Raw genomic sequence first — 57671 nt, forward strand, 5'->3', positions numbered from 1 at the left:
CTGATCTTGCCGATTTCGGCGATCACGTCGTTCGTCGGTGCGCCTATTTTCATCTACCTGCTGTTTCGGGGGGTGAGCCGCTGATGCTTGCAGCCTGCGGGCTCGGCTTTTCCTACCGGGTGGGAACGCCCGTTTTACGGAACGTGTCGATCGAGCTTTCGCCGGGGTCGTTCACGGCGATTCTAGGGGTGAACGGGTGCGGCAAGTCGACGCTTCTGTCATGCCTGATGGGGCTCCGAAAGCCCGATGCGGGGCAGGTGCTCCTCGACGGCGTGCCCATGGGCGAGGTCAAGCGGCGCGCGCGAGCGCAAAAGGTCGCGCTCGTCGCCCAGCACAGCCATGCGAACCGTCTGACGGTCTACGATTCGGTACTCGTCGGGCGCCACCCCCTCATGCAGGGCGCGCCGACGGAGGCCGACCATGTTGTTGTCCGCGAGACGCTCGAGCGGCTGGGGCTTTCCGCTTACTCGTTGCGCTATGCCGACGAGCTTTCCGGCGGAGAGTACCAGAAGATGGTTCTCGCGCGGGCATTCGTGCAACAGGCAGAGACGCTTCTGCTCGACGAACCGACCAACAACCTCGACCCTGCCAACCAGCAGGAGGTTATGCGGGAGGTTCGCCGTGAGGTCGACGAGCGCGGTATTGCCGCCTGCGCGGTCATGCACGACATCAACTTAGCGATTCGCTATTGCGACCGCTTCCTCTTCCTGAAAGACGGCGAGGTCGATGCCGTAGGCGGGCGAGAATGCGTCACGCCCGAGCGCATCAAACGGATTTACGGTATGGACGCAGACATTATCGAGCACGGCGGGAGGCTGGTGGTCATTCCGCGATGAAGGGATTGTTATGGACGAGGTAGCAGCGTACTTCAACGAACGCGCGGGCAAGTGGGATGAAAGCGGCTGTTCGGGTGAGAGCCGCGTACAGGGGGCGGTGCTCTCGCTCGTCGATCTGAAGTCGGGCGACTCGGTGCTCGATTTGGGGTGCGGCACGGGCGTGATGATTCCCTTCTACCTTGCGGCGAAGGCGGGAAAGATCGTGGCGGTCGACGTGTCGGAGAAGATGATCGAGCGTGCGAAGGAAAAGTTTGGCAACGAACCATCCGTGGAGCTTCGTGCCCAAGATGTGCTCTCGCTCGATGAAAGCGAGCGCTTCGACGCCGTGGTCATCTACAACGCCTACCCCCACTTTTTCGAGAAGCAAGCCTTGGTCGAGAAGGTGTATCGCCTGGTCAAGCCAGGAGGGCGTTTCGTCGTCGCCCATGGATCGGGCAGAGACGTCATCAACCGCCACCATGACGCCGTTGCCGCGGGGGTGAGCTGCGGCCTGCGCGCAGCGAGCGAGGAGAGTGCTCTTTGGGCGGACAAGTTCGAAATCGAGGCGCTGGTGGACACCCCTGGCTTCTACGCTTTCTCCGGCGTTCGGAGGTAGCGCTCGTTCGCGCCCTTGGATCCTAAGGGCGACGGGGGGTGTGTGCACGCGAATCGCGCTGTGGCGCTTGCAATTCACGGAAATTCACAAACTCTTCGCTTACGAAGCGCTTTTGTTTTGCGCTTAACTTGAGGTAGTCAAAAGGCGCAGTGAGACGCTGCATACGTTATGCAGAGGTGGTCGCAACGAGCATGTTGCGACCACCTTTTTTATGTGCCGAATTTGCCTTTTGAACAGTGAAAACCCAAAGAAAGGAGTAACTGAAAACGTGACTTCAAGCAATGCCAAACTTCCCCGCGCCCGTGTTGAGGTGGCGCACCCTTATCTTGCCCTCATGGGGCTTTTCTGCGGTGGCTTTGCCGGTATGTACAGCGAGACCGCACTTAATATTGCACTGCCACAACTGTCCCTTGCTTTCGGCGTCGACGTTTCCGTCACGCAATGGCTTGTGGTGGGTTACATGCTTGTGATCGGCGTGGTTCTGCCGCTTGCGGGCCTGCTCATGAAGTGGTTTTCTGCGCGAAAGCTCACCGTGTTCGCGCTGGGCACCTTCTTCGTCGGCGCAATTGTGAGCACTGCTGCCCCCTCGTTTGCCGTGGCGCTCGTCGGGCGCGCGATGCAGGGGGTCGGCACGGGGCTTGTCCTTCCCATCATGTTTGCCATGGTGCTCGAAGTGATTCCCCCGCATAAGATTGGCGCCGCCATGGGAACGAGCGCGCTTGTCATCATGTTCGCGCCTGCTATCGGCCCCACGCTCGCGGGCGCGCTTGTGGGTGCCGGCTCGTGGCGCCTCGTGTTCGCAAGCTTCGCGGTGATTGCTCTTGTGGGAATCGTTTTTGCGCTGAAGTTCGAGGTGAATCCCTACAAGTTGACCAAGCCTTCGATCGATGGGCTGTCCATCGTGTTTTCGGTTGTGGGTTTCGGCGGCGTCGTGTTCGGGGCTGGGATGGCGAGCTCGTACGGATGGACTTCCCCTGTCGTGCTGGCTGCGCTCGTTGCGGGTGCTGTATGCCTAGTGCTGTATGCGCGTCGTCAGCTTTCCATGGAGACGCCGATCATCGATGTGCGCATCTTCTCTCATCAGGGATTTCGCGTCGGTGCTGTGTGCATGATGGTTAATTTCGGGGTCACGCTTTCCGCAATGTACATCCTGCCGCAGTTCTACCAGAACAGCATGTTGTTGGCGGTAGCTGTGACGGGCGTGGTCATGCTGCCCGGCGGCGTCGTGAACGCGCTCGTGAGCATGGTTGCCGGTCGCATTTACGATCGGATCGGCGCGCGCGGGCCTGCGCTGTGCGGTTTCGGATTATCCATTGTGGGTGCGGCGGCTCTGCTTTTCGCCACGCCGGAATCTTCTCTTGCCTACGTGGTCGCTTGCCATATCGTCATGATGATTGGCGTCCCGCTTGCGATGTCGCCTTGCCAGACGCACGCGCTCTCGTCGTTGCCGCGCAACCTGTCTACCGATGGCTCTACGGCACTCAATACGATGCAGCAGGTGCTTGGAGCTGTGTGCACTGCGGTGGCGACAAGCCTTCTCACCGCAGGTCAAGCGAGCTATGCTGCTGCGGGCGGTGCTGACGCGACGCTCGCCTTCACGCAGGGGTCTCACTGGGGATTCGCGTTCGCGCTCGCGCTTGCGGTGATCGGTTTCGCGTGTGCGCTGCGCATCAAGGTGAAAAAGCGCGCGAACGCGGGAACGGGCGAGGTTGCTGCCGCCGATGCTGCCGCTCGTGCGGCTGCGAAGGCTTCGGCTGCAAACGTCGCGACGGGCGATGGATCCTCGCCGTGCGACGCAGCGAAATCAGGCGCCCGCGCGTAGCGTGTCGGTTCCGGCTGGCAGGTTTTGACCTCATCGAGGTGCGTTCCTCTTGGTTTCGACCTATGAGGGGCCTAATCGCAGGGGGCGAATGTTGAGCGTCTTGGAAATTTTGGCGGTCGGGCATCGTTGTGCTCGACCGCCTTTCTCATTGGGCTCGCTTCAAGCCGCCTTCCCTTCTTACGCCGCCTTCGCGCTCTTCGCGGCTTCCTCGGCTGCAATCAGTTCGCGCGCATGCTCGATGGCGTCGTCGATGTTCGGGCGGAAGTGCTCCTCGCCCACCAAATCGACGAATCCGGCGCGGCGCATGGTCTTTACGGGCTGCTCGTTGGCGTGGCTGAAGATAAGCTTCACGCCGTTTTCCTTACAGTAGTCGTAGAGGTTTTCGAGCGCGTTCATTCCCGACGAGTCGAGCGATGGCACGCCGCGCATGCGGATGATCAGGTATTTCGTGAACTCCTTCACCGAGATATCGGTAATGCGGTCGGTCATGCCGAAAAACATCGGGCCGTTGATCTCGTACACGCGCACGCTTTTGGGCAGCTCGCGCAAGTGCGTGACCTCGGAATCGGCGTCGCAGTAGTATTTCCAGCCTTTGACTTCAGTTTCCTCGGAAACCATCTTCATAAACAGCACCACGGTGATGAGCATACCGACGGCGATTGCCGTCACCAGGTCGAACACGATGGTGAGCGTAAACGTGAGCAGAAGCGTGGCAACCGCGCCCTTCGATGCCGTGTGGCACAGGTGCGCGAAGTTGCGCCAGCCGCTCATGTTGTATGCGACCTGAAGCAGGATTGCCGCGATGGTGGGCATGGGGATAAGCGCTGCGTAGGGCATGAGGAACACGAGCACCGCGAGCAGGATCAGCGCGTGCACCATGCCGGCGACCGGCGTACGCCCGCCGCTCTTCACGTTGGCAGCAGTGCGGGCGATGGCGCCCGTCGCGGGAATGCCGCCAAAAAGCACCGAGCCCAGGTTGCCAATGCCTTGGGCCATGAGCTCCATGTTGCAGCGGTGGTGCGAGCTGATCATCGAGTCGGCGACGACGCACGAGAGCAGCGATTCAATGGCGGCCAGGATGGCGATGGTGATGCCGTTGGGAAGCTGGTCGCGCAGCAAATCGATCGAGAGCTGCGGCACGTGCAGCTCGGGCAGGCCGGCGTTGATGGTGTACAAATCGCCGATGGTGTTTACGTTCATGCCGAACAGGGGGACCATGGCCATGCCCACGATGACGGCGACGAGTGAGCTGGGCACCTTAGCTCCGAGCGTTCCCAGTCGCGGCCACAAAAACAGTACCGCCAGGCACACCGCGCCCACCACGAGCGCCTGCCAATTGAAGGTGCCGAAGTTTTCCGCGAGCGCCGAGACTTTGTCGAGCGTCTCGACTGTCGGCGTCCCTGCGGGATATGTGAGCCCGAAGAAGTCTTTCAGCTGGCCGATTACGATGGTCACCGCGATGCCCGCCGTGAAACCGGTGGTGATGGTGTAGGGCACGAAGCGGATGATAGTTCCCAGCTTGAGCAGGCCCATGAGCACAAGCAGCACGCCTGCGATCAGCGCCGCCGCCACCAGCCCGTTGATGCCGTCGGTCGCGACGATGCCGGCCACGATGGTTGCGAAGGCGGCGGTGGGACCGGAGATTTGCACGCGCGAGCCGCCGAGGAAGGCGATCAGGAAGCCTGCGACAATGGCGGTGTAGAGACCCTGCTCGGGGCCGACGCCCGACGCAATCGCCAGCGCGATCGAGAGCGGCAGCGCAACGATGGCGACCACGATGCCTGATACGATGTCGCGGGGAAGCTGCTCTTTGAGCTCTTCTTTGGTTGAATGCTTGATGATGCTGAACAGGATCGGTTTGATTTTGTCGCGCTGCAAGGGTGCTTGATTCCTCCTCGTTGTTTTGTTATTTGCCGCCCGCACTGCCCGCCCGGGTGTTTTCGCGCCGCCTTCCGTGTCGCGCAAGACTCGCCCGGGCGTTTTCGCGCGCACTGCCCTATCCCGTATTGGGGACAGAAAAATTCCACCCAGGCAATCCCGGGTGGAATTTGAGTTCTTCAGTTGTCGCCAAAAGGCATGGAAAGGGGGTCTCGTATTCTAACGGCTCAACAACGTAGCTGCTCACGGCATGCGAAAATCAACAGTGTAGCGTGCGAAAGCGAAGGCGAGCGGCATTGAGGTTTTTCGCTCGGTCGTTTCGCGAGGGCTGCTATCATGGTCGCATGGACGACTTCGAGAAAAAATGGAAACGTATCCAAGAGCAGCTTCGCATCCAGATGAGCGGCGATGAGCAGCCGCGCGTATCGAGCGGCCGCACGCTTTTCGGCATTCGAAGCGAAGGCGAGCGCAAGATGGATGAGTTCGCTCGGCAGATAGAGGCGGAGTACCAAGCGCGCGAACTGGGGAAAGAGGAAAACCCACGCGAACTGTAGCGTTGGCTTTGGGTGGTGTTACGTGGAGCTGCAGCATTTGCCCCATCGGCGTTTTTGTCCACGGTGGAGGGGTTTTCTGTAAGTTCAATCTGTTTACGGCGCGGCGTTTTGATGACCGAATGGCAACGATGGGAAGCTTCCAGTTGTCCTTGAAACGACCCAGGCGCACGATGGAATGGAAGAAAAGCCCACCCGATGCGGGCGGGCGCGGACGGACAAGCTTCACGAAAGGATGCGATATGTGCACGGGAATCAGATTCAGCGACGGCGAGGGCAACATGTATCTGGCGCGCAACCTTGATTGGAACACGCGCTACGGCGAGCGCGTGGTGGTGACGCCCGCGGGCTTCCCGCTCCCCTACTCCTTCCTCGATGACGCGCCGGCCGCGCACGCCGTGATCGGCATGGCGGTCGTGCTCGACAACTACCCGCTCTACTTCGATTGCGGAAACGACGCGGGCCTGGGCGTTGCCGGCTTGAACTTCCCCGGGTTCGCTGAATATTCCAAGAGCCCTATTGACGGGAAGACAAACATCGCCGCTTATGAGTTCCCTGTTTGGGTTGCGGCGAACTTCGCGACGGTCGATGAAGTGGAAGCGGCGCTCGCGAACGCGAATATCGTCGCGAAGCCGGTGAGCGACCAGCTCGGCGTGTCGATGCTGCACTGGATTGTGGGTGATGACACGCGCTCGATCGTGATCGAGCAGATGGCCGACGGTCTTCATGTGATGGACAACCCAGTCGACACGCTGGCGAACCAGCCCGAGTTCACCTGGCACATGACGAACTTGCGCACCTATATCACGGCAACGGGTGACTTTCCCGCCGCTGCGACCTGGGGCCGCGCCGAGCTTACCCCCTTCGGCGCGGGCGCCGGTGCGCGCGGCATCCCGGGCGATTCGTATTCTCCCTCGCGTTTCGTGAAGGCGGCATTCCTGAATGCGAACTACCCGCAGAAGGCCAGCGAGTGGGAAAACGTGCTGCGCGCATTCCATACGCTCGGGAACGTGGCGATGGTGGAAGGCTCGGCGGCGATGGCCGACCGCACCTTCGAGCGCACGCTCTACACGGGGTGCTACTCGGCGCGCACGAAGACGTACTACTACTCGACCGACGACGACCCCTCGATCAAAAGCGTCGCGCTTGCCGACTGCGACGCGGGTGACGCGAGCAAGCTCTTCGTGGCCTAAGTAGTGTGCGAGGCGGCGCGCTCCCTTGCGCTTTCTGCTTACTCGAACGGCGAGCGGTCGTGGTTGATCTCGCAGTTGAACAGGTGCTCAACCTCTGCCACATCGCGGGTTTGCCCGAGCGCCCACATGGTCTTCGCGACAATCGCCTCGGGGGTCATGTCGGCGCCGCGCAAAATGCCCGGATGGTTCGCATACGCGCGCCCAACTTCATAAACTCCCAGGTCAAGACCTTCTTCGGGGACCTGCGTCGTCATGACGGCGATGCGCCCCGAATCGACCCATGAATAGATAGCGTCCTGGAAGCACGGGCCGGTCTCGCCTTGCTCGGGAATGCCGCCGATGCCGAACGTCTCTAAGATGACTGCGTCGTAGGCGGGCGCCAAGGCCGAGAAGATTCGCGAATCGAGCCCTGGCGTGAGCTTCAGCGCAAACACGCGCGGGTCGAGCTTGTCGTAGACGGTGGGACGCCCTGCTGCTGCGTGTCCGTGTGCCCCCTCCGCCCTCTTTGAACGCGCGAAGGGGGCGGAGCGCACGATGCGGTCGGTGCGAATATAGGCAAGCGGCGGGAAGTTCACGCTAGTGAAGGCGTTGAAACTCATGGTGCGCTGCTTGCGCGCGCGGGTTCCCGCGATGACGACGCCGCCGAACGCGATCGATACGTCGCTCGCGTCGTCGTCGGTTGCGTACAGCACGCTTTGGTAGAGGTTGAGCTTCGCGTCGGTGAAGGCGCTCGCCATGGGGCGCTGCGATCCGGTGAGCACGATGGGCTTGGGGCTGTGCTGGATGAGATACGACAGGGCGGCTGCGGTGTATGCCATGGTGTCGGTGCCGTGCAGCACCACGAACCCGTCGTAGTCGTCGTAGCTTTCCATTATGGTGCGGGCGACGCGCAGCCAGTCGCTCGGGCGCATGTTGGTCGAATCGATGTTCATGGCCTGTTCCACGTCGAGTGTGGCGAGGTCTGCCACCTCGGGAACGTACCTCGTCAATTCCTTGCCTGAAAGCGCAGGTGACAAGCCATTTCCCTCTTCTTTCGATGCAATGGTGCCGCCCGTGGCGACAAGCAAGATGCGTTTCTTCGTCATGGTTGCTCCCCAATCTTTCGTGCCGGACGTGCCTTTGGTTGTCGCTTGACGGCCAGCGCGAGCAAGGGGTTCGCGATGCGTCTGCTTCCAAGCTGCCCTTCGAGCTCGTCTTTGCGTCGTTTTCGAGCATGGTATTTCTAGGATTGTACCTTATGGTTTCCTCGCGCACTTGCCGTTTCTTTCTTCGGGGTCGCTCTCTGTGCTCGATTTGCGGATTCTCCTGCTCAATCGAATTCGAGCATCTACTCATCCATAGGCGCCTGTCCTATAATCCTTCACGGTTTTTTGGGGCCGCACCCGCGGCGACGCTTCGGGTGCAAGATGAAGGCCGCGTCCAGGCCGGCACCTTGGGCGCGAAGTGGAGAAAGAGTTTTACGCATGCAAACCAAACAAGAGCTGTTCCTCGACCTTTTGGGAACGGAAGACACCCAGTTCGTCATCCCGGTGTACCAGCGCGTGTACTCCTGGGGCCTGCAGCAATGCAAGGGGCTGTGGCAGGACATCAACCGCTCGGGCCGTACGGGCAACGCGCACTTCATCGGCACGGTGCTCTACTCGCCTGACCGTTTTGCGAAGACGGCGCAGCACCAACTCGACGTGATCGACGGCCAGCAGCGCATGACCACGCTCACCATCGTGATCGCCGCGCTCGTGAAGTATCTGCGCGCGCACGGCGCGACCGCCGATGGCCTTACTGCCGACGATATCTCCGGCACGTTCCTTCACGTGAAGACGGGCGACGGCGTGGCGGCGAAGCTCATCCTGTCGCTAAACGATTGCCCGACACTTGAGGCGGTGGTGAACGCTACGCCGATGCCCGAGCGTCCTTCCGAGCGCATCACCGAGAACCTTGACTACTTCTACGGCGAGATGGAGAAGAGCGATTTCGACGCCGACGTGCTGTGGACGGGCATGAAGGTGCTCACGGTGATTGACGCGGAGCTCGACCGCGGCGACAACCCGCAGCTCATCTTCGAGAGCTTGAACGCGCGCGGTGTACCGCTGACGACGGCTGACCTGGTGCGCAACTACCTGCTCATCGCGATGGACCACGACGAGCAGACGCGCCTGTACAAGGAATACTGGGAGCCGATCGAGGTCATGTTCGGCGACGACCCCGGCGCCGAGAAACTCAACGCCGCCATCCGCACGTGGCTTTCCATCCGCTTCCCCAAGGTGCGCATCCACGACAAGAGCGAGACATACTCCGTGTTCAAGACCTACATCGAAGACGAGCACGCGGGCACGCCCGAAGAGCTGCTCGACGAGCTTCGCGGCTTCTGCTTCATGTGGGCTGAGAACTACAACTTCCACGAGGTGAAGGAATTTCGCAGCATGAACTGGGCGAAGGGAAAGCGCCGCACGCTCGTCCCCGAGCGTGCAAGCCAAGGCGGGTTCTAGAACGCGCCTGGAAAATGCAGTTCCCTAACAAGCCCCCGACGTCTCGAATGCGATGTCGGGGGCTTGTCTTTTAGCGCCTTTCCCATCACAGCGCAAGAACTGCCGCAACGAATGGCACCGTCGCCACGCTTGCTATGATGGTGGCGACGGAAAGCACCGTCGCATACTCGCTTTCTCCTCGTGCGCCATGCCGCTCGACGCACAGGGGGACGAGCGTTGTCGCCGGCATGGCCATCATCACGATGAACGAGACGGCAAGGCAGTGGTCGATCGGCAGGCCGCACGCGAGAATCGCCTTGCCTGCGATAATCGGCATGGCGACCATCTTCACCGCGATGCCGACGTAGAGGTCGCACGACAGGAGCGCCGAGCGAACGCTCGAGAAGTAGCACATCGCCCCCAGGCAGATCATGCAAAGCGGGCTCGCCGCAGCTCCGATGGTCGAGAGTGTGCTTGCTAAAAAGGCGGGAAGCCGCGCTCCCGAGAGAGCGATGGCAAACGTCGCGAATATGACGACGATGTTCGGGTTGAGGAAGTTCCTCGCGCTAAACGGTGTCTGGCGGGTCCGGGCGGTGGCGAGCCTGAGGCCATATGTCCAGAAAACAGCCTGGTCAACAAGCATGAATAAGGCAAGGTCGACCGCTCCTGTCTCGGGATAGATGGTCGAGAGCAAAGGCAGGCCGATAAAGCCCGTGTTCCCGAAGGTAAAGATCAGCCGGAACGTTTTCGACCGCTCCGCATCGAGCCCGAGCAAGCGCGCTGTGGGAAAAAGCACCGCGGTAATGACGAGGTAGAATACCGCTGTCAGCGCCGCCATGGGCGCATGGGCCATAAGAACCTCGCGCGTCGCGTTGCTGTAGATGAACGAGAACAGCATGATGGGCAGGAGCACATTCGTCGCAAGCGCGATGATATCGGAGAGCGTCTCGCGGCGGATGATGTCGATTTTCTCCGCCAGGGCGCCGATAGCGAGCATGATGGCGAACGAAGCCATCTGCGCAAGGATCGTGCCTGCCATGCGGGCCCTCCTTTTCCCTGTTCATCGACTTCTCGCTGCCAAGGCAGCGTGTTCTTGACAGTAAAAAGCCCCAGGAGCTGCCTGGGGCTTTCGTTCGTGCGGCTCCTACGATACGCAGATGTGCGGCCGATGGGAAGTCGTTCAAGAAAAATTGAGTGGCTCTTGAAAAGCGAGCGGCGTCGCTACGCCATGAGCTTCTTGATGCGCTCCATCGCCTCTACGGTGGCGTCGGCGTCGCCGAAGGCGGTCAGGCGTACGTAGCCCTCGCCCGAGGGGCCGAAGCCCGCGCCCGGCGTGGTGATGATGTTCGCCTCGGTGAGCAGCTTGTCGAAAAACTCCCAGCTCCCCACGCCTTCAGGCGTCTTGCACCAGATGTAGGGGCTGTTCACGGCGCCGTATACGGTGAACCCGGCGGCTTCGAGGCCTTCCTTGATCACGCGCGCGTTGTTGCGGTAGTACGCAAGCGTCTCCTCGATCTGGCGCTCGCCTTCCTCGGTGTAGATTGCCGCGGCGCCGCGCTGGATGATGTAGCTCGCGCCGTTGAACTTCGTGCACTGACGGCGGTTCCACATGGCGTTCAGGCTCTGACCGTCGCGCTCGAGTTCCTTAGGAACCACCGTGTATCCGCAGCGCGCACCGGTAAATCCTGCAGTCTTCGAGAACGAGCGGAACTCGATGGCGCAGGTCTTGGCACCTTCCACCTCGTATATGGAGTGCGGCACGCCCTCCTCGGTGATGAAGCGCTCGTAAGCCGCGTCGAACATGATGATCGAGCCGTTGGCGTTCGCGTAGTCAACCCACACCTTCAGCTGCTCGGCGGTGAGCACCGTGCCCGTGGGATTGTTCGGGCTGCACAGGTAGATGACGTCCGCACGGCCTTCGGGAAGCGCAGGGCAGAAGCCGTTTTCGGCGGTGGTGGGCATGTAGGTGATGTTCGTCCAGCGCTCGGCTTCGGCGTCGTAGTCGCCCGCACGGCCCGCCATCGCATTGGAGTCGACGTAGACGGGATACACCGGGTCGCATACAGCGATGACGTTGTCGACGTCGAGGATGTCGCCGATGTTGCCGCAGTCGGACTTCGCACCGTCGGAGATGAAGATCTCGTCGTCGGCGATGTCGACCCCGCGTGCGTGGAAATCCTTCTCCGCGATGACCGAGCGCAGGAAGTCATAGCCCTGCTCAGGGCCGTAGCCGTGGAAGGTTTCGGTGCGCGACAGGTCGTCGACGGCGGCGTGCATGGCCTCGATGACGGCAGGTGCGAGCGGGCGCGTCACGTCGCCGATGCCCATCTTGATGAGCTTCGCCTCGGGGTGCGCCTCGGAATATGTTGCCGTGCGACGGGCGATCTCGGAGAAGAGATAGCTGCCCGGAAGTTTCTGGTAGTTCGGATTGACCTTAGCCACGAAAGTGCTCCTTGTCGTTTCGGTTCCTGCAAGCGGCGGATGCCGCGTCGCGCGGGCCCGCCTTCGCGCCCACGCTTCTGTGTCGCCCTCCATTGTGCCGCAGATTGACCGAGCACGCGCGCAATTTAACGTTAACGCCAGTGATTTAACATTATCGCGTGCGGCGGTATTCCTTTACTCGTTTGGAGAACGCGGCCAGCTCCTCGGGGGTCATCTCGTCGAGGCGTTCGAGGTTGGCGGCGAAGTTGGCGAGCGTGCCTTCTTGGCGCGCCTTGAGCGCGGTCGTGCAGTAGCTCACGACAACGCCGGTGAGAAGCGCGATGTAGAAAATGCTCAGGACGCTGAGCACTACTGCCGCCACGCGCGCTACCGGTCCCGTCGCGTTCACGTCGCCGAAGCCGATGGTCGATACCACTTCGAAGGAGAACCACGCCCCGTCGCCGAAGGTGAGGGTTTCGGGGTCGGCGAGCCACACGGCTGCCGAGCATATGAGGAAGGCGATCGCGAACACGCAGGTGATCGGCCCGAACCCTGAATGTCTCAGCACGTCCACGAGCATGCGGAAGTTGATCATTCGCCTGCCTCCTTGGTTTCTCGCAGGGCGTTCTCCTTCTCCTGGGCGCTCCGCTGCGGCTTGGAAGGCGCAATCGTCTTCGGAAGGGGAATCGCCGCCCCGATGGCCGCAGCCGCGATCGTGACGACGACGCCCTTCACGGGGAAGCACATGATCAGCAGCAGCGCCGTCATCACGGGCTGGCGCATGACAGCCCCCATGCATCCCGCGGTGCACGCGGCCACGCACGACACGGGATCTGCACCGGTGAGCAGGGAAAAGCCGTATCCAATGCTCACCCCTGAGAAGATGAGCGGGAAGAAATGGCCTCCGCGCCAGCCCATCTGGATGCAGAACGGGGTGAGCGCGGCCTTTACGAGCCCGGTTGCGATGAGCGCGCCCGCCCCGATTGCAAGGTAGCTATCCATCAGCAGGTGTGTTTGCGCCTCGCCTGCGAACATGGTGTAGGGCAGCGCCATGCCGCATACTGCGAGGACGATCCCGCCGAGCACGGCCTTCGTGACGGGCTGCTCCCCCATGCGGCTTGCAAGTTTTCCCGATGCCCAACTCGATACGTGGAAGGCCCATCCCGCGGCGCATCCGAGGAGGGCGGCCGGTATGACAAGCGCGGCTTCGAGCGCGCCCACTTCCATCCCCGTGAAGCGCGGCAGGCCCATTCCTCCCCCGAACACATCTCCGAGCAACAGAAACGCCGCGAGCGCACCTGCGATGGCGCACAGGTAGACAAAGGTCTTCTGGGCGCGCGGCAGCTTAATATCGACGTCGTTTTCGCCGTCTTTGGGTGCGTCCGCCGTCCCTGCAAGCGGGGCCACAAAGCCGTACAAGGGGGCGGTGAACAGGGCGGTTAAGGCGGCTTGCGTGCCGATGGTGGTGAGCGCGCGGAAGTCGGCGCCGAAACGCCGCATCCGATCGCCGACCCAGGTGCAGAGCCCTGCGATCACGCCGGTGAGCCCGGCCTCGGGTCCGATCGACCCGCCGAACAGCAGCGGCAGAAGCGCCGCGAGCGAAAGCTTGCCGATGCCCTCGTAGCTGTAGCGGCCGTTTTGCTTCACCTTGGCCATGACCTCGGTAAGCTCTTCGGGCCGCGCGCCCGTCTTCTTGTCGAAGTACCCGATGAGTAGCCCGCCGACGATGCACACGATAAGCGGATACGGCAGAAAGCCGAACGGCCCCTCCGCAAGCCCTGGCAGACACGCATCCGCCGCCTGGCCGATGAGCGCGGGCAGCGTGGCCCAGAAGAGCTCGATCCCCTTGTCCATCAAGAAGAAGAACGCCCACACAAAAGCGCCGGCAATCGACCCGGTTACGATGACGCAGAGCACGAAGAGCGCGCGGTTGATGGGTTTGGAGAAGTTGGTCATGCAGCTCCGATTAATCGTAGGCGAACGCGTGCCATTGTAGCATCCTCGCGGTTTGCGGGAGGGGGGATTGCCTGGAAGCGGGCTTTCCTGCCGAGGGCTCGCTTCCAGGCGCCCGATCATAGGGGGAGGGCTCGGGTTTCCCGCTTGCTTCGGGGAGTCTTTTGCGGCTCGCTTGTCCTCAAAGAGCGGGAAGACCGCTCGAGGCGGCCTTCCCGGTTACGTCATTTTGCTGCGCTCAGCGCGTTAAACGATCTTCTTCCCGAAGACTGCGGCGAGTTCGCGCAGCTCAGCAATAAGGTCGGTGAACTGGGCGGGCGTTAGCTGTTGCGGACCGTCGGAAAGGGCCGCGGGCGGGTTCGGGTGCACCTCGATCATGATGGAATCGGCGCCGACCGCCACCGCCGCCTTCGCAAGCGCGGGCACGAGGTCGCGCACGCCGGCCGGATGAGACACGTCCACGCAGATGGGATAGAGGCTCTGCTTGTGGATGACGGGCACCGCCGAGATGTCGAGCGTGAAGCGCGTCGCGGTCTCGAAGGTGCGCAGGCCGCGCTCGCAGAGCACGACGTTGTCGTTGCCCGCCATGGTGATGTAGTCAGTCGCGGCGAGCCACTCGGCGATCGTGCCGGCGAAACCGCGCTTGAACAGCACCATCTTGTGCGAGTCCTTCGTCACCTTACCGATGTTCTTCAGCAGGCTGAAGTTCTGGAAGTTCCGCGCTCCCACCTGCAGGCCGTCGACGTAGGAGTGGACCATCTCGCAGTGCTCGGAGTCCATGACCTCCGTCAGGGTCTTCAGGCCGTACTTGTCTCCCCCGGCCTTCATGATCTGCAGCGCTTCCTCGCCGAGGCCCTGGAAGCTGTGGGGGTTGGTGCGGGGTTTGAACGCGCCGCCGCGGATCCAATGCAAGCCGAGGCTCGCGATGCACTCGGCGACTTCGTTGAACTGCTCTTCGCTTTCGACTGAGCACGGGCCGGCGAAGATGGTGATCTCGTCGGTCAGCGTTCCGTAATCGGGTAGTTTTTGGGACACGGTTTTCACTTCACTCATACGGACGGGGTCTCCTTCATAACCTTGAGAATTGCCTCGTAGATTTCTCGGAGGTTCTCGTTATACAAAGGTCCCTCGTTATAAGAATTGACGCGAGCGAAGATCTCCTCCTCGCGCTTGGGGTCGTAAAGCCCCATGCGGGCTCCCGGTTTGAGTCCGCGGATTACGAGCGAATGACCTGCGCGCTTGTTCAGAAGCGCAACGATTTGCTGGTCGATCTCGTCGATCTTCGCGCGGTGCGCTTCGATTTCAGCAAGCGACTTGCTTTCTTCTGGCATTGACGTTCCTCTCATGCCTCATTGCTTTAACGAGAATCTGCCCTGATGGGGCCACTCGTGTGCTTGACATGATAGCAAAAGAGAAGCCGTGGCTAACCCGAAAGCGGGTGAAATGGGGCGGCGAGCAGAAAATCCTAGTATTTGGATAGGCCTCGCACCGCTCGCGGTCTTCGGGCGCATGCAGGATCGTTGCCTTCTTGCGTGCCTCCGCTATAGTGCGCGGAAGCGGCTTCGGAGGAGCCTCATGTGCTCTTCGTTCATGATCTCAGCGCGTTGCTCCAGGTAGAGGATCATCTTTTCCTGGTCGCGCGGCAGTACGCCGTCGAAATGCACCATGTTGGTGTCGTGGCCGGCCTCGATAAAGGACGTGCATCCCGAAAGGCCTGCGATGAAGTCGCGAATCTCGAGCACGATCTCGCGTTCGGCTGCCGGGGCGAAGGCGCCCGATGCAACGTCTTGCGCGAGGTCGGCATTGTCGAACACGGTGAGCGTCATGATGTTGATGCGCAGCGGGTTGATGCGCGAGAAGACCTCGGCCGATGCGTGTGCCGCCTCAGTGCACTTCCCAGCGCCTGCGATACCGGCCAGGTAGAAGAGCGTGTAGTCGATGCCGACCTTGCTGAGCCGCGCGCATTGCTGCTCCAGGTCAGCCGCGGTATGTGGCTTGCGCATGAACTTGAGCGCGGGATCGTAGGCGCTCTCGGCTCCGATGGAGAGCCCCTGCACCCCGAGGTGTGCCCAGGTTGCAAGGTCCTCGTCGGTCGCGGCCTTCACGTCCGCTACGCGACAAAAGCCCCCGATTGTCTTCACTTCGGGCAGTTTCTCGTGAATGCGCTCGAGCAGCGGTATGAGGATATCGCGCGGCATGCCGAAGGGGTTTCCGCCGTAGAGGTAGATGCGCGTGGGTCTGCGCACGTAGGAAGCGAGCTCGTCGAGGTCGGCCTCCACCTCTTCGCGCGGTGCGGGTCGGTAGTCCTTCCCCGGCTTGCGGCACAGCGAGCAGAAACGGCAGCGGCTGTAGGAGCAGCCGATTTCCGCCTGAAGGATACCTGATGCCATCTCGTAAGGCAAACGATGCGGTGATTCGACGTAATGCATAAGGTCCTCCCAGCTCTTGAGGAAGCCCCGTGGCTTCCTACGGCGGTGCGCTACCCGTCAGGTTCTCGCGGCCAACCCATGGGCCTACCAGCTTTTCGGCCATCCGGTCCCCTATGGCCGTCATGCTTCATTGTGCTCCATGTTCGCGGTCGCGCGCAAGGAACAATAAACCCACCGCCCCTTTCCGACTCGCGTATCGACAATGTTTTGTCCGTGAAAAGTCGATTCCGAATAAGAAGACGTCTGCAGCGGGCGGTCGCGGGCGGCAGAATGGAGCACACCCCTTAGTTGGTGGTCAACTGGGAGAGTTGTGCGCTGCCCTTTCTGAGGATAATTAAATTCGCTCTTCGCTGAGCTGGGGTTTTATTTCAGAGAGTGTTTCAGGTAGTCGTAAAGGGCTCCATCGAGCAAAATAACGTCGCACAACTCTCCCAGTTGACCACGAACTTGGGGCTGTGGTTCCATTCCTAAGCCTCAACTCGGGGTTTGGCTTCGTCCCGCGCCAACTAAGGGTTTGCTACAGGCTCCACGATCTGATGCCGCGCACGGTGATGTCCTTCGCGCCGAAGAAGCTGCGAAGCCCCAGTTCTACTGCGTCGTCGTATTCCATTCCGCGCGCCACGAGGACGCTTCCCAGCTCGCCGTGAAGCTCGACGCAGCCCTTCGCGCGCAGCTTGTCCGCTGCCGCGTCGTCGACGAATCGCGTGGCCACCTCCGACAGGTCGACGCAGCAACCGCATGCGCTCGCGTGCTCGATGGCGATATGCCGCCAGCCCTTTTTGCGCATGTACGTCGCGAGTTTGGGCGTGTAGGTGACGCGGGGGATGTTCGGCTGGGATGGCATTGCGTCTTTACGGAAGCATGCCCATGGTCTCGAACGCGAAGTAGGCAAGGACGAGCACGCCCACGATGATGCGGTAGATGCCGAAGGCGGTGAAGTCGTTCTTCTTGATGTAGCCCATGAGGAACTTGATCGAGATGATCGACATGACGAATGCGGACACAACGCCCGTGACGAGCACGGCGATCTCGGTCGTGGTCATGGCGACGCCTGCGAGCACGAACTTCGCCGCCTTCACCGCGCCCCAGCCGAGCATCACAGGGATGGCCAGGAAGAACGTGAACTCGGCCGCCGCGGTGCGCGAGCATCCAGTGAGCATGCCGCCGATGATTGTGGCGCCCGAGCGGCTTGTTCCCGGAATGATGGCGAGCACCTGGAAGAGGCCGATCTTGAGCGCGGTCTTCCAGTCGATGTCGTCGACGTCGGTGATCTTGAACAGCTGCTCCTCCGCGCGGGCGTCGAGCTGCTCGCTCGTTGCGTGCGCCTGGGCGTCGACGCGCGCATGCTTGCCGCGCGGGCGCGGGCCGGAAAGCGCGAGCCCTGCGCGGGCCTCCTGGAAACGACGATGGTTGCGGCGTTCGAGCACGATGAAGACGATGCCGTACAGGATGAGCATCGCGGCAACGCAAACCTTGTTGTAAAAATGCTCGTTCACCCAATCGTCGAGCGCGAATCCAAACACCGCCGCCGGAATGCACCCGATGACGACCATGCCCCACAGCCGCCAGGTGCTTTTGCGCTGCGCCGGCGTCTTCTTGAAGCTGAAGGGGTTGAGCTTGTGGAAGTACATGATGATGACGGCGAGAATCGCGCCGATCTGGATGACCACGAGGAACAGGGCGAGGAACTGATCGGATACCTGCAGCTTCACGAATTCATCAATCAGGATCATATGACCGGTCGACGAGATGGGCAGCCATTCGGTGATGCCTTCGACAATGCCCTCGAGCAGGGCTTTCAGGATTTCGATAATCATGTATGAGCTTTCGTGCGTGCGCGATGCGCTGTTCGTCGCGCTCGGATAGGACCTATCGATTCTACCGAAGGTTGCCCGCCGCGCGGCGAAACAGCAGGAAGCGCACACACTGACGAGCCCTCGGGCGTGCGACAGCAGCGAGAAGGGGCGGCGCCAACGAAGCGGGTGACGGAGAGCGAGCCTCGGGGTTCTACCCCATCACGCGGTAGAAGCAGGTGGTGTTGCCCGTGTGGCAGGCGGGACCTGCGGGGTCCACCAGCGCGAGCAGGCAGTCGGCGTCGCAGTCGTAGCGCAGCTCGATGAGCGCTTGCGTGTTGCCGGACGTGCCGCCCTTGTGCCAGAGCTCCTGGCGGCTGCGCGAGAAGAACCAGGTTGTGCGCTGCTCCAGCGTGAGACGCACGGATTCTTCGTTCATCCACGCCATCATGAGGACCTCGCGGGTCTTCGCGTCCTGCACGATGCAAGGAATGAGGCCGGCTTCGTTGTAGGCGAGCTCGGGAATGCTGTCAATCACTGCCATGTATGTTAGTGTCCTTTCGGTTCGTGCGACACGCTTGCGACAAACACGTTACAGGCGTACGGGAATGCCTTGCGAGCGCATGTACTCCTTCACCTGGCGTACGGTCATCTCGCCGAAATGGAATACGCTTGCGGCAAGCACGGCGTCGGCTTCGCCCTCCAAAATACCCTCGGCGAAGTGCTCGATCTTGCCGACGCCGCCGCTCGCGATAACGGGAATGTTCACTGCGCGCGCCACGGCCCGCGTAAGGGCGCAGTCGAACCCGTCGCGGCTGCCGTCTCGGTCCATGCTCGTGAGCAGGATCTCGCCCGCGCCGCGCCGCGCCGCCTCTTGCGCCCACTCGACGGCGTCGATTCCCGTTGCCTTGCGGCCGCCGTGGACATAGACCTCCCACTTGTTGGGGTTGTCTGCCCGCTGCTTCGCGTCGATCGCACAGAGGATTGCCTGCGTGCCGAACGCAGTTGCTGCCTGCGTGATGAGCTCGGGGTTCGCAACAGCGGCAGAGTTCACCGACACCTTGTCGGCGCCCGCCGCGATCATCTTGCGGATATCGGCGACGCTTCGAAACCCGCCGCCGACGCAATAGGGCAAGTGCAGCTGCTCGGATGCTCGGCTGGCAAGCTCGACGGTGGTGGCGCGGTCGTCGCTCGTCGCTGTAATGTCGAGGAATATGACCTCGTCTGCGCGCTGCTCGTCATAGCGCTGTGCGAGCTCGATCGGGTCGCCCGCGTCGCGCAGGTTCACGAAGTTCACGCCCTTGACGACGCGCCCGTCCTTTACGTCCATGCAGGGAATCACTCGCTTGGCAAGCATAGCCTACTCCTTTGTGGCCGCAGCGCAGGCCGCGACGCCTTCCTCAACCGTTAAGGTTCCTTCATATACGGCGCGCCCGGTGATGACGCCCTCGATAGAGGAGGCAACCGGTGCGAGCCGCTCGATGTCGGATACGCTCGCCACACCCCCGCTCGCGATTACGGGATGCCCGAACGCCTCCGCCATCTGGACATATGCTTGCACGTCGAGCCCGGTCTGCATGCCGTCGCGTGCGATGTCGGTGTAGACGATGTGCTTAAAGCCCGCCTTGCCCATCTCGCGGGCCAGATCGCATGCCGCAACGCCCGAGCCCTCGATCCAACCTGAGACGGCGACTTCCCCGCCCTTCGCGTCGATGCCGGCGGTGAGCCTGTCTCCCCCTACGCGCTCCACGGCGGCGCGCGCGAGATCGGGGTCGTTCACGAGCGCGGTGCCGAGCACCATGCGCGCGGCACCGATGTCCGCGAGGCGCTCGAGGGTCTCGAGCGTGCGGATGCCGCCGCCGACCTCCACGGAAAGCGAGGTCTCCCGCACGATGCGCTCGACGATGGCGATGTTTTCGGGTACGCCTGTGCGCGCGCCGTCGAGGTCGACCACGTGAATCCATGTGGCGCCTTGGGACTCGAACGCGCGCGCCTGGTCAACCGGGTCGTCGTTATAGACCGTCACCTGGGAATAGTCCCCTTTGGCGAGGCGCACGGCATGGCCTTCCAGGATATCGATTGCAGGGAGAAGATACATGTCTCTGCGTTCCTTTCTGAAATCGGTGCAGCGACTGCTTAGCCGCGGGCGGCTATCGCCACGAAGTTCGCGAGCACGCGCGCGCCAGCGTCGGAGCTTTTCTCGGGGTGGAACTGCACGCCGAAGGCGCGATCGCCATACTGGACCGCGCTCGTGAACCGCACGCTGTGGGTGGTCTCGGCGATGGTGCGGGAACCTGTCGGCGCGATGTAGGAATGCGTGAAGTAGAAGTACTCGCCAGGCGCTATGCCGTCGAAGAGAGGGCAGGCGAAGGCGAGGTCGCTTCCTGGCTGTGGGGTGGAGTCAGGGAAGGCGCCGCCCGCATTTTCCGAGCGAAGCGAGGAAAGTTCGGGTTCAGCCTGTCCCCCATCGAGCAGTGCGGCGGAGTCGGGGGAGGTGCCGCGCGCAGTTCCGCAGCGAAGCGAGGACTGTTTGAGCACGGCATTTCCCCCGCCTTCGCCGCACGGAGGGACTGCATCGCCCCCGTTATACGCAGGCATCTCGATCGCGTTCCACCCAACATGGGGTACTTTGAACGTTTTTCCTTGCGCATCGCAGCGCGGCATGGCGACGACGGTGCCCGGCAAAAGTCCCAGTCCGCACGCGGGGTTGCCTTCAGGCGCGCCTTCCACGCCGTGCTCGAACATCAGGTGTTCGCCGAGGCAGATTCCCAAAAAGGGGACGCCTGCGCGCACGCGGTCGCGAATGGCCTCCGTCTGCCCGAGCTCGCGCATTGTCGCCGCCGCATCCGCGAAGGCCCCGACGCCTGGCAAGACGATGGCGTCCGCCTTGGCTATCTCGGACGCATCCGCCGTGATGAAGACCTCGCCACCTGCGGCAATGAGGCCGAGCTCGACCGACTTCAGGTTGCCCTTCTGATAATCGACTACCGCTATCATTCGCATCTCCTATAGGGCGCCCTTGGTCGTCGGCAGCGCATCGCCCATGCGCGGGTCGAGCTCGACCGCCTGGCGCATCGCGCGCGCCACCGCCTTGAACATGCCCTCGATCACGTGATGGGTGTTCTCGCCCGCGAGCTCGCGGATATGAAGCGTCACGCCGGCGTTTGCGGCGAAGGCGATGAAGAACTCCTTGGCGAGCGACGCGTCGAAGGACCCCACCATGACGGCTGGGATGTCGGCTTCCCAGAAGAGCTGGCCGCGGCCCGAGATATCGACCGCCGCCAGGATGAGCGCTTCGTCCATGGGCAGGGCGATCGAGCCGAAACGCCTGATGCCGCGCTTGTCACCAAGTGCGCTCGCAAACGCCTGGCCTGCAACGATGCCGACATCTTCCACCGTGTGATGGCCGTCAACTTCCAGGTCGCCCTCCGCGCGCACCGACAGGTCGAACAGTCCATGGCACCCGAAGGCGGTGAGCATGTGGTCGAAAAAGCCGATGCCGGTGTCGATGTCGGTCGCGCCGGTGCCGTCGAGGTCGATCGACAGTTCGATGTCGGTTTCCTTCGTTGTACGTGCAATTCGTGCGGTCCGCTCGCTCATGTGCACCCCTTCCTACTTGTTCGCCACGATTTCCCGCAGTGCGGCGAGAAACTCGTTATTTTCTTCTTCGGTCCCTACCGATACGCGCAGGCAGTTCTCGAGCATCGGCGCATGGGAGAAGTCGCGCACGAGGATGCCGCGTGCATAGAGGGCCTCCCACACCTTGTCGGCGCCTTCGAGCTTGAACAGGATATAGTTAGAGTCCGAAGGATACACGGTTATCCCGGGCACCTTTCCCAGCTCCTCGAGCAGACGGTCGCGCTCGGAGATGATTGCCATGATGCCGTGCTCGAACTTCTGTCGCTCGGAGAACACCTCGCGTGCGATCGCTTGCGAGACGGCGTCAACTGAATACGGCTGGCGTACCTTCAAAAATTCGCGGATGACCTCGGCGTTTCCCAGGATGTAACCCATGCGGACACCCGCGAGCGAAAACGCCTTCGAGAACGTGCGCAGGATGAGCAGGTTCTTGTGCATCGCGAGGTAGGGACGCATCGTCGTGCGGGAGAACTCGAAGTATGCCTCGTCGACCAGGACGAGCGCGTCGGTGGCGTCGAGAAGCTTTGCGAGGAACTCCTCGTTCGCGAGCTTGCCGGTGGGGTTGTTCGGGCTGGCCACAATGACGTAGTCGATGTCACCTTGGCCGACGCGCTCAAGCACCGTCTCCTCGTCGATCGAGTAATCGGCGAGGCGCGGAACATCGATGACCTCGGTGCCCGTGAGGCGCGCGTTGGCCGCGTACACCGAGAACGTCGGCGGCAGGTTTAGGAACTTGCGTCCCGGCCCGCCCCAGGCGAGCGCGATGTTGAACAAAAGCTCGTCGCCGCCGTTGCCCAGAAGCACCTGGTCGCGGTCGAGCCCGTTCGCTTCGGCGATCATGTCGCGCAGATCGTTGGCCAATGGATCGGGATAACGGTTCAAAGGAACCTTGCGAATGGCGCTGATGATCTTCTGGCGGATCTCGGTCTCCACGTCGCGCGGGTTCTCGTTCGCGGAAAGATATGCCCTTGCGGGAAGGTACTTCGGGTCGTAGGGCACAAGCCCCTGCAGTTGAGGGGCGGACTGTCTCACGCTATTCAACGCTCTCACCTGCATCGACTTCGGTCGGCTTGCCAGCGAGCTCGTTGCAGCGCAGCTCGACGGACATCGCGTGCGCCCACAGGCCCTCGTGGCGAGCGATCGTCATGACGGAGTCGGCGTCGGCCGCGAGCGCTTCGGGGGTGTACTGGATGATGGACGACTTCTTCACGAACTCCTCGACTGAAAGCGGGCTTGCGTAGCGCGCGGTGCCGCCGGTGGGAAGCGTGTGGTTGGGGCCGGCCACATAGTCGCCGACCGCCTCCGGGGTCCACTCCCCCAAGAAGATCGCGCCCGCGTTCTTGATCGATCCGAGCAGGTCCATGGCGTTTTCCGCATGCAGCTCGAGGTGCTCGGGGGCGATCACGTTCACCGCCTGAATCGCGGCCTTGCGGTCAGGGCAGATGGTGATCAGGCCGTGGTCGTTGAGCGACGCCATGGTGATCTCCGCGCGCGTGGAGTGCTTCACGTGGCGCTCGATGGCAGCCTCGATCTGGTCGGCATATTCCTCGGAGAAGGTGACGAGGTAGCAGGCGGCCAGGGGGTCGTGCTCGGCCTGGGCCATAAGGTCGATGGCGACGAGTGCGGGATCAGCCGTCTCATCAGCGACGACGCACACCTCGGAAGGGCCTGCGATCATGTCGATTCCCACATCGCCCGACACGATCTTCTTCGCGGCGGCGACGTAGGCGTTGCCGGGGCCGGTGATCTTGGCGACCGGCTCGATGGTCTCGGTGCCGTAGGCGAGCGCGCCGACAGCCTGAGCACCGCCGACCGAGTAGATTTCGGTCACGCCGGCGATCTTGCAGGCGGCGAGGATGGCGGAATCGAGCGAGCCGTCCTTGGACGGGGGCGTCACGCAGGCGATGCGCTCAACGCCAGCGACCGATGCGGGGATGGCGTTCATGAGCACGGTGGAGGGATAAAGCGCGCGCCCGCCGGGAACGTAGATGCCTACGGATTCGAGCGGCGTCACCTTCGCGCCGACGATCGCCCCGTTCTCGCGCGTGGCGATCCAGCTCTGCTGCTTCTGGCGCTCATGGAACTCGCGGATCTGCTCGGCGGCATGTTCAAGCGCGGCGACCGTTTTTGCGTCGCATTGGGCTGCGGCGGCATCGATCGTCTCCTGCGGCACGCGGAAGTCTTTCACCTCGACGCCGTCGAATTTCGCGGTGAAGTCGCGCAACGCCGCATCGCCGCGCTCGCGCACCTCCTCGATGATCGAGGTCGCAGCGGCGATGGCGCCCGCGTTGAACGCTCCGGTGCGGTTGATCTGCGAGCTTTTGAATTGCTCGCCTTCCTTCAGAATGACTCGACGCATGATGTGTTCCCTTCTTATATTGAAACGTCTTGGTTGGTATCGAGAAGTTTACGCGCTCGCGCTTGAGTTCGCACTTGCGCCCGGCTGGTCGCTTCCGGCAATCACCGTCGCGTCCCACAGGCCCGCCTCGGCGCCCGCTCGCAGCTTGTCCGCGAGCTCGACCACGCGCGGGTCGGTGCGGAATGCGCACGGGTTCGCGAAGAAGCGCGCCGTCGACGAGAGCACCTCATCGACGATGACCAGGTTGTTCTCACGAAGCGTGCGGCCCGTCGCCGTGATGTCGACGATGCGCTCGGAGAGGCCCGTGAGCGGCCCGAGCTCGATGTTGCCGTGAAGCTTCACGATTTCGACCTGCTCGCCTTTCTTCGCGTAAAAGGATTCGGTGATGCGCGGGTACTTCGTGGCCACGCGGATCGAACCGCAGGTCCGATAGCGCTCGGCGACGCGCTCGTTCGCCCCCTCGGGCTCGGCCACGATGAAGCGGCACGCACCAAATTTGAGGTCCACGAGCTCGACGGTGCCCGTTTGCGCTTCGAGCAGGGAATCTTCCCCGCAGATGCCACAATCGGCCGCTCCGAGCTCCACGAACACCGGGGCATCGGAGGGGCGCACGATAATGTACTCGACGCCGGGGTTGCGAATGATGAGCTGGCGCCCCGGGTCGGCGAGACCCGTCGTGTCAAGGCCACATGCCGCAAGGCACGCGATGGAGTCGGGGTTGAGCGAGCCTTTGGGCACGGCGATGCGCAGCGGACGCCCGCCCGCCTCTTGCTCGGTCGCGGCGGCGGCAAGCGCCTGATCGAGGTAGAACGCGAATCCAGCGGCGGGGCGGCTCTCGCCGTAGGCCCCGATCGTGTTGTCGTAGCGCCCGCCCGAACCGAGCGGCGCGCCAAGCGCGGGGGCGAAGGCGACGAAGACGATGCCTGTGTAGTAGTCGAACGAGCTCATGACTGAGAAATCGACGAAGATGCGGTCGGCCAGGCCCTTCTCGTCGAGCTGCTCGAGGGTGCGCTCGAGGTCGGCCAGGCCGTCCTGGCAGCCGAGCGGCGTTACCAGATCGCGCACGCGTGCAACCGCCTCTCGTCCGCCGCGGACGTTCGCGAGCGCGCGGATGGCCTGCGCGAAGACGGGGGCGACCCCTGCCTTTTGCGCGCCCGGCCCCGTGAGCTCGTCGAGCTTGACGAAGTTGCTGGCGTGGTAGGCGGAAAGCACGCCCGACTTCCACGCCTCGCCGGCGCCGCATCCTGCGAGCAGGGCGCGCAGCACGCCAACCGTGGCGACCGAGATGCGGAAGTCCCCTACCCCGATCTGCTCGAGCGATTCGGCGAGCAAGGCGATGACCTCGGCGTCGGCGGCGGGGCCGGCTTCGCCGATGAGCTCGACGCCCACCTGCGTCATCTCGCGCGCTTCCGCCTGCGGACGGCCTTCTGCCTCGCGGAAGACGCGTTCTTGATAGCGGAAGCGGAAGGGACCTGGGTGCCCCGCGAGGCGCGTTGCGCACATGCGCGCGATCTGCAGCGTCACGTCGGGGCGCAGCGCGAGCAGGTCGCCGCGCGAGTCGAAAAGCTTGAACGGGGTCCCCGGCACGCGTCCACCGGCGCTCATGACGTCCATGATCTCGAGCGTGGGCGTCTCCACAGGAACGTAGCCGTTTCTCGACAGCAATTGCTGCACGTCGAACGCGGCTGCCTCGCGGCGCGCGGCCTCATCTGCTAAGACGTCGCGAAACCCCGAGGGCGTTGTGTAATTCACGGTCGTACCTTCTCCTTCGTCATCGTGCGGCAAGCTTGGCGGCGGCTTTCCTCCGGTGAGGACCGGCGACGTGGTACTTTCCGCCTGCGTGACACGCGGCAGGTCGCGGACACCTTCCGTCCGCGTGCTGCGGCAACTCATTGTAAACGCTTGCAGCCTCTCGGATGTTGCGTTCACGTTACTTGCATCGTTTCGAGGCCTTGCGGTTTCTCCTTGCGCCTCTTTCGAACGGCTCACACTTTATCACAGTAGAGTGATAAAGCAAGCAGTTATTTTCCGAGCGGTTTTCCGATCGCGTCCCGATTTGCGATGCATCGAGGGCCATCGCTGGAGACCACCCCCCCTTCTTCGCTGATATTTTTTGCTCGATGGGGACTGCGGCAGGAATCTTGTACCTGTCCGAGCTCATTCTACTGCGCCTGCTGCGCGGCGAACGGCGGGACCGGGTACCCGAGCCTCCTCCTGTGCTCGGCCAGGGTCTCGTAGCGCGCGCGGCCCCCCTCGCGGAACCTCCTGGGCCGGCGCCCGACGTACCACCCCATGTACCCCGACAGCAGCCCCTCGAACTCCTCGCGCCCGACGCCCGCCCACTCCCGGCCGTAGAGGAACTCCTGCTTGAGCGTGCCGAAGAAGCCCTCCGCCCTCGCGTTGTCCGGGCACGTCCCCTTTGTTCGAGAGTCTCGCCGGGTCTCCTGCTTTTGGGTCGCTGAGCATCTCCCTGAGCACCGCGCACTCCATCCTCAGCCGGTCCAGCTCCGCCTCGCGCGGGCCGGGCGCCCCCTTCTCTTTCCCCATCGCGATCGCCTCCGGGGCCATCTTAGCGCGCCGGCGGGCCTCCGCGGCCCATCTCGACACGACCGACCCGGACGGGAGCCCGAGGGCCCTCGCGATCTCGCGGGTCGGCTTGCCGAGGCCGAGCAGCCTCAGCGCCTCGGCCCTGGTCTCCTCGGGGTAGCGGGCGTGCTTGGCGCGCCTGCAGGCCCCGGGGACCCTCGGCGCCTCGACCGCCAGGCCCCCGCCGAGGGCCTCCTTCTCCCAGGCCGCGAGCGTCCGGCGGGACGGCGCGCCCCACAGCCTGCTCGCGGCGGTCGGGGTCAGCCCCTCCGCCCACATCCTCTTCACGCAGAACACCTTATCCTCGTCTGTATACAATGCAGCCTCCGCTCCGACCGGTCCAACCGGTCCAACTTTTTGCCGCAGTTCCGATGTGTGCAGGTTTTGCCGCAGCCTGCCTGTTCATTGCCGGTTTATTGACGAGCGCCTCTCTATAAGGCCAGGCCAGGGAGGTGCGGATTCTTCCGGTCTTTTCGTCTTCGGTCGCCTTCCGGAAAAACCTGCGCACATCGAGCAAAAAGTTTTTAGGGACGGATTGCGCCATCGCGGACAGCAATCGTCGATATGTGAGGATTCGTTTCCACCTTCGGCCCGTCTTCCTCGAAAGGGTCAGCGAAAGCCCAGGTCACAGGCCGTTGATGACAAGCCCAAGCATCCAGGCGGCGCTTTTGGACTCACATATCGCCGATATTTGTCCACGGGGAGGTGATTCTCCATGTTAAACCACCGTTGACATGGCTGTCCCATTGGCGGCTCTCCCGAAAAACAGGCCCCCTATCATGGAGTCGGCCAAGAGGCCGTAAGAAGGCGGCGGGTCGGCGGGCGCGAGCAGCTCTTCATGCGCGAGGCGGAGGTCCGATACTGGAAGACGAGGAGATTTGCGCACTTCGAATGCGGCGACGCGATGGTCTACCGGACCAGGCGGATCGCCGACATGTCAACGGTGGTTTAACACGGAGGGGTGATTTTCGAGAAAAGGGGGGGGGTCTTGCGATCGAAAGCGCGTGTCGCGCACGTATCTGCCGGTCCTCGAGTTCCGCTGCTCCGGCGTCCTGCGAGATGCCGGGAAGCCTCCCTCTTGTCACTGGCTCGGATGCAGGTAGAGCGCGGTTCGCCCTACCCCTCGCGGGCCTGTTCTCCGCTCGCTGTCTACCGCGCCGCTCGCTTGCCCGGCCCTGGCGGTGCCGTCGTCCCCTCTCGCAACGTCACGCGCGCAGTTTTCCGCTCGCCGCCGTGTCGCTCTCTCACCTCGCGTCTGCAGTCTCCATAGCGCGCAATTCTCGATCGACTTCACGTTTCCAGCTTTGTCGCTCCCCAAACGAAAGCGCTGAAGTGCCCGCTGCGTTTCGCAACGGGCACTTCGAATGTGGGCTTTCAGTGGGAATCTCGCTTGCTACTTGCTCGGTTACGCTGATGGCGGGATCAACCTGCGTGCGGGGGGTTCTCGCCCGGCGAATGGAATCGTCGGGCAAGCCGCTGCAGATTCAACCTGTGCGGGGATGCGGTTGCGCGCACTGATCGCTGGGCACCTGAATCTCTCATCGGCTACGTTCTCTCTGTAAAGCGAGAGATTCCCGAGGCACCCCCCCAAACCTTACTTGAACTTGCACAGGGCGAGGGCGCCCGTGCCGATGAGGCCGATGATGCACATCACGATGCCGGCGAACATCCACGAGGACATCTCGGGACCGAGGAGCATGGGGACGAGCCACGTGCCCAAAAACTGTCCCAGACTCTGGACGAGCATGAGCACGCCCATGCCGATCGACATCAGCTCGGGGCGACCGAGGACGTTGATGTAGGAGGTCAGGCACATAACGGGTCCGCCGAGGCCGACAAGACCCATGACGATGGCGCCAACCCACATCAAAGGACCGGTCTGGGTGAGCAGGATCAGCGTGCATGGCCCCATGACGACCATGGCGAGCAGGTAGAGCGGCTTGCAACGGCCCATCTTGTCGGAAAGTGAGCCGAACAGCGGCGAGGAAATGACCGCGAGCAGCATCGGCAGGGTGCTCACGAAACCGGAGAGCGTGGGGTCGACGCCTTGCTGCTGCATGAACGTCGGCGCAAAGCCCAAAACGGCGAGCAGCGTCAGGTTGAACACGAGGAACGCGAAGAAGAACAGAAGGATGTTCGGCTTGACGAGCTCGGAGTAGCTCACCTTCTCCTCGGAGGCTTCTGCCTGAGGTGCTTCAAGCGCCTCGCCGCCGGGGAACTTGACGATGACGGCGACGATGATCGCGAAGATTACGGCGACGGCTGCATAGATTACCCACACGCCCACAAACCCGGTGGCGGCGTAGAGCGTCGGGGTGAGAACTCCGCCTAAGACGGATCCGAGGCAGACCCACAGTGCCCAAATGCCTGTCGCGGAACCGATCTTGTCGGGAGCGACGTACTTCTGCACGGCCAGAGGGCCGCAGATGGTGACGAAGATGAATGCCACGCCCTCAATCGCGCGGGATACGATGAGGATGGTGCCGTTGCCCGCGAAAGCGCCGATGAGCGAGCCGATTGCTACGACGACGGCCGCGGCGAGCAGCATCGTCTTCGGCCCGAATTTCTTGGCGAGCGCGCCTGTGGGGAGCGCCAAGATGATGCCCACGAAGGTGAAGATCGACATGAGCCACGAGGCGGATCCTGCGTCCATGTCCATCTTCATCATGATGTCGCCCATGACGACGGGGACCTTGTACTGAACCGTTGCGATGGCCGTGCCGAACAGCAGCATGGCGATGGCGATGAGCGCCCAGTTCGCGTATTTCTTGTTAGTGTCCATAGGAATTCCCTTCTCTTCGAGAAGTGCTGGGTCAAGATAGCTCCATCCCTTGCTCTTTGCGGGTGCAGGTATCCTGACCCAACGTCTAATAGGGTTCTAATTAGGAGGGAATCGAGGGAGAGGGCGAGACTGCATTCGGCGCCCGCCCTCCGCCTAAGGTTAGAGTGGCTTGATGTTGTCCTGGAGGACCTCGAAGCGCTCGCCGCCAGGGCCGCGGAAGAACATGATGCGCAGCTGCGTGCCGGCATCGCCGAACACGGTGAACAGGTCGTCGTCATCGGAGCTGAGCGGACGGTCGAATTCCAGCGGCGGGTCGAAGGGGCCGGCCTCGATGGCTATGCCCTTCTCGCCCAGGAAAGCGACGAACCCGTCCATGTCCGCAACGCGCAGCGCCAGGTGATTCAGGCATTCGGCTGCCTTGCCGCAGGTCGTTTTGTCCTCGCACTCGAGCAGCTCGAACGCGGTGCCCATGCCCTTCATCCAAGCCATCTTGAGCGGCTTGTCGCCCTCCATGGCATCGGATTTGAAAAGGAGCCTGCAGCCGAGGACGTCCTCGTAAAAGGCGATCGACTCATCGATATCGCGACAGTAGATGCCGGCATGTTGGAGTGTCAGTTCCATCTTTAACTCCATTCCGCCGCCCGAAGTCGAGGCGGGCGGCAATCGTTCGGCGGCTTGGGGGGTGCGGGCTGCGCACGTGCAATCCGCATCCCCTGCCGCTGCTTAAGGGGGACTAACCCTGGTCGCTCGAGGTGGCTGCCATGACCTCGGCAACCGTGGCGTTCTTCATGCGAAGCTCGGAGATGCACGCGACGTCGGCATCGAACTCGGTGACGCTTGCGAGGTCGCCCTCGAACACGTCGTCGGTGCTGGTGCGCGGCTTCGTCAGCTCGATTGCCTTCACGGCATCGTAAGGAATGAGCTGCTCCTTGGGCGGATTGGCCTTCGCGATCCAGTTCGGGTTGGTCAAAGTCGGGCTCGGCATGGTCTCGATCTGGCTCACGTTGCCGTACTTCTCGCGAAGCTCGTCGATCGGGCCGAAGTCGAGGGCGCGCATGGGGCACGATGCCACGCAGAGCGGCAGCTGGTCGTTTTCCAGGCGGTCGATGCACATGGTGCACTTGCTCATCTTCGTGCCAGGCTCATCGCTGGCGAACTTGGGCGCGCCGTAGGGGCAAGCCTCGAAGCAGTGGCGATCGCCTTTGCACTTGTCCTGGTCGATCAGGACGGCGCCGTACTTGTCTTCCTTAAAGATTGCGCCGTTTTCGCAGGCTGCAGCGCAAACGGGGTTGTCGCAGTGGCCGCAGTTGAAGGCGAGGATGCCGATCGAGGGGTTGGGGAAGCGCCCCTTCTCCCACATGTACACGCTCATCCACTTCTCAGGGCCTGGCGCGATGTCGTACCAGTCCTTGCATGCGACGGAGCATGCCTTGCAGCCATAGCAGCGGCTCTGGTCAAAGAAGAATCCGTACTGGGTCATGGTTATTCCCCTACCTTTCTGATCTCAACCAAGCCTGCCGTCAGCAGCGCGCCGACGATGTGCGGCAGATGGGTGTCGCCGATGAGCAAGTTGCAGTTGCCTGCGGTGTCGATGCCGTAGGGCATGAGCTTCGTCTTGCGGACGTTGTCGAACTTGGACCACTCGCCATGGGCGATGGAAACCGTGCCGGGGAGCAGCTTGGAGGAAACGTATGCCGTGATCTCGACCTCGCCGAACTGGTTGTAGACCAGCACGCGGTCGCCCGTCTTGATGCCGCGGTCGGCGGCGTCTGCCGGGGACATGCGGACCATGTGCTCGTAGCAGTCGCCCTTAAGCCAGGGGTTCTGGTCGTTGGCGGAGTGCTGGCGATACGTAGAAACCGGCGTGACCATGGACAGCGGGTAGTTCTGCGTCCAGGGGTGGTAGTAGCTGTCGTTGGCGGGAAGGTCCTGGTAGGTCGGCTGCCAACGCGGGTAGGCGTCATAGAGTCCGCCGTAGCGCGTCTTGGTGAGGTCGTTGTTCTTGACATACGAGCTCTCGAATTCGATCTTGCCGGACGGGGTCTTGAACGGCGAGCGATCCCACTCAACGGTGTTCTTGAAGGGATAGAACCATTCGCCGGGTTCGCCGGGAACGCGCACGATCGGCAGCTTCACGAACTCCTCCCATGGGCGCGGCTCGATGCCGTTGTAGGCCAAGATGCCCGTCTCGTCTTTCGCCCACTCCTCGTAGGCGGGCTTGTAGATGCGCTCGATGACCTGCTCGTCCCACTCGCGCCAATCCGTGACGTCGAGCATCTTGGGGTTGTACTTGTCCGCGAAGCCGAGACGGCGCGCCAGTTCCATCCAGACCCAGTCCTTCGAGCGGATCTCTCCCGGAGGGTTCACGCCCTTGCCGGCGAACAGGAAGTAGTTCATCATGCCCGACGGCGAGCCCCAGAAGCGATTGATGCCGAAGAAGTGCATGTCGGTCGACTCGAACTGGATGATCGGCGAGGGCAGCACGATGTCGAGGAACTCCATGGACGGCTGGTCGTTGAAGTACTGCCAACCCCAGGAGAATTCCATGTTGGCGAAGCCCTTCATGCGCTTGGAGACGTTGTGCTGGTTGTTGATGTAGTTGTTCGGGATGATGGCCATCTTCAGGCACGGCAAGGGGCTGTCGGGCGGGCAGCCGATGCGGCGGCGGAACTCGTCTTCGGTAATCTCGCCGGCTGCGTAGAGCTTCTGGCAATGCATGAGCTCGGTGACCTTGTTGTTGTTGTTCGTGATCGGGTTGACGACATCGCCCGGGATCTGGCCCGTGTTCGGGACAGGTGCGAAGATGCGAGGCTGGGTGACCAGGTTGGCGCCGCCGCCCTCGCAGCCGCCGGGGATGGACAGGTTGCCGGTCATCGCCTGGAGCAACATCGCGACCGCTGCTGCGTAGTCGCCCAGGTTGCGCTTGGAAACGCCGTACATCTGGTGGAGATGTACGGGCTTCATCTTCGCGTAGTAGCGCGCGAACTCGCGGATGGTCTCAGCGGGGATGCCGGTGATGGGCTCTGCCCACTCGGGATCGTGCACGACGCCGTCGACCTCGCCGACGATGTATCTGCGCCACTCCTCGAAGCCGTCAGGCTCGACCCACTTGGCGACGTAGTCGTGGTCGTAGAGATCCTCGGTGTAGAGGACATGGGCCACGGCCAGGCCGAACGCGGTGTCGGTGCCGGGGCGGATGGGGATCCACTGGGCGCCTAGGACCTCGGCGCTCACGTTGTACACGGGATCGATGAGGATGAACTTGGTGCCGCGCTCCTGCGCGAGCTTCATGTAGTACGGAACCATGCCGAACCAGGAGACCATCGGGTCGAAGCCCCACAGGACCACGAGATTGGAGTTCAAAAGGTCAGGTGCCTCGAACCCCGGATAGGCGTCGGAGGTGCCCTTGATCAGGCAGTCCGTCAGACGAACGCCCAGATGGAAGTCTTCTGCAGCGGCACTACCGGAGGTGGAGTGGTCGCCCCAGCCGGTGATGGTGCCAGGCATATACGACGCGAACGGGAAGTCGGAGCTCTCGAACGCGACGTAGTAGCAGTAGTACAGCCAGGGATGATCGGGGTTCTCCTTCGCCATGACGCGCATCTTCTCGGCGATGGTGTCGAGCGCCTCGTCCCAGGAAATGCGCTCGAAGTGGCCGCGCCCGCTGCCCTTCTCCCCCACGCGCTTCATCGGGTAGAGCAGGCGGTTCTCGGAGTAGAGCTCTTGGCGCCACGCATGGCCCATCGGGCACGCGCGGGCCTGCAGCATGCCGGTCTGGACGGCGTTCTCGTCGTCGTCTTCGCGCGCGATGCCTGCGTTCACGGAATCATCGGGCTCGATCGAGACAACTTTGCCGTCTTTGATGCCGCACTTGATCAAGCACGTGGCATCCCAGCAGCCGTTGTTGTGGCACGTGGTGTAGAAGTAATCGACACCCTCGTGACGCTCGTTGTACTTCTCGACTAACGAATCTCTTGACATGGCCCCTCCTTCTCCATAGGAAACTAGCTCGCTTGGAGCTGCCGCGTCCTCAATGCGCGGCTCCCACATCGATTCTGCAGGGCACGGCAGGCGCCTGCATAGGGCGTTTCCGTTTCCCGTGAAAGCGGACACGTTTCGGTCGTGGAATATTTCTGAATAGTGGGAATTCAGGACAATCTTGTCCCCAATTTGAGACAGCAAGAACTAATTTCCCCGCCTCGTGCCCGCTGGCTGTAATATTATCTTTACAGGGGGACATACATGATTTCGAGGGGGAATCATGGACTACTTCAAGCCATTCTCGGCTGACACGCAGGCGGCGTTCTTCAGCGCCGAGGCGGAGATGATCCGCTTCGGGGAGCGGGCGACGCAGCTTCCGCATGCCGAATATCTGAAGAACACGCTGCTCGCAATCGACGCCGTGTTCGCCATCCGCATGGTCCACGACATAGCGCTTCCGCCCGTGCCGCTGATCGTTCTTTTCGACGTCGCGGGTTGGAAGTTCGACAACGACGTCGAGCGATGCCTCGCATCGATGCGGTCGATGCTGCGGTTGCCTGAGGAGACGAGCGGCTCTGTCATCGAGGCCCTGCACTACATGCAGGCGCTCGAGTGGATTTCGCGCATCGCGAAGCCCGGCTTCGAAGCGACGCTGGAAACGGTCGTGCGGCTCAACGAGATCCTGCTCTTCGGCGTCAACTCCGACGAGCGCGCCCACGGTTTCAGGAAGACCTACCTGCCGTACAAGAAAGGCTCGGTGCCGCTTGAGATCCCTCGCGAGATGAGGAAGCTGTGCGAGTTTTGCAACGGCGAGTACTTCTCCCCCTTGGGCCAGGCGTCGGTGATCCACCATGCCTTCGAGCGCATCGTGCCGTTCGACTCCATGATCGACCGGACCGGCCTGCTGTTCGCGTTCATGCCCATGTTCAGGCGCGGCCTCTTCGCGAACGAGCTCATGGTTCCTATCTGCTGGGGCGCGTCTTTGGAGCGGGAATACCGAAGGACCCTAAAGGATGCGAGCCGCAAGGAGCTCACAAGCGAGAGCCACAAGGTCTACAAGGAGCAGTGGGCTTCCTACAATGCGCGCAACACCTCGATGGGCGTCGTCATCGCTAACATGTTCATCTCGAAGGTGAGCAAGCTCCGCGATAGTTGGAGGTCGCGCGGGCTGAAGATCCCCGCGAACTCGGCGACCGACAGGCTACTCGATCTGTTTTTAGCCGTCCCCCAGCTTGCCACGCGGCATGCCGCCAACTGCATCGGGAAGAGCTACGGTGCCACGAACGAGGCGATGCGCCAGCTGGTCAAGGCGGGCATCGTAAAGGAAGTCGCCATCGACAACCGCGAGCGCGTCTTCGTGTGCGATCAGTCCGCTGCGCTTATCGCGGACTTCGTGGATAACCTGGAGAAGATGGGCGAAGTCGCCTCAGAGCCAGGCGAATAGTGCCTGGGGCGCACGTCCACGTCGACGACTGCGCCGCCTTCGTCGAGCACGGCAATCTTCGTTGCCGTGGAGCCTATGCCGATGCCTATGCCGAGCATGTCTTTCCCCTTCGCATTCTGGAAAGACTTACCGTCGATGCCGTCACGCAAAGCGGGGGCTGCCGCAATCATGCGGCAGCCCCCGCTTTCGGTCTGCTGGTGATTGTAGCGCGTGATAGGCTACTTTGCGGCCTCGCCCGTCGAGTCGCTGTGGAAATTCGAGTAACCGCCCACGGCGTTCGCGTTGAAGCGACCCTCGGTCTTCGAGAAGAACACCTGCGTTACCATGAGGTCCTTGATGGTGACGCCGACGGCGCCCATGGCCTCTTTCTGGTTTTTCCCCTCATCGAGGAGCGCGTTGAGCACTTCGGCCTTTTTCGAGGACTCCAGAGCCATGAATTCTGCACGATCCATTGTCAGCCTCCCTTGATACGGCGCGAGCAATATGCGCCTTAAATTATAAGAACTGGAGCCCTTTCGTTTAAGGATGTTTCCGTTTCCCGATAGTTCGGGAATAACCTATTTCAGGCCGACGTAATCGGTCTCGATCGCCTCGTCGAGGTATTCCTTCACGGGCGGCTCGCCGAAGTCGCGCACCTCCTCAAGATGCCAGCAGTCGGTTTTCGGCATGCCGGGAATGCTGTCGGCGACAAAGATGGGGTCCTTGCCGGCCTTGCGCTGTGCCGAGTAGTCGTCGAGCGCGGCGAGCGCCCATTTGCCAAGCAGCAGAATCGCGATGAGGTTCATGATCGCCATGAGGCCCATGAAGATGTCGGCTAAGTTCCACGCCAGATCGAAGCTGTTCGTGGCGCCGTAGAAGATGACGAGCAGGCACACGATGCGGAAGACCGTGAGCAGCGCCTTGCTATCGCCCTTGATGAAGCGCAGGTTGCTCTCGGCGTAGAAGTAGTTGCCGATGAGGCTCGAGTACGCGAACGCGAAGATGGCGAACGTGATGAAGTGGATGCCCACTTCGCCGACGGAGTTGTTCACGGCCATCTGCACGAGCGGCATGCCGTTGAGGTTCGCGGCGGCTGCGGGGTCCTGCACGTAGAACACGAGCACCATCATCGCCGAGCAGGTGCAGATGAGCAGCGTGTCGATATAGACCGACAGGCTCTGCACGAGGCCCTGCTTCACCGGATGGGAGACGCTTGCGGTGGCGGCGGCGTTCGGTGCGGAGCCCATGCCGGCCTCGTTGGAGTATAGGCCTCGCTTGATGCCGAGCATGACGACCGATCCCGCGAAGCCGCCGAAGATCGACTGGAAGTCGAACGCCGAGGAGAAGACGAGCGCGAAGACCTGGGGCAGCCAGGTGATGTTGGTGATGGTCGTCCAGAGTGCGATCGCGATGTAGGCGATGGCCATGATGGGAACCACGATCGACGTGATCACGCTGATGCGCTTCGTTCCGCCGAAGATGACGGCGGCGGTCATCACGGCGAGCACGATGCCTGACGCGATGGCGGCCTTCGGCATGGACTCGCCGGGCAGGTAGTACTCGAGCGCGCTCGTGGCGTTGAACGCCTGCAGGCCGTTGAAGCCAAACGCGAAGCACAAGATCAGCAGCACGGAGAACAGCACGCCGAGCCCGCGGCTGCCGAGGGCCTGGTGGATGTAGTATGCGGGGCCGCCGCGGAACTCGCCGTCCTTGCCGCGAACCTTCCAGATCTGCGCGAGCGTGGACTCGATAAACGCGGATGCCGCGCCCACGATGGCCATAAGCCCCATCCAGAACACCGCACCCGGGCCGCCGGTGGCAAGAGCAGTGGCGACGCCTGCGATGTTGCCCGTGCCCACGCGGCTCGCGGTCGATACCATGAGCGCCTGGAACGACGAGATGGAGCGTTTTCCTTCGACATGCTTCTTCTCGGTGATCTGGGTGAACATGTCTTTGATGTAGCGGATCTGCACCGCTTTGGTGCGGATGGTGTAGTAGATGCCCACGATGACGAGCAGGGCGAGCAAGATGTAGGTGTACAGAAAACCGTCGATCTGCCCGCTGACGTCGATGAGCCATGCGTTGAAGTCCATATGTGCCTTTCCCAGATAATCCCAACCAAGTCACCGCGCGTGAGCTTGGTTGCCACCACGCGATGCGAATTTACATAATACTGCAATTTCGCGAGAAAGTATGCGACGACATCAGGTGTTTTGCCGTAGCGAATAGGCACACCGCGCGGGTTAATCTGATTTCGCGCGTTCTGCGGCTGTTGCGCCTTGAATCGGGGAGCCGCTGCCCCTGTTGCCCTTGCGACCAGGGCCATGAAGCCGTAATCAGACTTCACGACCTGAGCTGGGAATCGCCTCCCTTGCGGTCTTGTACCTTGCTGCTGTTGATGGGCTCCTGATTCATGGCGCATCAAGGAGTAGAGCAATCGGCCCCTTTCTACTGCGTTGACTATTTCGCTCGATGTGCGCAGGTTTTGCTGCAGCTTGCTTGTACATTGCCGGTATGCAGGCGAGCGCTTCTTCATAGCGTCAGGTCAGGGAGGTGCGGTTTTTCCTGGTCTTGTCGTCTTAGGCAGCCCGCCGCCCGCCGTAAAAACCTGCGCACATCGCGCAAAAAGAGTATTCGGGACGCTGTGCACTCGTTCAGCTCTTCGTTGAAAGCGCCTTGTCGTGGACAAAAATCGTCGATATGTGAGTCGAAATCTGACGGCGGGGAGGACCCTTCTCTCTTCGCCCTACGTTTGCCCAGGTCGGAATTGATGGAAGAAAGTTAGTAGTAGGAAACTCCTCGCATATCGACAATATCTGTCCACGACGGGCTCGTTTTCGGCGAGATGGGCTGAAGGGAGAGAGCCCGATGGCGTCTCCGAGGCGAAGTGATCGCAGGGGCAGCAGCCCTTGCGGCAAACGTGCTCCGGACTGGGAAGCTCCGCGTCTCTTCCTCACTGCGGCCCCGTGCGAGCAGCTTGTTCCCTGTCGCCGCGTAGGGCCGCGGCAAAGCAATTTGCGGCTCTGCGCCTTCCCCGCTGTGGCCCCGTGTGAGCTTGCGGTCGCGCCTTCCCCGCTGCGGCCTTATGCAAGCAGTTTGCGGCCCGAAGCCTCAATGCTGTCGAGCAGCGCTTCGGCGCCTTCCCTCGTGTCGTCTTTTGCGAACACGTAGAGCTTGATTTTGGGCTCGGTGCCGCTCGGGCGCACGATGGCCTTGTTGCCGCCCGCCAGGCGAAGCTCGACGACGTTCGCGGGCGGAAGCCCCGTCCCCGCATCCTCGTAGTCGACGACGCCCTCGACGGCGAGGCCGGCAACCTCGCTCGGCGCCTCCGCGCGCAAGCGTTCCATGATCGCTGCCATAGCGGCAGCCCCCTCGGCGCCGGGGTACGACACCGACACGGTGCGATTGAGCCAGTACCCGTGCTCGGCGTACAGGTCGCGCATTGCGTCCGCGAGGTTTTTCCCCTGCAGCTTGTAACTCTGCGCCATCTGGCAGATGAGCAGGCTTGCGTTCACGGCGTCCTTGTCGCGCACATGGTCGCCCGAGAGGTATCCGTAGCTCTCCTCGAAGCCGAAGATGAAGCGGTCGGCCTGCCCCGCGTCCGCAAGCTCGGTGATGATGTCGCCGATATATTTGAACCCGGTCAGGCAACGGCGCAGCTCAAAGCCGTATTTTGCAGCGAGTGCATCGACCATCGCGCTCGACACGATCGTGGTGACGGCCACTTTCTCGGCCAGGTCCTCACCGCGTTCGGCTCGCATGCGGCAGATGTAATCGAGCAGAAGCACGCCCATCTCGTTGCCCGTAAGCAGAAGGTAGTCCTCGCCGTCCTTCACGGCAACGCCCACACGGTCGGCGTCGGGGTCGGTTGCGAGCAGCAAATCGGGATGCACGCGCTCGCAAAGCTCGATGCCCTTCTGCATCGCCTCGCGGATCTCGGGGTTGGGATACGGGCAGGTGGGGAAATTGCCGTCGGGATCGCGTTGCTCGGGGACGACGGTGATGTCGGTGACGCCTGCGCGCTCAAGCACGGTTGTCACGGGGACGAGTCCTGTACCGTTGAGCGGGGAATACACGAGCTTCAAGGGCGCCTTCGCAACCTCATCGGCGCTTAGGTTGCTTACCGATTTCGACAGGACCGCATCATAGTAGCGCTCGAGCACCGCGTCGTCGATCCAGGTGATGTCGCCTTTCGAAAGCGCGGCGTCGAAGTCAACGGACTTCACCCCCGAGAAAAGGTCGGTGCCCTCGATTGCGGCCGAGATAGCAGCCGCGGCCTCGCTCGTTATCTGGCAGCCGTCGGGTCCATAGGCCTTGTAGCCGTTGTAGGCGGCGGGGTTGTGACTCGCCGTCACGCATACGCCGCCCGAGCAGCCCAGGTCGCGCACGGCCCACGAAAGCGTGGGAACAGGGGAAATGCGCGGGTACACGTACGCGTGCACGCCGTTCGCCGCGAAGATGGCCGCTGCCGTGCGCACGAAGAGCTCGCCGTTGTTGCGGCTATCGCGCGCGATGGCGACGCTCGGGTTCTCGAAATGTGCATTCAGGTAGTCGGCGAACCCCTGCGTGGCACGCCCTACGGTGTAGATGTTCATGCGGTTCGTTCCGGCGCCGAGCGTACCGCGAAGGCCCGCCGTGCCGAAGGAGAGGTCCTGGAAGAAAGCGTCGGTGAACGCGGACTCGTCCCCTGTTTCGACCGCTTCCTTCATGCGGGAAAGCTCGGCGGCAAGGTCGGGCTCCGTTACGTTTTCGATCCATCGCGTCATTTCGGCATCCATATCGCGCGCGTTCACTTCTGCTCCTTCTTGTACGCGCCGCGCCCGAGGAAAGCCCTCGGGCGCGGCAATCGGCGTGTTACGTTGGAAGACCCTGTGCGCCGGGCCCTATTCGGCGAGCTTCTTCGCGAGAAGCTGGTTGATGACCTTGGGGTTGCCCTGGCCGCGCATCTGCTTCATGCACTGGCCGACGAAAAACCCGATGACCTTGGTATTTCCGTCCTTGTAGCGCGCCACTTCGTCGGGGTTCGCGGCGATGACCGCATCGACGACGGCCTCGATTGCGCCCGTGTCGGACACCTGCTTCATGCCGCGCTCCTCCACGATGGCCGCAGGGCCTTTGTCCTCGTCCATGACGGCGGCGAAGACCTCCTTGGCCTGCTTGGAGGAGATGGCGTCCTCGGCGAGCAGCCCGACGAGCTCGACGGCGCGCGCAGGGGAAAGCGGGCTGTCGGCGAGGTTGGCATCCTCGTTCGCGTTCTGCCAGCCTGCGATGTCGTTGATGACCAGGTTGGCGACAGGCTTGGCGAGCTTCTTCGCGTTTGCGCCGGCGGCTTCCATGCACTTCTCGAAAAAGCCTGCGGTCTGCTCGCCTTCCACCAGCTGACGGGCGTCGTATGCCGACAGGCCGAACTGCTTGGCGAAGCGCGCGGCCTTCTGATCGGGAAGCTCGGGCAGCTTGGCGCGGACGCCCTCGATGAACTCGTCGGTGAGGTCGTAAGGCGCCAAGTCGGGCTCGGGGAACAGGCGGTAGTCGTCGGCGGTCTCCTTTACGCGCATGACGATGGTGTGCTTCATCGTGGGGTCCCAGTGGCGCGTCTCCTGGTAGATCTGCCCGCCCTCTTCGAGCACCTCCGCCTGACGGCAGATTTCGTAGGCCAAGCCATCGTGGAGGTTCTTGAAGGAGTTCATGTTCTTGAGCTCGGTCTTCACGCCGAGCTTGGTCGACCCGCGACGGCGCAGGCTGACGTTGCCGTCGCAGCGCATGGAGCCTTCCTCCATCGAACAGTCGGAGATGCCGATGGCGAGGAAGATCTGGCGCAGCTTCTGCATGAACAGGCGCGCTTCCTCGGGCGTGCGCAGGTCGGGCTCGGTGACGAGCTCGATGAGCGGCGTGCCCGCGCGGTTGTAGTCGACGAGGGAATGCGTGGCGCCCGCGATGCGGCCCTCATCGCCGCCGATGTGGACCATCTTGCCCGCGTCTTCCTCCATGTGGATGCGCGTGATGCCCACGTGCGCCGTGTAGCCGGTGTCGGTCACGGTGACGTTCTCGTAAGTGTCGCCCGCGCCAAGGCCCGCGATGTCGGTGCGCTCCTTCGCCGCCGGGCCGTCGACGTCGAGGTCGAGATGGCCGCGCATGCAGAATGCCACGGGGCCCTGCGTGGTCTGGAAGTTCTTCGCCATGTCGGGGTACATGTAGTTCTTACGGTAGAACATGGAGTGCTTCTCGATGTCGCAGTTCGTGGCGAGGCCTGCGAGCACGATCGACTCGATGGCGGCCTTGTTCGGCACGGGAAGGGCGCCGGGCAGGCCCAGGCACACGGGGCAGGTGTGCGTGTTGGGCGCGGCGCCGAACTCCAGCTTGCAGCCGCAGAACATCTTCGTGGTAAGGGTGGTGAGCTCGGTGTGGATTTCCAGGCCGATGACCGCTTCCCAATCTTGCAATACTTGCTCGAGCTTCTTCACGCTACTCGCCTGCCTTTCCGTCCGAGAATTCGGGCGCCACGGGGGCGGTGCCGTATTCCTTCTCGAGAGCCATCGCGACGCGGAACATGTTCTCGTCCTTGAACTGGGGCGACATTAGCTGAACGCCAATGGGCAGGCCGGTTTCGCGCCCCAGGCCGCAGGGCATGCTCATGCCACCGTTGCCGGCGATGTTGAGCGAGATGGTGAACACGTCGGAGAGGTACATCGTCGCGGGATCGGAGATCTCGCCGAACTTGAACGCCGTGCGCGGGCTTGCGGGCGCTAAGATGACGTCGCATTTCTCGTAGGCGCTCGTGTAGTCCTGTGTGATCAGCGTGCGGACCTGCTGCGCGGGATAGTAGTACTTCTCGTACACGCCCGCGGAAAGCAGGTAGCTGCCCAGCATGATGCGGCGTTTGGCCTCGGGGCCGAAGCCCTTCGCGCGGCTCGACTCGTATTGGCCGCCCAAATCCTTGTGGCCCTCGTCGCACAGACCGTAGCGCACCGAGTCGAAGCGAGCGAGGTTCGAGAACGCCTCGCAGGGGCCGAGCACGTAGTATGCGCTGATGGCCGCGTCGACGTGCGGAAGCTCCACCTCGACGAGTTCGGCGCCCGCGGCTTCAAGCTTGGCGGCCGCTTCCAGGGTGCGCTCGCGGACTTCCGCCGTGAGGCCGTCCGCTTCCATGAACTCCTTCACGATGCCTACGCGCATGCCGGCGACGTCTTGTGTGCAGGCGGCGCGGAAATCGGCTTTCACCTGCTGCGACGTGCAGTCAAGCTCGTCGTGGCCGCAGATGGCGTCCATGACCGCCGCCGCGTCTTCCACGCTGCGTGCGAAGGGCCCCACCTGGTCGAGCGAGCTGCCGAACGCCACCACGCCGTAGCGCGAGACCATGCCGTAGGTGGGCTTCACGCCGACGATGCCGCAGAAGCTCGCGGGCTGGCGGATCGACCCGCCCGTGTCGGAGCCGAGTGCGACGCAGGCCATGCCCGAGGCGACCGCTGCGGCAGAGCCGCCCGAGGAGCCGCCCGGCACGCGGTCGAGGTCCCAGGGGTTGTGCGTGGGGCCGAACGCCGAGGACTCGGTGGAGCTGCCAAAGGCGAACTCGTCCATGTTGAGCTTGCCCAAGGGGATGCAGCCCGCGTCGATCGCGCGTTGCACGCACGTGGCCGTATAGGGAGACACGTAGTTTTCCAGCATGTGGGAGGCGCAGGTGGTGTGCGTGCCTTCCTGGTTCATGTTGTCCTTGAAGGCGCACGGAATGCCAGCGAGGGGCCCAAGCTCGTCGAAGGAGCCCGCGGCGATTGCGGCGTCAACGCGGTCGGCTGCGGCGTATGCGGCCTCCTCGGTGAGCTCGAGGAACGCGTGGACCTTCTCGTCAGCGGCCTTAATGTGTGCGAGCGACTCCTGCGCAACCTCGCGCGCCGTGAAGTCGCCTGCGCGCAGGCCTGCCTGGATTTGGGCGATGCCCATGTCGGTGGAGAATGCCATTAGCGATCGCCCCCTTCGCCTAAGATGGACGGGATGAGGAAGCTGCCGTCTTGCTGCTTGGGTGCGTTCTCAAGTGCAACTTCCTGCGTGAAGCTTTCGCGCTCGGTGTCTTCGCGCATGACGTTCGAGAGACTTCCGATTGGGTGGAAGGTGGGCGTAACGCCATCGAGGTCGAATTCGGTGATGGGCTTCAAGGTGTCGATGATGCTGTTCAGGTCGGTTGTCATCTGGACAAGCTCATCGTCGGTGAGCCCGATGCGCGCGTAAGTGGCGATATCGCGCACGTCGCGTTCGGTAAGATGTTGGGTCATGAAAGCGTCCTTTCGTGCATATCTCCGAAATGATAGCAAAGGACGGGCCCGTTGCGGCTGGCAAGAACGCGAAGTCACCCGTTCTTAACAGCCGCGGCGCTCGGAGGTCGGTCTGCTGGCTTGAGGGCCGCCCTCCGAGCGCCAACGCGCCCGTCGCTTTCCGGCGAGCGCGTCGACTTGCGGGAAAGCGACGGGCGGTGCCTTCCGAAAAGCTCCCTAGCGCTCGTAATCCATGTCGCGGCTTTCCTTGAAGAATGCGAGCGCGACGAGCGAGACTACTGCCATGCCGGCGAGGTAGAGGCCCACGGCGCCCAGGCCGAAGTTCATGACGAGCGCGCTTGCGATGGTCGGGGCGAACGCGCCACCCACGATCGCGGCGAGGTTGTAGGAAAGGCCGGCGCCCGAGTAGCGCACGTTCGCGGGGAACAGCTCGGGCAGATACGACCCGCACGGGCCGAACACCGCGCCCATGCACACGAAACCGACGCAGAGGAACGCCATGACGCCCGCAACGGTGCCGCTTCCGAGAAGCAGCGGGCTCACCAGGCCGAACACAAGCGTTGCTGCGGTCGCGACAACGAGCACCGGCTTGCGGCCGCGGCGGTCGGCGCACAGGCATCCCACCACGATGAACGCGGCGAAGAAGAACACGGCGACAAGCTCGAAGCCGAGGTACTGCGGCTGAGAGAAGCCGAGCGTGGAGACGCCGTAAGAAAGCGACCAGGTGCCGAGCAGGTAGAATAGCGTGTAGGTGATGCTCACCGCGCAGGTGCCCAAAACGACGCGCTTCCAATGGTGGCGAAGGTCGAGCAGCGGGGTCTTGGAGACGCGATCCTCGGCGGCCGCCTTCTGGAAGACGGGCGTCTCGGCCATGCGCAGGCGCACGACGAGGCCGACGACGACGAGGAAGATGGAGAGGAGGAACGGGATGCGCCAGCCGAACGCGACCATCTGGTCGGTCGTGAGCACGGTGTCGAGCACGAGGTTCACGCCGTAAGCGCAGAAGAACCCGATCGGAGCTCCGAGGTTCGGGAAGCTGCCGTAGAGCGCGCGCTTGCTCTTCGGCGCGTTCTCCGTCGCCACGAGCGCCGCGCCCGACCACTCTCCGGCAAGCCCAACACCCTGGAACGCGCGGCAGGCGCACAAAAGGACGACTGATGCGGGGCCAAGGACGTCATACCCTGGCAAAAGGCCGACGACAAACGTCGCGATGCCCATCATCATAAGTGCTGCGACCAGGGTTTTCTTTCGTCCGAGCTTATCGCCGAAGTGACCGAACAAAAGCGAGCCGAACGGGCGCGCCAGAAACGATACGGCGAAGGTGACGAACGCGAGCAGCGTCGCTAAGACGGGGTTCGACTTCGCGACGTCGGTGAAGAAGATGAGGCCGAAATAGCTCGCTGCCGCAATGGAATAGCAGTAGTTGTCGTAGAACTCGATCGCGGTGCCGACCATCGACGCCGCGACGACCTCCGCCGTCGAGTTCTTCTTTTTCTCCTGAGGCTTTGCCCCGAAGGGCAGAGCACTCGCCGTTGCCGTGCTTGACATGATCTGCTCGCTCGCTTTCTCTCGCATGTCCTTGATACGCTTTCTGCTTGAAAGCAGGCGGCTGTTTGGGAAAGCGGCGGTGGAAAATCGCAAGGGTGCGAATGATAAGCATCTGCGGAGTAAATAAAAAACCGGAGGCGTTTTCTCAAACAGCCTCCGGCTTCAATGCACCATCAGCTGCCCGATTTGGGTTCGGGCAGCTGAGAAACAAGCAACTCGAGCCCTAGATAATCAGGCTCATAATTCGAATGGTATGCATGTTTACGCTGGTCAACGTATCTCCTTTAAAGTGGCACCAATCGATGCCTCCGCTCGACGCGCCCCTTTGACCCGTCGGCGGCATCTATCATCGTCCAATTCGCTCAGGAGTCAATGCATGGGAATATTTCGTCACAGACCCTTCACTTTTCATGTGCGGTGGATGCCGAGAGGGCTTGCGGCCTAGCGGTTCTCGAAGGCGGCGATCTCGGCGAGGAACGCCTCCCCGTAGCGCAAAAGCTTCGTCTGCCCGACGCCGTTCACCTCGAGGAACTCATCCTCGGTCTGTGGAAGGCGGGCGCACATGTCGCGAAGCGTCGCGTCGGAGAAGACCATGTAGGGAGCGATTCCCTGCTCGCTTGCAAGCTGCTTGCGCAGCGCGCGCAGGCGTTCAAATAGCTCGCTGGACCCGCTGCTCGCCGCAGTGCCTGTGCCGCTCGAGCCGAACGCATGCCCGCCGCCTGCGCCAGCCCGCCCGCTTTTTCGCGCGATGCGCTTCATAAAGAGGGAGAACTCGGGCGTCGCCGCCGCGCGAAAGTTCGGGCCGAACCCCACCTTGGGAAACTTTCCCTCCGAGATGTCGAGGTACCTGCCTGCGACCAGGAGCTCTATCACGTCTTTCACGTGCGCCGCGGACGCGTGGGAAAGCGTGCCGTAAGCGTTCGCGCGATCGAGCCCGAACGAAGATACCTTCTCGCTTTTTGAGCCGCGCAGCACGTCGGCGACCATACCCTTGCCCCATTCGCCGCGAAGCTCCTGCACGCAGCGCATGATCGCGCGGGCCTCATCCGTCACGTCGACGCGCTCGAAACCACCTTCGCAGTTGCCGCAGTTGCCGCAGCTCACAGAGTCGTCCGCCTCGCCTTCTTCCCCGAAGTAGCGAAGCAGGTACTCTCGCAGGCAGGCGCAGGTCATGCAGTAGCCCTCCATCGCCGCGAGCATGCGCCGGCGCGTCTGGCGCACGGCCTCGGCCTCTTCTGACGAAAGCTCCTCGTTGGCCGATTCCTGCTCGATGAAGAAGCGGCAGGTGGAAAGGTCCTTTTCGCTCCAGAAGAGCAGGCACTCCGAAGGCAGGCCGTCGCGTCCCGCGCGGCCGGCTTCCTGGTAATACGCCTCGATCGAGGCGGGCATGTTGTTATGGAGCACGTAGCGCACGTTCGACTTGTCGATGCCCATGCCAAATGCGTTCGTCGCGACCATGACGGGCGCATCGTCGCAGATGAACGCCTGCTGGTTTGCCGCGCGCTCGGCAGCGGGGAGCCCGGCATGGTAGCGCGTTGCGCGCACGCCTGCCGACACGAGTGCATCGCACACGACCTCGGTGTCCTTCCGGGTCGAGCAGTACACGATGCCCGAATCATTTGCGTGCTCCAAGGCATATGCCGCGATCCGGGCGATCTTGCGCTTGGGCTCCGCGCGCTCGACGGCGAAATGCAGGTTCGGACGGTCGAACCCGGTGACGATACGGTAGGGGTCGGACAGCCCGAGCAGGCGCACGATGTCGTCGCGAACGCGCTCGGTCGCCGTCGCCGTGAGCGCGCAGACGGCGGGGCGTGCGGGCAGCTGCGCGATGAAGGCGCCGATTTGCAGATACGAAGGGCGGAAGTCCTGGCCCCACTGCGACACGCAATGGGCCTCGTCGACGGCGATGAGCGCTATGCGTGCGTGGCTCGCAAAATCGACGAAGCGTGCATCTTCGAGCCGTTCGGGTGCTACATACATGATGTCGAACTCACCTGCCCGCGCGCGCTCGATCACGCGGCCCTGGGCCACAGGCGAAAGCGTCGAGTTGAGGTATGCCGCATGCACTCCTGCCTGCACGAGCGCGCGGACTTGATCGCCCATAAGCGATACGAGCGGCGAGACAACGATTGCGACCCCGGGCAAGACGATGCTGGGGATTTGGTAGCACAGCGACTTTCCTGCGCCCGTCGGCATGACGGCGAGCGCATCGCGCCCGGCGAGAATCGCCTCGATCACGCTTTTCTGCCCCAGCCTGAAGTCCTCGTAGCCGAAGCAGTCCCTCAGCGCGCGGCGGGCGTCATCGAGCGTCGGCGCCGACGAGGCGTCGGGGGCGCTTGGCGGGGTGTGGCCGGTATCCTCGTCCACGACCTACTCCCCCGTCCGCGTCACTTCGAAGCGTGCGCCGTCGAAGGTGTTGCCCTTCGGGTCTTTCACCCACGTGAGGTAGCTATCGGTCGGCACGATGCGGTACGTGTAGCTCATCTGGTCTTCTCCGTTGTGGAACGTGATGCGGAACTCGACGTCGCCGAACGCGCGATACGCCGCCACGTCAGCCGTCTCGTCGGCGCCCTGCTCGACGGGCACGGCGAAATACACGTATCCTCCGCTCGCCACCTCGTCCAGTTGATAGGGGACGACCTCTTCCCAGACACCGCTCGATTTCCCCACGCGGACGCCGTCGGTGAGCGATTCGACCGAGATCGATTCGCAGGGGCTCGTCTCGCTCATGCCGATGTTGAGGCAGATTACGCGCCCTGCAATGTCCCCTTGACGGTACACGCCGCCAAGGCTCACCACGCCCGAGACGATGTCGCGCGTATCGCCTGCGCCCGAGGCGTTTTGGAAAAGCTGCAGGTCGCAATCGGAAAGGGCGGGCGCCTTGCATGAGACGAGGGGCAACGCGCAGCACGCAAGGCACACTGCGATCGCAAAGTTAACAAGCCGTCTCACGAACCCACCTTCCCGTAAACGAAGTCCATCAAGAAAAGCCCCACGAAGGGAGCCTTTGGGCATGATAGCAGGTATCTCACCGCTTGATTGTGTTTTGTTTACGGGGTGTAACGGGCGGTCGCTTTGCTATTCCTCGACGATGCGCTCGACGTTACCGCACTTGCCAAAGGCGCCGTAGTGGTGGCGCAGGTTGCCGTCGACCTTGACTCATGGTTTGACCGGCAAATGAGCGCCTGCGAATCGGTCGAGAGGAAGAGGTCAATCAGTTCGCGCTTTACCCAACTCGGATGTTGCCCCTTCACGCAGAAACGCAGAAGCGAGAGGGGCAATCCCGAATTCAATGCAGAATCAGTGCTGACCCCTCGCATCACCTTGCTGGTCCTTTTTTCTACGGCGACGATGCACGACCACGCCGCCCGTCACGGCGCCAACGAGAACGACGAACGCCGTCCCCAGCACGAGTATTTTCACCCAAGATGAAGCGTCCTCGTCAGGCAGCAAGGCGGAAGCCGCGCTTCTATCCTGCCCATCTTGCGAATCCTCAGTGGTTGTTCCATCCTGCCCAGAAAGCACGCTAGCGTTGTCAGCTGAAGGATCAGCCGCAACGGCGGTGTCTCCGAGGTCACCTGATGGCAACGACGCGCCTGGAGCGTTCTGATCGTTCGCGTTGCCGAATTCATCAAGCTGATCTGTATCGTTCAGTTGGCCAGATGAATCGGGGTTGTTGGGATTATCTGGATCGCTCGGCACTTCAGGGTCGCTGGGGTTATCCGGTTTACTCGGCTCATCGGGATCGTCGGGATAACTGGGGTCACCAGGCTGGTCGGGGTCATCCGGCTTCGGCGGGTCGATCGGGTCAGGGCCTGGACCCGGAGCGGGGCCAGGGTCAGGCACTGGCTTCGCTTTCACCGTTAACGTACCGGGTTCCACCGTTGTCGTGAAATTCGAGTCCGAAACGCTCGCGTTGATCGCATACTCGCCCACAGGCGACGACGCGTCCGCCTCACATGAGTACGCGACGACCACGCCCGTCGTGTCTGCAGGGCTGATCAAATCGGACGAGAATGCAGGGTTCGCTTCCCCTTCGGATCGTTCGGCGTCATGCACGATGACGAGCATCTGAGCTGGCAATACGGTAACTGTAAGTTCCATATCGGCAGCGGCAAGGTAGTTGCGAGACGCCGCCGCATGTGCGATGACGCGCGCCGTGCCCGCTGACACGATCGAGGCATAGCACCCTTGTACCGAAATCGGGGCTAGTGTGCCCTCGCTGCTCGACACAACTTCAAAGGTGACCGGGGTATTTGCCGTGTTGTCGAATGCGAACCCAGAATCGCCGTAGGTGGCCGTGTAATCGGTCGTGCCCGTGATTTCCTGCGGCGCCGGCGAAATCGTAAATTCCTCGGCCTTCTGCCCCTGGTAGTTCGGTTTGGTCACCATTACTTCAACTCGGTAGCTGCCGGCGTCGCACGGGGCGGTCGACGTGGGGCCGTAATCTGTGCCATCGACGCCCGTGTAGATAATCGTGTAATCGGAAGGCTCCAAACTCGGCACGCTCACCGTCGCGGCATGCGGCTCGCCGTTGTACGTCGAGTCTTCTGCTGCAAGCGCGATGTGCACGGGTTTCTCTAGGATTCGATAATCCGTCGCTGCGCGACCGATGTAGCCGTTGTTGCGAAGCGTCGCCACCACACGGTAGGTGCCGGCATCGACAGGTGCCTCGGTACCTGAATAACGCGTATCGCCCGTCCCCGTGTAGGTATAGGCAACTACGCCCGCAAGGCCCTCGGGCACGCCCGACAGCACAGGCGTTTGCGGCTCCCCGTTGTACACACGATACAGCTTGGAGAACGAAAGCTCCGCCACCTGTGGTTTCACGATAAGGGTGAAATGCGCGGTTTTCGCAGTGCCCTTGCTGTCGGTGCACACGATGTCGAAGCCGAACACGCCCGTTTTCTGCGGCTCGCCCGCAACCGAAAGCGGCTCGTTGCTCCCGCCGAGTCCCTTAACCGCAACGCCCTCCGGAAGCGCGCTTCCCTCTGCAAGCGTGTAGGTATACGGCGGCACGCCACCCGTCGCAGGCGCGATGCTCGCACTATAGGCGCACCACGCCGTAGCAAGAGGCAGCTCGGACGTGTTGAACACGAGCTTTTCAGGCTGCACGAGCGAGATGGCGGCAGGCTCGGTATTGACGCACGTTTCCGTACCCAGATACCTCTGCGTTACGCGACAGTAATACGTTCCCGCATCGCTTTCGCTCGCCTTGGCGATGGAAAGCGAGCTCGACGTGGCGCCCTCGATCGTAGCGTCGTCGCCATCAGCGCCGACGCGATACCACTGGTAGGCAAGCTCGTGGCTTGCCGCCGCTCCGCTCGATTCGTCCTCATGTGCGAGCACGTCAGAGGCCGCATCCGCCGCAACCGACAGCGTGGCGGGGTCGTTTTTGTAGACCTCTGCACTTTGCGGCTGCGCCGTCACGACAGGTGTGCCCGCTTCGACGAACGCGAATGAAAGCGCCTGTGATGACTCAATGTTTTTCAAGGTCAGCGTATAGCTTCCGCCGGAATAATCAGAAATGTCGAGGTCATGCGAAACCGCGTTTCCGCCCTCGTTCGCCGTTTCCGTCGCGCTTGCATAATCCAAATAGCAACCGCTGTCGGGTGTTGCCACGAACACAGCATCCCCGCCGGGCGTTACCTCAACCGACGAAGGCTCAACAGTGCCGTTTTCCGCCGTGGCGCTCACCTGAAGCTTCGCCTTCTCGGTAAAGCGCGCGATCATCTTTGTGTCCATCGTGGGAGCAAACGTCCAACTCGCGTCGGTGCTCACCGGCTCTGCGTCTTCCACCACGCCCTCATCGTCGCACTTGAACCAGCCCGCAAAGTCGTAACCGTCATCGGGCACAGCAACGAGCGTGACACTTTCGCCCGACTCTATCGTCTTCTGCACGGCGTAGCCGCTATCGCCGTAGAAGGTCGACCCCTCAACGTATCCGCCTTCGCGTGGATCGATGGCGACAACATCGATTGCATCACGCACATAATACGCGGTGAAGGTGCGGTTGGCATACGCCGGGCGCACGAGAAGCGGGGAAAACCCAACAGGAGCGCCGTTCTCATCAGCCCAATGATCGAACTTCCAGCCCGGGTACGGAATGGTGATCATCACCGACGCCGACATATAGCTCGAGCCCGTTCCAGGGATGACCATGCTGAAGCCCGCGCCCTCAGGGTATGTCGCCACCTGCGCGTCGAAGCCTGTCGCATAGAACACTGCGGTTAGGCGCATGTCCTCGTGCGCGATACCCGCATGGACAGCATTGTAGCTCACGATCGCGCCTGCATCGTTGATCCAGTGCGAGAAGCGCATTCCCGGATAGGCGACGGCCATGGCGACGAATGTATCACCCTTGTCGCATGAAAGCGAGGTTCCCGCGCCCGGCGCACCGGCGATAAATGCAAGTCCCCTGAACATCGAGCTCTGCGTCACCGCCACGTTAACCTTGTTTGCGGGGTCGGGTTCGAACTGTGCATAGTAGGTGACGTCGGACGACGCCTCGAAGGAAAGCACATCGTCGGTCTCCGCAACGCTGCACCCGCTCTCGTCAAGACTCCAGCCAATGAAACGGTAGCCTTCACCTGCAACCGCCTGCAGCGTAGCTTTATCCCCCGATTGGAAGGTACCTGTTCCCTTCACCTTGCATCCGCGTGTGCCCACCTTGCCCGCAACGACGACTTTCGCCGACACCGACACCTCGTACGGATCGACGAACTGAGCCTCGATGGAGACGACGTTGTCGGTAAGGGAGCTTATGAACTCCTCGTCAAGGGCAAGCCAACAGTGCGCGTCGGTGGAGAGAAGCGTCTTCTCGCCGCCTTCGCCCACAAGCTGCCAGGAGACAAAGCGCTTATCGGTCGTTTGCTGAGCGTTCAGCTCAATCGTGTCGCCAAACGAATACGTCCCCCCACCCGTAAGCACGCCCGCGCCTTCCTGGTTTGCGCTGAGCTCCACGTAGAAGGAATAGCGCATGAAGCACGCCACATAGGTGGCGCTCTTTGTTACTGCAACCGTGTATTCGGGAAGGGCGCTCACCACGTTGCCTTCAGCGTCCTTCCAACAATCGAAGATGAATCCCGGCTTTGCCACGGCGGAAAGCGTCGTTCGGTCGCCCTGCGCGAATGAGCCGAAGCCGCTCGTATAGCCCGCCTCGGCGGGCGAGGCGACGGCGCTCACCGTGTACTCCCCCGCCCCGAATACGGCGATCAAGTCGGTGTCGCCGCGCACGGTGAAGCGGTACTCGGCGCTCGTGCTCACACATGCGCCCTCGCTATACCAGCCGATGAACGTCGCGTTTTCTGCAGGCGTTGCAGTGACGATGGCCGTTTGCCCCGCCACATACGCGCCCGTGCCCGAAACCGTGCCGTAGCCTTCAGCAGTCGTAACGTTCACCGTAAACTGCTTTGCCTCGAACACCGCGCGAAGCGACGCGTTCTCGTTGGGGATGAAGCGGTACTCGGCGCTCGTGCTGACCGGCGCGTCCGTATCGTCGACCCAGTACTTGAACGTGTAGCCTTCCGCCGCATGGGCCGAAAGCGTCGCCGGGCAGTTTGCGCCGTAGGTTCCCGCGCCTTCCACCCAGCCCGCGCCTGCGTTTTCCACGACCTCGCCTGGAGACACAAGCTCCGCCGCCGCTGCCGCAACCGTGTAGGAGCATTCCTTGAAATGCGCGACGTAGACGTGGCTTCGAGCTTCCCTGTCGGTGAACTCGGGCTCGGTCGACACGAGCTTGCCCTCAAGCGTGTACCAGCCAACGAACGCGTAGCCCGGCGCGGGCGTCGCCTTCAGCGCGACGTCAGCACCGCGATCGGCCAAGATGCGGCTCGCCGTAACCGAGCCACCTTCAGCGGGGCTCGCTACTGGCAGGCACACCACATCGAGCGGCTTGAACGCAGCGGTGATTGTGCAGTAATAGGAATTGAGTTTCGAGCTCTTCGCAACCAGAGTGCATTCCTTTTCGGTACTCACGAGCAGCCCATTTTCGTACCAGCCCCAAAAAATCCAGCCAGGATTGTTCTTGGCCTTCAGGTTAAGCGTTTCCCCCAGTTTGAATTGGTCGGTGTCAGGCTTCACCTCGGTGCCGTTGCAGGTTACCGTGCCGCCCCACCACGAATCGGCGGCGATGACGACCTCAGGGCCCTTCTTGAACACCGCCGTGTAGGTTTCATCCTTCGTCACGCAAACGCGCAGCTCAGCGTCAGTGTAGTGCTTGCCGGAGCTATCTTGCCAGTAGGCGAACCAGTGCTTGTTGTCGGCCTTCGCCTTGATGGTGACATGACGTCCGTAGGGCAGCTCGACCCAATCCTTGCCGGGATCACCCACGATCGAGACTTCGCCAGGTGGGTTGATGCCAGAAAGCAAGCCGTCGATCTCGACTTTAATCGTGAACTTCTTCGCGACGTATTCCGCGCGAATATGAGTGTCGCCTTCGGGAATGAATTCCAAGTGCGTTTCGTCGGTGCCCATAAGCACATCGCCCGTAGCGCCAGCGCGGTACCAGCCTTTGAAGGTGTAGTTCTCATGCATGCTCTCGTCAAGGTGCGCGGAGAGCACCGTCGGCTTGCCGACAACGCAGATTCCGTCGCCTGTGATCGTGCACTTATCCGCAAGCGCGCTCGCAGGCTCCACCGTCACCGTAACCTTGCAGGTGCGCTGGAACTTCGCGACGAGGTGCCGATCGTTTTCAGCGAGGAAGGAGTAGGTAGGCGACTTCGATACTTCGGCCACGCCGTCGTACCAACCGGCGAACTCGTAGCCATCGCCTGCAGTGGCGACGACTGTCGCCTCGGCGCCCGTTTTGACGACCTGTCGATCAGGTGTGGCGTTGCACCCGGTCACCGCGTCGGCAGCCACCCCTTCAACGTTGATTGAGGTGGTGATCGTCGCGTCCTTTTCGAACACGGCGGTCAGCTTTACGATGTCGGGCGTGACATCGGTGATCGCCATCTGCAGATGCGGCAGCGCCGAGCGCTCGATGCCGTCTTCTTTCCAGCAAACGAAGCGATACCCAGGATTCGGGATAGCATCGAGCTCGGCGACGGTGCCTTCGAAATGGACGCCGCCGCCTTTCACGGTGCCGCCCGCTTCAGGCTGCGCAGTGGCGATAATTGTGGCAGTATGGTCGCCCTTGGGCTTATCGGGGTCTCGGTCGTGCTTGTGGTGCTCGAATATCTCCTCAATTTCCTTGAGGGCTTTGCCTCCGACCTCCACGAGGTCCTCGATGGTTTCGGCTTCCCCGACTTCAACGATAGCCGGAACGGCGATCGGATCGACGAATTCTCCTATGCCGGACGCGGTCGCGGCTATTATCGCCACGCCCAGTGCCGTAATAAGGGCAGCCTGTAGTATTTCGAATGCCTCCTTGCCGTCCGAAACGGCGCGGAAATGTGCTGTGAGCTGGGTATCCCCATTAAGCGTGAAGGTGTAGGTGCCGTTTTCGGCAACGTCAACCTTGTTGCCTGCCGCGTCGGTGACGTAATCGAGCGCATAATACGGAGCGGGAATGGCGACGACCGTAACGCTCGAACCGATGCCGTAGAGGCCCGTGCTGATGAAGGAGCCTTGAGGACTGCCGTCCTCGGTCGTGCCGTCGACGTCTAGAACGACGCTCGCCTGGCGGGCGCAGTACCAAGGCGTGATTTCCACCTGCGCATTTTCGCCATTCAGGCTAGGAACCTTGTAATTGTAAGCAAGATCGCTGCTGATGAGGGCTTGCGCGCCCGAGGGGCCTTCGTACCAGCCGCGGAACTGCGCGTTGTCGGTGGTAGCGGAAAGCGCTACCGTCTCGCCCGCGCCGCGATAGCAGTTGCCAACCGTCGGGATCACATGCGCGTATGCCTCGGAGAGGTCGGTCGATTGCGCCGGGTTGATGTGAACTGCAACGTCTTTCAGCGCGAAACGCGCCTCGACGCTCATCTTCATCTCCGGCTTCAACAGACACGCGCGCCGCTCGCTCAAGCACGCGCCCGTTTCCTTGTCATACCAGCCCAGAAACTCGATGTCGTCATCGAGCATGCCGAGCTGTTCGGCGTCGAGCACGACGAATTGACCGGCGAAGAGGAACCTCGAACCCAAAACGTTCGGAACCTCAACGCCCTCCATAAGCGTGCGCCCGCCTAAGTCGATCGTCTGCGAGTAATCGACATTCACTGCAACTACCGGGTCGATAGGCTTGCCGGGGTCAGGGTCAGGCTGCTCCTTTTCCCTGAGGATAGCAACAGGATCGCCCTTTCCCTCCACGGTATACGAAACGGTCGCGGAGTTCTCGCTCCCGACGATCCGGTAAGCGCCATCCGAATAGACCCAATAATCGATTGACCATTTCGAGGGATCGTAGTTGCACGTAATCGTCACCACCTTGCCGGGATACGTGACGAACGTTTCTCCGTAATTGCAGTTGTCGGCAACGATAGAGAACGTCACGTTCTCGACTTCGCTCCCATTCGCGAGATTGAGCCGCGCCTTCGGGGAAACCACGATCTCGTCGGCGAACACGGCAGTGAGCACGATAGAGCGCTCAACGGAAAACTCGTAGGTTTCCTTTTCGGAAAGAACGTTGCCCTTTTCATCAGCCCAATAAGCGAAGAGCCTGCCGTCGAGTGTCGTTTCGGCGCTCACCGTGCACGTATCGCCCAAAGAAAACTGGCCGCCGCCCGTCGCTGTTTCTCCCAGCTGAGCGGTCGGGCTCTCCACGTATACGGAGAACGCCGTGTTCCCCTCTTCTTGTAAAAGGCCTGATGAATAGGCACGAAGAAGATGATCGCCGTCGTTGTAGGTTACGCGCACGGGAGCGCCGTTGTCGGACGACTGGAAAATCGACCCGCTGTTGGGGCTGAAAGAGAAGAATTGACTGAACGCATAATTGCTCGCGAGGTCGGCGTAGTCAAAAGTGTGCTGCGAGCCATCATAATTGAACTTGACTTGCATGCCGTCAAGGGAAACTGCGTCCCCTTTTTGGTACACAAGCCTGTTTGGATCGCTTACGGCGCTGATGGACAGATAGTTCGAAGCATCGTAGGGCAAGTCGTAATTGCATGCTTCCCAATCACGTTTGACTTCGCTCTTTTGATACAAATCGAGCGAACGTGCAGGAACGAGAACTTTTATAAAGCCATTCGGGAACGTCTGGGAATCGACAAGCACCGCATGGTCGCACTGGAAGTACACGAAACTAAGTTTGGTTTCGGCGAACGCGTATTTCGGAAGCATGGCAATCTTGGAGTCACGCGGCAAAACAAGTCCACCGCTCATATCGGCTTCTTCGAAGCAATGCTCCCCCAAGTTCGAAACGGTTGTGTTGGTTTCAAGCCCCGAAAGACGAAGACTCTTGCAGCCTAAGAACGCGTAGGCGCCAATGGAGGCGATTCGGGTATTTGTCGCAAGTCCCGTCTGGCTCAGCTTCTCGCACCTCATGAAAGCGTACTCACCGACGGACGTAACATGCGTATTCGCCCCAAGACCGGTGTCGATGAGGCCATGGCAATGCGCGAAAGCGGAGTCCCCGACAGATTCAACTGAGCGATTTCCGGCAAGGCCGGTGTCGGCGAGGTCGTGGCACTCCTGATATGCGCCGACGGGGATGCTCTTCAATCCCTCCACATGGTCCAAGCCCGTCGAGATAAGACCGCTTCCGTAAAAGCAATTGGAACCGATTGACTCAATGGTTGCAGTCTCTTCGATAGTAAGGCTAGTCAGCTTCTCGCAATAAGAAAATGCGTCCCTGTCGATAGATTCGATATGCATACCCGACAGGCTTATCGACGAAAAGTTCTCGCAATTGAAGAAAGCATACTCGCCAATAGATTCGAGGGCCTTACTCTCAAACTGTACAGACTGAAGATAGGTAGAGCTGTAGCACAATCTCTCGGGAATCGAAGTCGTTTGAGAATCGACGATAAGGTTCTTGACTTCCCCCGGATTTACAGAATGCGATTGGGGGTCCGACTTATCGATCGACTCCTTGAGATTGCCCGATTCGTCGCATTCGTACACATAGCCGTTTGGCATAAGCTTGCCGTACTCGCATATGGGACGAGATTGCGCGGCGCCGTCTGGTGCGCTCACGGTCGTTGAGCTATCGGATGCGTCCGCATCACTGGAATTGACAGGCTGAGCCTTGTCGGCGTCCGCTTCTCCACCAGCGGCATCAGAATCGGAATCGCCCTCGAACACGGAGTCGGTGCCTGCGGCCGAATCGCCTTCGCCACCAGCGGCATCAGCTTCGAAGGGGTCGGCGTCATCCCCGGTCGAGGCATCGGCGTTCACTGCCTCGACGGACGCAGCGTAATCCTCTGCAGCATACGACGCATCTCTTGTGATGGGGATGAACGACACCACGAGTGCGAGAGACAAAAACACACGCAAGAAAATACCAGAACCGCGGGCGCTCTTTTTCATGGGTCCCCCTTCCCGACCCTTCACGCTGCGGATGGAGGGCACTCGGTGATACGCGGCTCTTATTGTACAGGACGCTATCGAGTGAATGAAGCCCGCGAAACCAACTTGCAACGTCTTGCAGCAGAGCTTTCTGGCGCAGCTAAGCGGCGTTGCCCTGCCCTTCTTCTCTTAACCTCGCGGCAGGAACGCATCGAGCTCGCGGTCGAGCTCTGGCAGATGCTTCACGGAAAGCCCCGAGACAAGCTTGCCGCGCGCCATGACCATCTTCACTTGCCGCAACGCTTCCAAATTGTCGAGCGGGCTCTCGTCGAGCACAATGAGGTCGGCGGCCTTGCCCATCTCGATCGACCCCGTCTCGTCGCCGAGCCCCAAGATGCGCGCATTGCCGAGCGTGGCGGTGTGGAATGCGAGCTTGCGCGGGGCGCCGACGATGCGCTCGAAGTACACGACCTCGCGCCACATGTCGTAGTGCGTGACGTAGGGGCATGCCGAGTCGGTGCCGAGCCCCACGGGGATGCCCGCTTCAAGTGCTGCCTGCGCCGCATGGACGATTCCCTTGTAGACGATGTTGCCGTTGACCTTCTGGATCTCGGTCGAGTGGGTCTTTTCGGGGTCGAGCTCGACGAAGGGAAGCGCGGGCGAGACCGTGCAGGTGAGCGACGACTTCTTACCGATGCCGTTTTCCTTGAACAGCGCGATGAGCTCGGGCGAGAGGTCCGCGCCGTGCTCGATGGTGTCGACGCCCGCT

42 protein-coding genes (2 of these 42 cut by a window edge) are annotated in these 57671 nt (G+C 62.0%); 8 read left to right on the top strand and 34 right to left on the bottom strand.

Going from position 1 to position 57671, the window contains the following annotated elements; all coding sequences use genetic code 11:
- The 4 genes from ACMRQN_RS01730 to ACMRQN_RS01745 all read left to right on the top strand — a co-directional run.
- Window positions 1-84, top strand: partial view of a FecCD family ABC transporter permease gene (locus tag ACMRQN_RS01730; RefSeq protein ID WP_418733557.1) — the end only. It extends 1014 nt beyond the left edge of the window; 84 of the gene's 1098 nt are visible here — the last part of the coding sequence; its start codon lies off the left edge, out of view; its stop codon occupies window positions 82-84.
- Window positions 84-836, top strand: a complete 753-nt coding sequence (locus ACMRQN_RS01735) for an ABC transporter ATP-binding protein (RefSeq protein WP_418733558.1) — start codon at window positions 84-86, stop codon at window positions 834-836. The genes ACMRQN_RS01730 and ACMRQN_RS01735 overlap by 1 nt, the downstream gene beginning before the upstream one ends.
- 10 nt (window positions 837-846) lie before the next feature.
- Window positions 847-1431 carry a class I SAM-dependent methyltransferase gene (locus tag ACMRQN_RS01740; protein ID WP_418733559.1) on the top strand — a complete coding sequence of 195 codons (585 nt, stop codon included), beginning with the start codon at window positions 847-849 and terminating at the stop codon, window positions 1429-1431.
- Window positions 1432-1699: 268 nt separating this feature from the next.
- On the top strand, window positions 1700-3253 hold the full coding sequence (locus tag ACMRQN_RS01745) for a DHA2 family efflux MFS transporter permease subunit (RefSeq protein WP_418733560.1): 1554 nt from the start codon (window positions 1700-1702) through the stop codon (window positions 3251-3253).
- A gap of 177 nt (window positions 3254-3430) precedes the next feature.
- On the opposite strand, the gene ACMRQN_RS01750 is transcribed toward ACMRQN_RS01745, so the two are convergent.
- Window positions 3431-5131 (bottom strand): SulP family inorganic anion transporter, encoded by a 1701-nt coding sequence (locus ACMRQN_RS01750; RefSeq protein WP_418733561.1) that lies wholly within the window; start codon window positions 5129-5131, stop codon window positions 3431-3433.
- Window positions 5132-5427: 296 nt separating this feature from the next.
- On the opposite strand from ACMRQN_RS01750, the gene ACMRQN_RS01755 reads away from it, so the two are divergent.
- A complete protein-coding gene (locus tag ACMRQN_RS01755; RefSeq protein WP_418733562.1) occupies window positions 5428-5685 on the top strand; it encodes a hypothetical protein in 258 nt (85 codons plus the stop codon).
- Between the two features lie 239 nt (window positions 5686-5924).
- The gene (gene bsh / locus ACMRQN_RS01760; RefSeq protein ID WP_418733563.1) at window positions 5925-6875 is read left to right on the top strand and encodes a choloylglycine hydrolase; all 951 of its coding nucleotides are present in this window, start codon (window positions 5925-5927) and stop codon (window positions 6873-6875) included.
- A gap of 38 nt (window positions 6876-6913) precedes the next feature.
- Here bsh and ACMRQN_RS01765 read toward each other — a convergent pair whose 3' ends face one another.
- Entirely contained in the window at window positions 6914-7960 is a 1047-nt protein-coding gene (locus ACMRQN_RS01765; RefSeq protein WP_418733564.1) for an asparaginase, read from the bottom strand.
- A 378-nt stretch (window positions 7961-8338) separates the two neighbouring features.
- Here ACMRQN_RS01765 and ACMRQN_RS01770 point away from each other — a divergent pair, with 378 nt between their 5' ends.
- Window positions 8339-9361: a DUF262 domain-containing protein gene (locus tag ACMRQN_RS01770; protein WP_418733565.1), complete on the top strand. Its 1023-nt coding sequence runs from the start codon at window positions 8339-8341 to the stop codon at window positions 9359-9361.
- An 85-nt stretch (window positions 9362-9446) separates the two neighbouring features.
- Here the strand turns inward: ACMRQN_RS01770 and ACMRQN_RS01775 are convergent, their stop codons facing one another.
- From ACMRQN_RS01775 to ACMRQN_RS01875, 21 genes are all read right to left on the bottom strand, one after another.
- Entirely contained in the window at window positions 9447-10379 is a 933-nt protein-coding gene (locus ACMRQN_RS01775) for an AEC family transporter (protein WP_418733566.1), read from the bottom strand.
- 182 nt (window positions 10380-10561) lie between these two features.
- Window positions 10562-11782, bottom strand: coding sequence for an LL-diaminopimelate aminotransferase (locus ACMRQN_RS01780; RefSeq protein ID WP_418733567.1), 1221 nt, complete (start codon window positions 11780-11782; stop codon window positions 10562-10564).
- Window positions 11783-11933: 151 nt separating this feature from the next.
- Window positions 11934-12356: a potassium channel family protein gene (locus ACMRQN_RS01785; protein WP_418733568.1), complete on the bottom strand. Its 423-nt coding sequence runs from the start codon at window positions 12354-12356 to the stop codon at window positions 11934-11936.
- Window positions 12353-13717: a chloride channel protein gene (locus ACMRQN_RS01790; RefSeq protein ID WP_418733569.1), complete on the bottom strand. Its 1365-nt coding sequence runs from the start codon at window positions 13715-13717 to the stop codon at window positions 12353-12355. The genes ACMRQN_RS01785 and ACMRQN_RS01790 overlap by 4 nt, the downstream gene beginning before the upstream one ends.
- A 243-nt stretch (window positions 13718-13960) precedes the next feature.
- Window positions 13961-14767 carry a 3-deoxy-7-phosphoheptulonate synthase gene (aroF, locus tag ACMRQN_RS01795; protein WP_418733570.1) on the bottom strand — a complete coding sequence of 269 codons (807 nt, stop codon included), beginning with the start codon at window positions 14765-14767 and terminating at the stop codon, window positions 13961-13963.
- Window positions 14764-15045 (bottom strand): chorismate mutase, encoded by a 282-nt coding sequence (locus tag ACMRQN_RS01800; protein ID WP_158049070.1) that lies wholly within the window; start codon window positions 15043-15045, stop codon window positions 14764-14766. The genes aroF and ACMRQN_RS01800 overlap by 4 nt, the downstream gene beginning before the upstream one ends.
- Window positions 15046-15255: 210 nt before the next feature.
- Window positions 15256-16143, bottom strand: a complete 888-nt coding sequence (locus ACMRQN_RS01805; RefSeq protein WP_418733571.1) for a radical SAM protein — start codon at window positions 16141-16143, stop codon at window positions 15256-15258.
- A gap of 517 nt (window positions 16144-16660) precedes the next feature.
- Entirely contained in the window at window positions 16661-16987 is a 327-nt protein-coding gene (locus tag ACMRQN_RS01810) for a hypothetical protein (protein ID WP_418733572.1), read from the bottom strand.
- 7 nt (window positions 16988-16994) lie between these two features.
- A complete protein-coding gene (locus tag ACMRQN_RS01815; protein WP_418733573.1) occupies window positions 16995-17960 on the bottom strand; it encodes an undecaprenyl-diphosphate phosphatase in 966 nt (321 codons plus the stop codon).
- A gap of 190 nt (window positions 17961-18150) precedes the next feature.
- Entirely contained in the window at window positions 18151-18480 is a 330-nt protein-coding gene (hisI, locus tag ACMRQN_RS01820) for a phosphoribosyl-AMP cyclohydrolase (RefSeq protein WP_418733574.1), read from the bottom strand.
- Between the two features lie 48 nt (window positions 18481-18528).
- On the bottom strand, window positions 18529-19293 hold the full coding sequence (gene hisF / locus ACMRQN_RS01825; protein WP_276996170.1) for an imidazole glycerol phosphate synthase subunit HisF: 765 nt from the start codon (window positions 19291-19293) through the stop codon (window positions 18529-18531).
- Between the two features lie 3 nt (window positions 19294-19296).
- The gene (hisA, locus tag ACMRQN_RS01830) at window positions 19297-20034 is read right to left on the bottom strand and encodes a 1-(5-phosphoribosyl)-5-[(5-phosphoribosylamino)methylideneamino]imidazole-4-carboxamide isomerase (RefSeq protein WP_418733575.1); all 738 of its coding nucleotides are present in this window, start codon (window positions 20032-20034) and stop codon (window positions 19297-19299) included.
- Window positions 20035-20072: 38 nt separating this feature from the next.
- Window positions 20073-20933: an imidazole glycerol phosphate synthase subunit HisH gene (locus ACMRQN_RS01835; RefSeq protein WP_418733576.1), complete on the bottom strand. Its 861-nt coding sequence runs from the start codon at window positions 20931-20933 to the stop codon at window positions 20073-20075.
- 9 nt (window positions 20934-20942) lie between these two features.
- Window positions 20943-21536 (bottom strand): imidazoleglycerol-phosphate dehydratase HisB, encoded by a 594-nt coding sequence (hisB, locus tag ACMRQN_RS01840; RefSeq protein WP_418733577.1) that lies wholly within the window; start codon window positions 21534-21536, stop codon window positions 20943-20945.
- A gap of 12 nt (window positions 21537-21548) precedes the next feature.
- Complete coding sequence (gene hisC / locus ACMRQN_RS01845; protein ID WP_418733578.1) at window positions 21549-22625, bottom strand: histidinol-phosphate transaminase; 1077 nt, start codon at window positions 22623-22625, stop codon at window positions 21549-21551.
- On the bottom strand, window positions 22609-23934 hold the full coding sequence (gene hisD, locus ACMRQN_RS01850) for a histidinol dehydrogenase (RefSeq protein WP_418733579.1): 1326 nt from the start codon (window positions 23932-23934) through the stop codon (window positions 22609-22611). The genes hisC and hisD overlap by 17 nt, the downstream gene beginning before the upstream one ends.
- Window positions 23935-23982: 48 nt before the next feature.
- Window positions 23983-25686 carry an ATP phosphoribosyltransferase gene (gene hisG / locus ACMRQN_RS01855; RefSeq protein ID WP_418733580.1) on the bottom strand — a complete coding sequence of 568 codons (1704 nt, stop codon included), beginning with the start codon at window positions 25684-25686 and terminating at the stop codon, window positions 23983-23985.
- A 2428-nt stretch (window positions 25687-28114) separates the two neighbouring features.
- Window positions 28115-29302: a CynX/NimT family MFS transporter gene (locus tag ACMRQN_RS01860; protein ID WP_418733581.1), complete on the bottom strand. Its 1188-nt coding sequence runs from the start codon at window positions 29300-29302 to the stop codon at window positions 28115-28117.
- Between the two features lie 159 nt (window positions 29303-29461).
- Complete coding sequence (locus ACMRQN_RS01865) at window positions 29462-29923, bottom strand: VOC family protein (RefSeq protein WP_418733582.1); 462 nt, start codon at window positions 29921-29923, stop codon at window positions 29462-29464.
- Window positions 29924-30035: 112 nt separating this feature from the next.
- Window positions 30036-30782 carry a 4Fe-4S dicluster domain-containing protein gene (locus ACMRQN_RS01870; protein ID WP_418733583.1) on the bottom strand — a complete coding sequence of 249 codons (747 nt, stop codon included), beginning with the start codon at window positions 30780-30782 and terminating at the stop codon, window positions 30036-30038.
- 2 nt (window positions 30783-30784) lie between these two features.
- Window positions 30785-33283 (bottom strand): molybdopterin-containing oxidoreductase family protein, encoded by a 2499-nt coding sequence (locus tag ACMRQN_RS01875; protein ID WP_418733584.1) that lies wholly within the window; start codon window positions 33281-33283, stop codon window positions 30785-30787.
- 280 nt (window positions 33284-33563) lie between these two features.
- Here ACMRQN_RS01875 and ACMRQN_RS01880 point away from each other — a divergent pair, with 280 nt between their 5' ends.
- On the top strand, window positions 33564-34727 hold the full coding sequence (locus ACMRQN_RS01880; protein WP_418733585.1) for a Fic family protein: 1164 nt from the start codon (window positions 33564-33566) through the stop codon (window positions 34725-34727).
- A 218-nt stretch (window positions 34728-34945) separates the two neighbouring features.
- On the opposite strand, the gene ACMRQN_RS01885 is transcribed toward ACMRQN_RS01880, so the two are convergent.
- The 11 genes from ACMRQN_RS01885 to ACMRQN_RS01935 all read right to left on the bottom strand — a co-directional run.
- Window positions 34946-35179 (bottom strand): hypothetical protein, encoded by a 234-nt coding sequence (locus ACMRQN_RS01885; RefSeq protein WP_158049054.1) that lies wholly within the window; start codon window positions 35177-35179, stop codon window positions 34946-34948.
- 105 nt (window positions 35180-35284) lie between these two features.
- The gene (locus ACMRQN_RS01890; RefSeq protein WP_418733586.1) at window positions 35285-36799 is read right to left on the bottom strand and encodes an alanine/glycine:cation symporter family protein; all 1515 of its coding nucleotides are present in this window, start codon (window positions 36797-36799) and stop codon (window positions 35285-35287) included.
- 990 nt (window positions 36800-37789) lie between these two features.
- Window positions 37790-39499 carry a phospho-sugar mutase gene (locus ACMRQN_RS01895; RefSeq protein WP_418733587.1) on the bottom strand — a complete coding sequence of 570 codons (1710 nt, stop codon included), beginning with the start codon at window positions 39497-39499 and terminating at the stop codon, window positions 37790-37792.
- A gap of 90 nt (window positions 39500-39589) precedes the next feature.
- Window positions 39590-41167 carry an Asp-tRNA(Asn)/Glu-tRNA(Gln) amidotransferase subunit GatB gene (gene gatB, locus ACMRQN_RS01900; RefSeq protein ID WP_418733588.1) on the bottom strand — a complete coding sequence of 526 codons (1578 nt, stop codon included), beginning with the start codon at window positions 41165-41167 and terminating at the stop codon, window positions 39590-39592.
- 1 nt (window position 41168) lies between these two features.
- Window positions 41169-42659 (bottom strand): Asp-tRNA(Asn)/Glu-tRNA(Gln) amidotransferase subunit GatA, encoded by a 1491-nt coding sequence (gene gatA / locus ACMRQN_RS01905; protein WP_418733589.1) that lies wholly within the window; start codon window positions 42657-42659, stop codon window positions 41169-41171.
- Window positions 42659-42970: an Asp-tRNA(Asn)/Glu-tRNA(Gln) amidotransferase subunit GatC gene (gene gatC, locus ACMRQN_RS01910; RefSeq protein ID WP_158049050.1), complete on the bottom strand. Its 312-nt coding sequence runs from the start codon at window positions 42968-42970 to the stop codon at window positions 42659-42661. The genes gatA and gatC overlap by 1 nt, the downstream gene beginning before the upstream one ends.
- A gap of 216 nt (window positions 42971-43186) precedes the next feature.
- Complete coding sequence (locus tag ACMRQN_RS01915; RefSeq protein ID WP_418733590.1) at window positions 43187-44518, bottom strand: MFS transporter; 1332 nt, start codon at window positions 44516-44518, stop codon at window positions 43187-43189.
- A gap of 441 nt (window positions 44519-44959) precedes the next feature.
- Window positions 44960-46885, bottom strand: coding sequence for a DNA helicase RecQ (recQ, locus tag ACMRQN_RS01920; RefSeq protein ID WP_418733591.1), 1926 nt, complete (start codon window positions 46883-46885; stop codon window positions 44960-44962).
- Window positions 46886-46888: 3 nt separating this feature from the next.
- Complete coding sequence (locus tag ACMRQN_RS01925) at window positions 46889-47470, bottom strand: hypothetical protein (protein WP_418733592.1); 582 nt, start codon at window positions 47468-47470, stop codon at window positions 46889-46891.
- Between the two features lie 348 nt (window positions 47471-47818).
- Window positions 47819-56923 carry an InlB B-repeat-containing protein gene (locus ACMRQN_RS01930; RefSeq protein WP_418733593.1) on the bottom strand — a complete coding sequence of 3035 codons (9105 nt, stop codon included), beginning with the start codon at window positions 56921-56923 and terminating at the stop codon, window positions 47819-47821.
- Between the two features lie 168 nt (window positions 56924-57091).
- Window positions 57092-57671, bottom strand: partial view of an amidohydrolase family protein gene (locus tag ACMRQN_RS01935; protein WP_418733594.1) — the 3' end only. 728 nt of this gene lie beyond the right edge of the window; only the last 580 of its 1308 coding nucleotides appear in the window; its start codon lies off the right edge, out of view; the stop codon is at window positions 57092-57094.

This window comes from Ellagibacter sp., from assembly GCF_048412355.1.
Taxonomy (GTDB): domain Bacteria; phylum Actinomycetota; class Coriobacteriia; order Coriobacteriales; family Eggerthellaceae; genus Ellagibacter.

Excerpts from the sequence above, each read along its gene's own strand:
- ACMRQN_RS01735 (WP_418733558.1), top strand. The coding sequence starts at position 84 with ATGCTTGCAGCCTGCGGGCTCGGCTTTTCCTACCGGGTGGGAACGCCC.
- ACMRQN_RS01740 (WP_418733559.1), top strand. The coding sequence starts at position 847 with ATGGACGAGGTAGCAGCGTACTTCAACGAACGCGCGGGCAAGTGGGAT.
- bsh (WP_418733563.1), top strand. The coding sequence starts at position 5,925 with ATGTGCACGGGAATCAGATTCAGCGACGGCGAGGGCAACATGTATCTG.
- ACMRQN_RS01765 (WP_418733564.1), bottom strand. The coding sequence starts at position 7,960 with ATGACGAAGAAACGCATCTTGCTTGTCGCCACGGGCGGCACCATTGCA.
- ACMRQN_RS01770 (WP_418733565.1), top strand. The coding sequence starts at position 8,339 with ATGCAAACCAAACAAGAGCTGTTCCTCGACCTTTTGGGAACGGAAGAC.
- ACMRQN_RS01775 (WP_418733566.1), bottom strand. The coding sequence starts at position 10,379 with ATGGCAGGCACGATCCTTGCGCAGATGGCTTCGTTCGCCATCATGCTC.
- ACMRQN_RS01785 (WP_418733568.1), bottom strand. The coding sequence starts at position 12,356 with ATGATCAACTTCCGCATGCTCGTGGACGTGCTGAGACATTCAGGGTTC.
- ACMRQN_RS01790 (WP_418733569.1), bottom strand. The coding sequence starts at position 13,717 with ATGACCAACTTCTCCAAACCCATCAACCGCGCGCTCTTCGTGCTCTGC.
- aroF (WP_418733570.1), bottom strand. The coding sequence starts at position 14,767 with ATGAGTGAAGTGAAAACCGTGTCCCAAAAACTACCCGATTACGGAACG.
- ACMRQN_RS01800 (WP_158049070.1), bottom strand. The coding sequence starts at position 15,045 with ATGCCAGAAGAAAGCAAGTCGCTTGCTGAAATCGAAGCGCACCGCGCG.
- ACMRQN_RS01805 (WP_418733571.1), bottom strand. The coding sequence starts at position 16,143 with ATGCATTACGTCGAATCACCGCATCGTTTGCCTTACGAGATGGCATCA.
- ACMRQN_RS01810 (WP_418733572.1), bottom strand. The coding sequence starts at position 16,987 with ATGCCATCCCAGCCGAACATCCCCCGCGTCACCTACACGCCCAAACTC.
- ACMRQN_RS01815 (WP_418733573.1), bottom strand. The coding sequence starts at position 17,960 with ATGATTATCGAAATCCTGAAAGCCCTGCTCGAGGGCATTGTCGAAGGC.
- hisI (WP_418733574.1), bottom strand. The coding sequence starts at position 18,480 with ATGGCAGTGATTGACAGCATTCCCGAGCTCGCCTACAACGAAGCCGGC.
- hisF (WP_276996170.1), bottom strand. The coding sequence starts at position 19,293 with ATGCTTGCCAAGCGAGTGATTCCCTGCATGGACGTAAAGGACGGGCGC.
- hisA (WP_418733575.1), bottom strand. The coding sequence starts at position 20,034 with ATGTATCTTCTCCCTGCAATCGATATCCTGGAAGGCCATGCCGTGCGC.
- ACMRQN_RS01835 (WP_418733576.1), bottom strand. The coding sequence starts at position 20,933 with ATGATAGCGGTAGTCGATTATCAGAAGGGCAACCTGAAGTCGGTCGAG.
- hisB (WP_418733577.1), bottom strand. The coding sequence starts at position 21,536 with ATGAGCGAGCGGACCGCACGAATTGCACGTACAACGAAGGAAACCGAC.
- hisD (WP_418733579.1), bottom strand. The coding sequence starts at position 23,934 with ATGCGTCGAGTCATTCTGAAGGAAGGCGAGCAATTCAAAAGCTCGCAG.
- ACMRQN_RS01860 (WP_418733581.1), bottom strand. The coding sequence starts at position 29,302 with ATGGACACTAACAAGAAATACGCGAACTGGGCGCTCATCGCCATCGCC.
- ACMRQN_RS01865 (WP_418733582.1), bottom strand. The coding sequence starts at position 29,923 with ATGGAACTGACACTCCAACATGCCGGCATCTACTGTCGCGATATCGAT.
- ACMRQN_RS01870 (WP_418733583.1), bottom strand. The coding sequence starts at position 30,782 with ATGACCCAGTACGGATTCTTCTTTGACCAGAGCCGCTGCTATGGCTGC.
- ACMRQN_RS01875 (WP_418733584.1), bottom strand. The coding sequence starts at position 33,283 with ATGTCAAGAGATTCGTTAGTCGAGAAGTACAACGAGCGTCACGAGGGT.
- ACMRQN_RS01880 (WP_418733585.1), top strand. The coding sequence starts at position 33,564 with ATGGACTACTTCAAGCCATTCTCGGCTGACACGCAGGCGGCGTTCTTC.
- ACMRQN_RS01885 (WP_158049054.1), bottom strand. The coding sequence starts at position 35,179 with ATGGATCGTGCAGAATTCATGGCTCTGGAGTCCTCGAAAAAGGCCGAA.
- ACMRQN_RS01890 (WP_418733586.1), bottom strand. The coding sequence starts at position 36,799 with ATGGACTTCAACGCATGGCTCATCGACGTCAGCGGGCAGATCGACGGT.
- gatA (WP_418733589.1), bottom strand. The coding sequence starts at position 42,659 with ATGGCATTCTCCACCGACATGGGCATCGCCCAAATCCAGGCAGGCCTG.
- gatC (WP_158049050.1), bottom strand. The coding sequence starts at position 42,970 with ATGACCCAACATCTTACCGAACGCGACGTGCGCGATATCGCCACTTAC.
- ACMRQN_RS01915 (WP_418733590.1), bottom strand. The coding sequence starts at position 44,518 with ATGTCAAGCACGGCAACGGCGAGTGCTCTGCCCTTCGGGGCAAAGCCT.
- ACMRQN_RS01930 (WP_418733593.1), bottom strand. The coding sequence starts at position 56,923 with ATGAAAAAGAGCGCCCGCGGTTCTGGTATTTTCTTGCGTGTGTTTTTG.